Annotated in this window: 53 protein-coding genes and 4 tRNA genes (2 of these 57 cut by a window edge); 36 read left to right on the top strand and 21 right to left on the bottom strand. The window is 59.5% G+C overall.

The window, feature by feature from the left end; all coding sequences use genetic code 11:
* On the top strand, positions 1-631 hold the 3' portion of the coding sequence (locus ACM6JQ_RS11990) for an AI-2E family transporter (RefSeq protein ID WP_007917361.1). The gene continues 431 nt to the left of window position 1, outside the view; the window shows 631 of its 1062 coding nt (coding positions 432-1062); the start codon falls outside the window, past its left edge; it ends in the stop codon at positions 629-631.
* Here ACM6JQ_RS11990 and ACM6JQ_RS11985 read toward each other — a convergent pair.
* The 3 genes from ACM6JQ_RS11985 to ACM6JQ_RS11975 all read right to left on the bottom strand — a co-directional run bounded on the left by ACM6JQ_RS11985 (position 628) and on the right by ACM6JQ_RS11975 (position 1698).
* Positions 628-810 carry a hypothetical protein gene (locus ACM6JQ_RS11985; RefSeq protein WP_007917359.1) on the bottom strand — a complete coding sequence of 61 codons (183 nt, stop codon included), beginning with the start codon at positions 808-810 and terminating at the stop codon, positions 628-630. The two genes, ACM6JQ_RS11990 and ACM6JQ_RS11985, sit on opposite strands and share 4 nt — an antisense overlap.
* Before the next feature lie 102 nt (positions 811-912).
* Positions 913-1107 (bottom strand): hypothetical protein, encoded by a 195-nt coding sequence (locus tag ACM6JQ_RS11980; protein ID WP_007917358.1) that lies wholly within the window; start codon positions 1105-1107, stop codon positions 913-915.
* Between the two features lie 231 nt (positions 1108-1338).
* Positions 1339-1698, bottom strand: a complete 360-nt coding sequence (locus ACM6JQ_RS11975; protein ID WP_007917357.1) for a hypothetical protein — start codon at positions 1696-1698, stop codon at positions 1339-1341.
* Between the two features lie 256 nt (positions 1699-1954).
* On the opposite strand from ACM6JQ_RS11975, the gene ACM6JQ_RS11970 reads away from it, so the two are divergent.
* Together ACM6JQ_RS11970 and ACM6JQ_RS11965 are read left to right on the top strand one after the other, a co-directional pair.
* A complete protein-coding gene (locus ACM6JQ_RS11970) occupies positions 1955-2773 on the top strand; it encodes a shikimate 5-dehydrogenase (protein WP_095114520.1) in 819 nt (272 codons plus the stop codon).
* Between the two features lie 211 nt (positions 2774-2984).
* Complete coding sequence (locus ACM6JQ_RS11965; protein ID WP_414893861.1) at positions 2985-3503, top strand: cupin domain-containing protein; 519 nt, start codon at positions 2985-2987, stop codon at positions 3501-3503.
* A 114-nt stretch (positions 3504-3617) separates the two neighbouring features.
* Here ACM6JQ_RS11965 and ACM6JQ_RS11960 read toward each other — a convergent pair whose 3' ends face one another.
* Positions 3618-4265 (bottom strand): YceH family protein, encoded by a 648-nt coding sequence (locus tag ACM6JQ_RS11960; RefSeq protein ID WP_123376246.1) that lies wholly within the window; start codon positions 4263-4265, stop codon positions 3618-3620.
* Positions 4266-4390: 125 nt separating this feature from the next.
* Here ACM6JQ_RS11960 and ACM6JQ_RS11955 point away from each other — a divergent pair, with 125 nt between their 5' ends.
* Positions 4391-4900 (top strand): DUF1993 family protein, encoded by a 510-nt coding sequence (locus ACM6JQ_RS11955; protein WP_007917351.1) that lies wholly within the window; start codon positions 4391-4393, stop codon positions 4898-4900.
* A gap of 255 nt (positions 4901-5155) precedes the next feature.
* Here the strand turns inward: ACM6JQ_RS11955 and sstT are convergent, their stop codons facing one another.
* Positions 5156-6388 (bottom strand): serine/threonine transporter SstT, encoded by a 1233-nt coding sequence (gene sstT / locus ACM6JQ_RS11950; protein WP_007917349.1) that lies wholly within the window; start codon positions 6386-6388, stop codon positions 5156-5158.
* 336 nt (positions 6389-6724) lie between these two features.
* Here sstT and ACM6JQ_RS11945 point away from each other — a divergent pair, with 336 nt between their 5' ends.
* Positions 6725-7888, top strand: coding sequence for an MFS transporter (locus ACM6JQ_RS11945; RefSeq protein ID WP_095114519.1), 1164 nt, complete (start codon positions 6725-6727; stop codon positions 7886-7888).
* Here ACM6JQ_RS11945 and nhaR read toward each other — a convergent pair.
* Complete coding sequence (gene nhaR / locus ACM6JQ_RS11940) at positions 7883-8782, bottom strand: transcriptional activator NhaR (protein ID WP_007917345.1); 900 nt, start codon at positions 8780-8782, stop codon at positions 7883-7885. The two genes, ACM6JQ_RS11945 and nhaR, sit on opposite strands and share 6 nt — an antisense overlap.
* A 133-nt stretch (positions 8783-8915) precedes the next feature.
* Between nhaR and ACM6JQ_RS11935 the strand changes: the two genes are divergently transcribed.
* Complete coding sequence (locus ACM6JQ_RS11935; RefSeq protein ID WP_007917343.1) at positions 8916-9158, top strand: hypothetical protein; 243 nt, start codon at positions 8916-8918, stop codon at positions 9156-9158.
* Between the two features lie 29 nt (positions 9159-9187).
* Positions 9188-9937, top strand: a complete 750-nt coding sequence (locus tag ACM6JQ_RS11930; protein WP_007917342.1) for a TerC family protein — start codon at positions 9188-9190, stop codon at positions 9935-9937.
* A gap of 256 nt (positions 9938-10193) precedes the next feature.
* On the opposite strand, the gene ACM6JQ_RS11925 is transcribed toward ACM6JQ_RS11930, so the two are convergent.
* Positions 10194-10361 (bottom strand): hypothetical protein, encoded by a 168-nt coding sequence (locus tag ACM6JQ_RS11925; RefSeq protein WP_176472385.1) that lies wholly within the window; start codon positions 10359-10361, stop codon positions 10194-10196.
* A gap of 234 nt (positions 10362-10595) precedes the next feature.
* Between ACM6JQ_RS11925 and ACM6JQ_RS11920 the strand changes: the two genes are divergently transcribed.
* The 3 genes from ACM6JQ_RS11920 to ACM6JQ_RS11910 all read left to right on the top strand — a co-directional run bounded on the left by ACM6JQ_RS11920 (position 10596) and on the right by ACM6JQ_RS11910 (position 11782).
* Positions 10596-11267, top strand: a complete 672-nt coding sequence (locus ACM6JQ_RS11920) for a peptidase C39 family protein (RefSeq protein WP_414893860.1) — start codon at positions 10596-10598, stop codon at positions 11265-11267.
* A gap of 89 nt (positions 11268-11356) precedes the next feature.
* On the top strand, positions 11357-11563 hold the full coding sequence (locus ACM6JQ_RS11915; protein ID WP_007917337.1) for a DUF6021 family protein: 207 nt from the start codon (positions 11357-11359) through the stop codon (positions 11561-11563).
* A 12-nt stretch (positions 11564-11575) separates the two neighbouring features.
* On the top strand, positions 11576-11782 hold the full coding sequence (locus ACM6JQ_RS11910; RefSeq protein WP_095114516.1) for a hypothetical protein: 207 nt from the start codon (positions 11576-11578) through the stop codon (positions 11780-11782).
* Positions 11783-11836: 54 nt separating this feature from the next.
* On the opposite strand, the gene pbpG is transcribed toward ACM6JQ_RS11910, so the two are convergent.
* Both pbpG and folD read right to left on the bottom strand, forming a co-directional pair.
* A complete protein-coding gene (gene pbpG, locus ACM6JQ_RS11905) occupies positions 11837-12775 on the bottom strand; it encodes a D-alanyl-D-alanine endopeptidase (RefSeq protein WP_414893859.1) in 939 nt (312 codons plus the stop codon).
* 230 nt (positions 12776-13005) lie between these two features.
* Entirely contained in the window at positions 13006-13860 is an 855-nt protein-coding gene (folD, locus tag ACM6JQ_RS11900; protein WP_007917331.1) for a bifunctional methylenetetrahydrofolate dehydrogenase/methenyltetrahydrofolate cyclohydrolase FolD, read from the bottom strand.
* 275 nt (positions 13861-14135) lie between these two features.
* Here folD and ACM6JQ_RS11895 point away from each other — a divergent pair.
* The 10 genes from ACM6JQ_RS11895 to ACM6JQ_RS11850 all read left to right on the top strand — a co-directional run bounded on the left by ACM6JQ_RS11895 (position 14136) and on the right by ACM6JQ_RS11850 (position 23534).
* A tRNA-Arg gene (locus ACM6JQ_RS11895) sits at positions 14136-14212 on the top strand.
* Positions 14213-14244: 32 nt separating this feature from the next.
* Positions 14245-14320 (top strand) — tRNA-His (locus tag ACM6JQ_RS11890).
* A gap of 57 nt (positions 14321-14377) precedes the next feature.
* A tRNA-Leu gene (locus ACM6JQ_RS11885) sits at positions 14378-14462 on the top strand.
* A gap of 77 nt (positions 14463-14539) precedes the next feature.
* Positions 14540-14615: transfer RNA gene (locus ACM6JQ_RS11880), tRNA-His, on the top strand.
* Positions 14616-15017: 402 nt separating this feature from the next.
* Positions 15018-16328 (top strand): trigger factor, encoded by a 1311-nt coding sequence (gene tig, locus ACM6JQ_RS11875; RefSeq protein ID WP_007917329.1) that lies wholly within the window; start codon positions 15018-15020, stop codon positions 16326-16328.
* 93 nt (positions 16329-16421) lie between these two features.
* Positions 16422-17057, top strand: coding sequence for an ATP-dependent Clp endopeptidase proteolytic subunit ClpP (clpP, locus tag ACM6JQ_RS11870; RefSeq protein WP_007951559.1), 636 nt, complete (start codon positions 16422-16424; stop codon positions 17055-17057).
* A gap of 112 nt (positions 17058-17169) precedes the next feature.
* Complete coding sequence (gene clpX, locus ACM6JQ_RS11865) at positions 17170-18453, top strand: ATP-dependent Clp protease ATP-binding subunit ClpX (RefSeq protein WP_003223632.1); 1284 nt, start codon at positions 17170-17172, stop codon at positions 18451-18453.
* 163 nt (positions 18454-18616) lie between these two features.
* Positions 18617-21013 carry an endopeptidase La gene (gene lon, locus ACM6JQ_RS11860; RefSeq protein ID WP_007917325.1) on the top strand — a complete coding sequence of 799 codons (2397 nt, stop codon included), beginning with the start codon at positions 18617-18619 and terminating at the stop codon, positions 21011-21013.
* Between the two features lie 148 nt (positions 21014-21161).
* Positions 21162-21434 carry an HU family DNA-binding protein gene (locus ACM6JQ_RS11855; protein ID WP_003183171.1) on the top strand — a complete coding sequence of 91 codons (273 nt, stop codon included), beginning with the start codon at positions 21162-21164 and terminating at the stop codon, positions 21432-21434.
* 228 nt (positions 21435-21662) lie between these two features.
* Positions 21663-23534, top strand: coding sequence for a SurA N-terminal domain-containing protein (locus ACM6JQ_RS11850; protein WP_123376242.1), 1872 nt, complete (start codon positions 21663-21665; stop codon positions 23532-23534).
* A gap of 623 nt (positions 23535-24157) precedes the next feature.
* Here the strand turns inward: ACM6JQ_RS11850 and ACM6JQ_RS11845 are convergent.
* Positions 24158-25363 (bottom strand): MFS transporter, encoded by a 1206-nt coding sequence (locus tag ACM6JQ_RS11845; RefSeq protein ID WP_414893858.1) that lies wholly within the window; start codon positions 25361-25363, stop codon positions 24158-24160.
* A 118-nt stretch (positions 25364-25481) separates the two neighbouring features.
* Between ACM6JQ_RS11845 and ACM6JQ_RS11840 the strand changes: the two genes are divergently transcribed.
* Positions 25482-26381 carry a LysR family transcriptional regulator gene (locus ACM6JQ_RS11840; RefSeq protein ID WP_414893857.1) on the top strand — a complete coding sequence of 300 codons (900 nt, stop codon included), beginning with the start codon at positions 25482-25484 and terminating at the stop codon, positions 26379-26381.
* A gap of 92 nt (positions 26382-26473) precedes the next feature.
* The gene (locus ACM6JQ_RS11835; protein ID WP_414893856.1) at positions 26474-27334 is read left to right on the top strand and encodes a DUF2242 domain-containing protein; all 861 of its coding nucleotides are present in this window, start codon (positions 26474-26476) and stop codon (positions 27332-27334) included.
* Between the two features lie 419 nt (positions 27335-27753).
* On the opposite strand, the gene ACM6JQ_RS11830 is transcribed toward ACM6JQ_RS11835, so the two are convergent.
* Together ACM6JQ_RS11830 and ACM6JQ_RS11825 are read right to left on the bottom strand one after the other, a co-directional pair.
* Positions 27754-28794 (bottom strand): AraC family transcriptional regulator, encoded by a 1041-nt coding sequence (locus ACM6JQ_RS11830; RefSeq protein WP_414893855.1) that lies wholly within the window; start codon positions 28792-28794, stop codon positions 27754-27756.
* Between the two features lie 3 nt (positions 28795-28797).
* The gene (locus tag ACM6JQ_RS11825) at positions 28798-29928 is read right to left on the bottom strand and encodes a nitrilase-related carbon-nitrogen hydrolase (protein ID WP_414893854.1); all 1131 of its coding nucleotides are present in this window, start codon (positions 29926-29928) and stop codon (positions 28798-28800) included.
* A gap of 208 nt (positions 29929-30136) precedes the next feature.
* Here ACM6JQ_RS11825 and ACM6JQ_RS11820 point away from each other — a divergent pair, with 208 nt between their 5' ends.
* Both ACM6JQ_RS11820 and ACM6JQ_RS11815 read left to right on the top strand, forming a co-directional pair.
* Positions 30137-32176: an FAD-dependent oxidoreductase gene (locus tag ACM6JQ_RS11820; protein ID WP_414893853.1), complete on the top strand. Its 2040-nt coding sequence runs from the start codon at positions 30137-30139 to the stop codon at positions 32174-32176.
* Positions 32177-32401: 225 nt separating this feature from the next.
* Positions 32402-33328 carry a 1-aminocyclopropane-1-carboxylate deaminase/D-cysteine desulfhydrase gene (locus ACM6JQ_RS11815; RefSeq protein ID WP_414893852.1) on the top strand — a complete coding sequence of 309 codons (927 nt, stop codon included), beginning with the start codon at positions 32402-32404 and terminating at the stop codon, positions 33326-33328.
* Positions 33329-33331: 3 nt separating this feature from the next.
* On the opposite strand, the gene ACM6JQ_RS11810 is transcribed toward ACM6JQ_RS11815, so the two are convergent.
* The 3 genes from ACM6JQ_RS11810 to ACM6JQ_RS11800 form a co-directional block, all read right to left on the bottom strand.
* Positions 33332-33880 (bottom strand): cytochrome b, encoded by a 549-nt coding sequence (locus tag ACM6JQ_RS11810; RefSeq protein ID WP_007917296.1) that lies wholly within the window; start codon positions 33878-33880, stop codon positions 33332-33334.
* Positions 33881-34069: 189 nt separating this feature from the next.
* A complete protein-coding gene (gene phnX, locus ACM6JQ_RS11805) occupies positions 34070-34897 on the bottom strand; it encodes a phosphonoacetaldehyde hydrolase (protein ID WP_095113725.1) in 828 nt (275 codons plus the stop codon).
* Positions 34898-35042: 145 nt separating this feature from the next.
* Complete coding sequence (locus ACM6JQ_RS11800; protein ID WP_414893851.1) at positions 35043-36152, bottom strand: 2-aminoethylphosphonate--pyruvate transaminase; 1110 nt, start codon at positions 36150-36152, stop codon at positions 35043-35045.
* A gap of 112 nt (positions 36153-36264) precedes the next feature.
* On the opposite strand from ACM6JQ_RS11800, the gene ACM6JQ_RS11795 reads away from it, so the two are divergent.
* On the top strand, positions 36265-37125 hold the full coding sequence (locus ACM6JQ_RS11795) for a LysR substrate-binding domain-containing protein (protein ID WP_414893850.1): 861 nt from the start codon (positions 36265-36267) through the stop codon (positions 37123-37125).
* A 122-nt stretch (positions 37126-37247) separates the two neighbouring features.
* On the opposite strand, the gene ACM6JQ_RS11790 is transcribed toward ACM6JQ_RS11795, so the two are convergent.
* Positions 37248-38120 (bottom strand): LysR family transcriptional regulator, encoded by an 873-nt coding sequence (locus tag ACM6JQ_RS11790; RefSeq protein WP_007917288.1) that lies wholly within the window; start codon positions 38118-38120, stop codon positions 37248-37250.
* A gap of 281 nt (positions 38121-38401) precedes the next feature.
* Here ACM6JQ_RS11790 and ACM6JQ_RS11785 point away from each other — a divergent pair, with 281 nt between their 5' ends.
* On the top strand, positions 38402-39727 hold the full coding sequence (locus ACM6JQ_RS11785) for an MFS transporter (RefSeq protein ID WP_007917286.1): 1326 nt from the start codon (positions 38402-38404) through the stop codon (positions 39725-39727).
* A 74-nt stretch (positions 39728-39801) separates the two neighbouring features.
* Positions 39802-41193 (top strand): FAD-dependent oxidoreductase, encoded by a 1392-nt coding sequence (locus ACM6JQ_RS11780; RefSeq protein ID WP_095113721.1) that lies wholly within the window; start codon positions 39802-39804, stop codon positions 41191-41193.
* Between the two features lie 25 nt (positions 41194-41218).
* On the opposite strand, the gene ACM6JQ_RS11775 is transcribed toward ACM6JQ_RS11780, so the two are convergent.
* The gene (locus ACM6JQ_RS11775; protein WP_414893849.1) at positions 41219-42616 is read right to left on the bottom strand and encodes a type VI secretion system Vgr family protein; all 1398 of its coding nucleotides are present in this window, start codon (positions 42614-42616) and stop codon (positions 41219-41221) included.
* Between the two features lie 221 nt (positions 42617-42837).
* Here ACM6JQ_RS11775 and ACM6JQ_RS11770 point away from each other — a divergent pair, with 221 nt between their 5' ends.
* Entirely contained in the window at positions 42838-43542 is a 705-nt protein-coding gene (locus ACM6JQ_RS11770; RefSeq protein WP_007917279.1) for a YebC/PmpR family DNA-binding transcriptional regulator, read from the top strand.
* A gap of 126 nt (positions 43543-43668) precedes the next feature.
* Here the strand turns inward: ACM6JQ_RS11770 and ACM6JQ_RS11765 are convergent, their stop codons facing one another.
* Together ACM6JQ_RS11765 and zapE are read right to left on the bottom strand one after the other, a co-directional pair.
* Complete coding sequence (locus ACM6JQ_RS11765; protein WP_095113719.1) at positions 43669-44982, bottom strand: leucine-rich repeat-containing protein kinase family protein; 1314 nt, start codon at positions 44980-44982, stop codon at positions 43669-43671.
* Positions 44983-45198: 216 nt separating this feature from the next.
* Positions 45199-46329, bottom strand: coding sequence for a cell division protein ZapE (zapE, locus tag ACM6JQ_RS11760; RefSeq protein WP_095113718.1), 1131 nt, complete (start codon positions 46327-46329; stop codon positions 45199-45201).
* 305 nt (positions 46330-46634) lie between these two features.
* Here zapE and ACM6JQ_RS11755 point away from each other — a divergent pair, with 305 nt between their 5' ends.
* The 7 genes from ACM6JQ_RS11755 (at position 46635) to ACM6JQ_RS11725 (ending at position 53060) form a co-directional block, all read left to right on the top strand.
* Positions 46635-47138, top strand: a complete 504-nt coding sequence (locus ACM6JQ_RS11755; protein WP_095113717.1) for a spore coat U domain-containing protein — start codon at positions 46635-46637, stop codon at positions 47136-47138.
* A gap of 99 nt (positions 47139-47237) precedes the next feature.
* Positions 47238-47771 carry a spore coat U domain-containing protein gene (locus tag ACM6JQ_RS11750; RefSeq protein ID WP_007917274.1) on the top strand — a complete coding sequence of 178 codons (534 nt, stop codon included), beginning with the start codon at positions 47238-47240 and terminating at the stop codon, positions 47769-47771.
* Between the two features lie 20 nt (positions 47772-47791).
* Positions 47792-48328, top strand: a complete 537-nt coding sequence (locus ACM6JQ_RS11745) for a spore coat U domain-containing protein (protein WP_007949687.1) — start codon at positions 47792-47794, stop codon at positions 48326-48328.
* Positions 48329-48332: 4 nt separating this feature from the next.
* Complete coding sequence (locus ACM6JQ_RS11740) at positions 48333-48833, top strand: spore coat U domain-containing protein (RefSeq protein ID WP_007917272.1); 501 nt, start codon at positions 48333-48335, stop codon at positions 48831-48833.
* A 33-nt stretch (positions 48834-48866) separates the two neighbouring features.
* Entirely contained in the window at positions 48867-49655 is a 789-nt protein-coding gene (locus ACM6JQ_RS11735) for a molecular chaperone (protein WP_095113716.1), read from the top strand.
* A gap of 79 nt (positions 49656-49734) precedes the next feature.
* Positions 49735-52092, top strand: coding sequence for a fimbria/pilus outer membrane usher protein (locus ACM6JQ_RS11730; protein ID WP_414893847.1), 2358 nt, complete (start codon positions 49735-49737; stop codon positions 52090-52092).
* Positions 52089-53060 carry a spore coat protein U domain-containing protein gene (locus ACM6JQ_RS11725; RefSeq protein ID WP_007917267.1) on the top strand — a complete coding sequence of 324 codons (972 nt, stop codon included), beginning with the start codon at positions 52089-52091 and terminating at the stop codon, positions 53058-53060. Before ACM6JQ_RS11730 ends, ACM6JQ_RS11725 begins: the two co-directional genes overlap by 4 nt.
* Before the next feature lie 123 nt (positions 53061-53183).
* Here ACM6JQ_RS11725 and ACM6JQ_RS11720 read toward each other — a convergent pair whose 3' ends face one another.
* Entirely contained in the window at positions 53184-53939 is a 756-nt protein-coding gene (locus ACM6JQ_RS11720) for an anti-sigma factor family protein (RefSeq protein WP_095113715.1), read from the bottom strand.
* Entirely contained in the window at positions 53936-54442 is a 507-nt protein-coding gene (locus ACM6JQ_RS11715) for a sigma-70 family RNA polymerase sigma factor (protein ID WP_007917263.1), read from the bottom strand. Before ACM6JQ_RS11715 ends, ACM6JQ_RS11720 begins: the two co-directional genes overlap by 4 nt.
* Before the next feature lie 157 nt (positions 54443-54599).
* On the opposite strand from ACM6JQ_RS11715, the gene ACM6JQ_RS11710 reads away from it, so the two are divergent.
* Positions 54600-55325 carry the 5' portion of a catalase family peroxidase gene (locus ACM6JQ_RS11710; protein WP_007917260.1) on the top strand. The gene runs 381 nt beyond the window's last position, so 726 of the gene's 1107 nt are visible here — the first part of the coding sequence; it begins with the start codon at positions 54600-54602; its stop codon lies off the right edge, out of view.

Genomic DNA, 55325 nt, shown 5'->3' with positions numbered 1-55325 from the left:
TCAGGTGCTGGCCACTCAAGCGTTCAGTTTTGGCCAAGGTACGTTCGAGTTCGTGGTGAGTTTCTTCATCATGCTGTATCTGCTGTTTTTCTTTCTGCGTGACGGCGCCGAACTGGCGCGCAAGGTGCGCACTGCCGTGCCACTGGAGGAAGGCCACAAGCGGCGCTTGCAGTTGAAGTTCAACCGCGTGGTACGCGCGACGGTGAAGGGCAATCTCGTAGTCGCGGTGACTCAAGGCGCGCTGGGCGGAGCGATTTTCTGGTTTCTCGATATCCCCAGCGCCTTGCTGTGGGCGGTCTTGATGGGGTTTTTGTCGTTGCTGCCAGCAGTGGGCGCGGGGATTGTGTGGGCGCCGGTGGCGGTGTATTTCCTGCTCAGCGGGATGATCTGGCAGGGCGTGGTGCTGGGCTTGTTTGGGGTGTTTGTGATCGGGTTGGTGGACAACGTGATGCGACCGATTCTGGTGGGCAAGGACACCAAAATGCCCGATTACATGATTCTGATCTCGACTCTGGGTGGCCTTGCGGTATTCGGCCTGAATGGTTTTGTGATCGGCCCGCTGATCGCGGCGTTGTTCATGTCGAGCTGGGCGCTGTTCGCCGAAACCAAGCCTAAGGTGCAACTGCCTTAAGCGTGAAACGGCTCGCTGACGATCTTCTGCGACAGTGCCTGCGCAGCGGGCAGCGAAGTGAGCGGGCCGCTGATCGCTTCACCGTCGCGCATCAGATACCAGCAGGCAAGCAGGCCCGAGGCTCTGAGCGAGGCGGGAACGGCGCTGCCGATAACGGACATGATTTGAACCTGAGCCATGACGGGTATCTCCATCTATCAATGGAGCTACCTTAATGAGTCGTCGCTTCTACGGACAATCAACGCTTTCGATAGTGGTCATTGATGCCGTTGAGGGCTGGCTCAATCGACCACTTGATCGAGCATGTGCATGACTTCGCGTTCGTTGAGCAAACCTTTGTGCACGAGGTTTTCCGCCAGCAGCGAAAGGAACTTGGCGCAGCGATGGCCTTCCAGGTGCTTGAGTTCTGTCAGCGCGCCGTACACCTTGCTTGAGGTGCACAGGCCGACGATGCGGTGCGGGTTTTGTGTTGGCATACAGTCGTCCTTGTTGTTATCAACTTGTTGTTTACGGACGGATTCAGATTGCGGTTCCGTCATGACAAACGAGTGACCGTTTTGCGTAAATGTACATAACGGTCACTCAATCATGCCGACTTTAGCCGGTGAAACTGTCCTCACAGCGACCTTGGCGAGATTTTTTCAGACGCTGGCCGACCAACGGTCATAAAAAAGCCCCGCTATAAAAGCGGGGCTTTCGTGTTTCGGTTACCAGCGTGGGCCACCGTAGTAGCCATGTGGCCGGCCGTAATAACCGCGAGGCGGGCCGTAGTAGACGGGGGCCTGTTGGATGTACACCGGTTGTTGCACGTACACCGGCGCCGGCTGGTAGTAAACCGGTGGTGGCGGCTGCTGCACGTAGACCGGTTGTGGCTGAACATAAACAGGCTGTTGTTGCACGTATACCGGCCGATCCTGGTTGATCAGTGCCGAGCCGATGATGGCCGAGCCGACGATCGCGCCAAACACCGCAGGGCCTTGCCAGCCGTGGCCACCACCGGCTTCTGCCTGACCTGTGACAGCGAGTGCGCCAATCAGCAAGGCCAGAATGGGGAGTTTACGAATCATGATAAGTCCTCGGTTCTTCGACCCGGCGGCAGGGCCTGCACCAGGCCCACAGTTGTCGCGGGGATACTTCTAAGACAGCGAAATTCTGAAAATCAGCACAGCCGCTGGGTAAATTTTGTGTAAGGTCTGTACCGGCTTCTTTACCGGGCCGTGCGAGGGGCAAAGAACCCGTTTAAAACAGGCCTCAATGATCGTTCAGAAGCCGATGGGCTGGCTAATCCCGTTTATCCGAAAGTGCGTTTGAAGGAGAAGTTTCATGCAGATGAACCCGAACAAAGACACCCAGCTGTGCATGTCCCTGTCCGGACGCCCAGGCAATTTCGGTCTGCGTTTTCATAACCATTTGTATGAGCAGTTGGGCCTGAATTTCTATTACAAGGCGTTCAGCAGCCAGGATTTGACGGGTGCCGTGGGCGGCATTCGCGCTTTGGGCATTCGCGGTTGCGGCGTGTCGATGCCGTTCAAGGAAGCGTGCATTGCGCTGGTCGATGAGTTGGATGCGTCGGCGGCAGCGATCCAGTCGATCAACACCATCGTCAATACCGACGGCCATCTGAAGGCTTACAACACCGATTACATTGCTGTCGCGCAGTTGCTGGAAACCCACGCGGTACCCAAGGATTCGACCTTCGCCCTGCGAGGCAGCGGCGGCATGGCCAAAGCGGTGGCCAGCGCCTTGCGTGATGGCGGTTATAAAAACGGTTTGATCGTCGCCCGCAATGAGCGTGCCGGGCGTGCCTTGGCGGATTCGCTGGGTTATCGCTGGCAGGCGGAACTGGGCGAGGAGCGTCCGCAGATGCTGATCAATGTGACGCCGGTGGGTATGGACGGCGGGCCGGAGGCGGGGCAACTGGCGTTTGAGCCTGAGGCGATCAAGGCTGCGGATACGGTGTTTGATGTGGTGGCGATCCCGTCGGAGACACCGTTGATCGTGCGCGCTCGATCCGATGGCAAAAAGGTAATTACCGGGCTTGAGGTGATTGCGATTCAGGCGCTGGAGCAGTTTGTGCTGTACACCGGCGTGCGCCCGACTGAAGAGCAATTTGCGGCGGCGGTGGCGTTTGCCCGGAGCTGATTCTCATAATTATGCAGTGAGTTAACTGGCCTCATCGCTGGCAAGCCAGCTCCCACAAGGTATGGGAGCTGCTCACAGATTTGTGTTCCAACCCGAAACCTGTGGGAGCTGGCTTGCCAGCGATGAATTCACCTCGGTTTATCCTGCTGCCTATACTGCCTCCCCAGCAAGCCCAGACTTGCCCACCACAAAAACCGTGACCGAGGCTCCCATGCATCCGCCCATCCTCAACCTGCATCAGGTCGAACTCGAACCCCTGCCCGAAGCCCTGGCCCCGGAAGGCGAAACCGCCGGGCGCTATCAGCAGCGCATGGCGCGGATTGGCCAGCAACTGGGTTCGCAGAAACTCGGTTATCGCCTGTACGCCTTGCCTCCGGGCATGCGCGGCAGTCCGTTTCACAGTCATCGGGTCAACGAAGAGATGTTCTACGTGGTGGCCGGGGAGGGCGAGGTGCGTCTTGGTACGGAGCGTTTTCCGATCCGCGAAGGCGATGTGATCGCTTGCCCGCCGGGCGGCCCGGAGAAGGCGCATCAGATCATCAATACCAGTCAGGCCGAACTGCGTTATCTGGCGGTGAGTACCCAGCAACAGCCGGAAATCTGCGAGTACCCGGATTCGAACAAGTATGCGGTGATGGATAACTTCAACATCGATGCCGAGGGCAATGCCTCAGGTTTTGTGGCTGTGGCACGGCAGGCGGAGGGTGTGGATTACTGGGATGGCGAGTAATGCGCAGATCCCTGTAGGAGTGAGCCTGCTCGCGATAGCGGTGTGTCATTAACGGTAATTTGACTGACACACCGCTATCGCGGGCAGGCTCACTCCTACATTGATTTTGTGTGGCTATTCGAGGCGGGCCAGACGCTCTTCCAGCGCGGCAATCCGCGCTTCCAGCTCTTCAATACGCTCAACCGAAACGCCACTGCTGGTACTGCGATCCGACGGGTTCTGCCGTGCCGCCATGATCGCCTCGCTATCCGCCGGATCACCCAGAGCATGGGTGTAGCGATCTTCGCGCTGCCCGGCCTGACGTGGAATCAGTACCGCCAGCCCCCGCGCAATCAAACGCTCAAGTTGATGCACCACCTGCTCGGTGTCTTCAAATTCATGCATGCGCCCACTGCGGGTCAGCAGTTCATTGACGGTTTGCGGGCCGCGCAGAAACATCAAACCGCTCAGAATCACTTGCGCCGGCACCAGCTCCAGCGCCTTGTCGACCTTGTGCTCCCAGCGGTCGGCACGACTGCCCATTACCAGTTTGGCGAAACCACGACCTTCCAGTGCGCGCAGGCTCTGGCCGACCTGGCCCGGAGTCAGGTTCATCACCGGTTCGCGGCTGGTTTTCTGATTACACGCCGTGACCAGTGCATTCAGGGTCAGCGGATAGGTTTCCGGACTGGTGGCTTGTTTCTCGATCAACGAGCCGAGGATGCGAATCTCCGTGGCATTGAGCCGTGGCTCGTCGAAGGTGGATTCTGGTTCTGTGGTCATCGCGCGTTCCCTCTGCAGTCGAAGGCGCCTAGCCTAATCCTTGCCAAACAAAAGGCAAGCCGTGTGGTCATCAAGCATGGCTATAATCGCCTCCTTGTTCCACCCAGCCACCACACGAGACTGCCATGACCATTTCCCTGTACGCCGCATCTGTCCCGGTTTTTCAACAAATGCTCAACGCTTTGAGCGATGTGCTGAAAAAGGCTGAAGCCCACGCCACCGAGAAAAACATCGACCCGAACGCGTTCCTGCAGGCCCGTCTGTTCCCGGACATGTTCCCGTTGACCCGCCAGGTACAGATCGCCGTGGACTTCGCCAAAGGCGTTTCCTCGCGTCTGGCTGAAGTTGAAGTGCCGAAGTACGACGATACCGAAACCACCTTCGCCGAGCTGCAAGCTCTGATTGCCAAGGTGCTGGCCTACATCGGCGAGATCAAGCCAGAGCAGATTGATGGCAAGGAAGGCATTGAAATCGTCACTCGTCCGGGCACGCCGAAAGAAAAGCGCTTCAGCGGTCAGGCTTATTTGCTGACTTACGGTCTGCCGCAATTCTTCTTCCACGTCACCACCACTTATGCGCTGCTGCGTCATAACGGCGTTGAAGTGGGCAAGCGTGATTACATGGGCGCGTTCTAAAAAGTCAAAAGCCCCTCATCGGAACGCCGCCCGCCTAGCCCTCTCCCAGAGGGAGAGGGGACTGACGGTGTTGTTTGTTCGAGTTACACCGACCTGAACTATCAAGTCGAACTCAGATCTTGAACAACAATCGGTCTGCCCCCTTTCCCCCTCGCCCCCTTGGGGGGAGAGGGTTGGGGTGAGGGGGAAAAGATCTCAGCCACAAAAAAGCCCGCCAAGGTTCACACCATGGCGGGCTTTTCATTACAGCGAATATCAAGCCGTACGCTGGGCCTTTTCTTCTTCACCCAGGCACGCCGCTGCGGTAAACAGCACGTCAGTCGACGAGTTCAGCGCCGTCTCCGCCGAGTCCTGCAACACGCCAATAATGAAACCGACCGCCACCACCTGCATGGCAATCTCACTCGGAATGCCAAACAGGCTGCACGCCAACGGAATCAACAGCAACGAACCACCCGCCACACCCGACGCGCCACACGCGCAAATCGCGGCGACAACGCTGAGCAGAATCGCCGTCGGAATGTCCACGGCAATACCCAATGTGTGCACGGCCGCCAGCGTCAACACGGTAATGGTAATCGCCGCACCGGCCATATTGATGGTCGCGCCCAGCGGGATCGACACCGAATAGGTGTCTTCATGCAGGCCCAGACGCTTGCTCAATTCCAGATTGACCGGAATATTCGCCGCCGAGCTGCGGGTGAAAAATGCAGTGATACCGCTTTCACGCAGGCACTTGAGGGTCAGCGGATACGGGTTGCGACGTAGTTTCCAGAACACGATCAGCGGGTTCATCACCAGCGCCACGAACAGCATGCAGCCGAGCAGCACGGCCAGCAGGTGCGCGTAACCGATCAGCGCGCCGAAGCCGGACGTAGCCAGCGTCGAAGCCACCAGACCGAAAATGCCCAGCGGCGCGAAGCGAATCACCACTCGCACGATCAAGGTCACGCCGTTGGACAGATCACCCAGCACTTCGCGGGTGGTGTCGCCGGCATGGCGGATCGCGATGCCCATGCCGATCGCCCAGGCCAGAATGCCGATGAAGTTGGCGTTCATCAGCGCGCTGACCGGGTTGTCGACCACGCTCAACAGCAGGCTCTGCAGCACTTCGCCGATACCGCCCGGCGCCGTCACCGAAACGTTGTCGGTCGACAACACCAGGTGCGACGGGAACGCCATGCTCGCGACCACTGCCACAACTGCTGCCGCGAAGGTGCCCAGCAAATAGAGGAACAGGATCGGGCGGATATGGGTTTCCTGGCCGTGCTTGTGGTTGGCAATCGAGGCCATTACCAGCACGAACACCAGAATCGGTGCGACGGCTTTCAACGCCGATACGAATACTTTACCTATGAACGCCGTGCCTTTCGCCGCTTCCGGGGCGAACAGCGCCAGGGCGATACCGGCGATCAGGCCAATGAGGATCTGCGTGACCAAGCTGAGGTTCTTGAGGCGTTGCAATAGAGAAGGGGATGAAGCGGTCATAGCGGCATCTCTGATTTTTTATAGGGTGCAAGGTTGCGTAAAGCGATGGCAAAACAGGGGCAGACCACCGCCACGAACCGAAAGTGTTGACGCGACATCAACGCCAATAAGCCGGTCGTTGAACAGGCCGTACATTTTTCAGGGCGCGGACTTTATCACAGCGTAGGCCTTATCCTTCAGGCATGTGACGATCTGCCACCGGATCAGGCAACAAAGTCGGCAGGTTTGTGCAAGTCAGCCCGGACACACTCTGTTAGGATTGCGCATCCTTATTTTCAAACTCTGCCAGCGGGCCTCCGGGTCAACGCTGGTGTCGTCGTTTTGCTGGAGTTGCGCATGCTGTTGCCCATTCTTCTGTTGTCCGCCGCCGGCTTCACGGTGCTGACCACGGAATTCGTCATCGTCGGCCTGTTGCCGGCGATTGCCCGAGACCTCGAAGTCACCATCCCGCAGGCCGGGTTGCTGGTGACTTTGTTCGCCTTCACGGTGGCGATGTTCGGGCCTTTCCTGACCGCGTATTTCGCCCGCTTCGAGCGGCGCAAGCTGTTTATCAGCATCCTGATCATGTTTGGTCTGGCCAATACCGTGGCGGCGCTGGCGCCGAATATCTGGGTGATGGCGATTGCCCGGTTGATCCCGGCGCTCGGTCTGCCGGTGTTCTGGGCCTTGGCCAGTGAGACTGCCGTGGACATCGTCGGTCCGGATTTCGCCGGTCGCGCGATTGCCAAGATCGGTTTTGGCATTGTCTGCGCCACGGTGTTCGGCATTCCAGTCGGCACGCTGATTTCCGATGCGTTCGGCTGGCGCAGTGCCTTTGGGATTTTGGCGGTGATAGCTTTTGCCAAAGCCTTGTTGCTGTTTGTTTATCTGCCGAAAACCAGTCTGCACCAGCACCAGGTCAGCTTCCGCTCGCAATTCAAAATCCTGCGCAGTCCGCTGATGATCGGCCATATCCTGCTGTCGATTCTGGTGTTCAGCGGCATGTTTACCGCTTACACGTATCTGGCCGACATTCTTGAGCGCCTCGCCGGGTTCAACGGCACTGTGGTCGGTTGGTGCCTGATGGCCTTCGGTGCAGTCGGGTTGATTGGTAACTCGCTGGGCGGTCGTGCGGTGGATAAGCATCCGCTGGGGGCGTCGGTGTTGTTCTGTGCGTTCATGATTGCCGGCATGGTCTCGCTCGTGCCGAACATTCATTCGCCGCTGGGCTTGGCGGTGGCGATGGGGATCTGGGGCGTAACCCAGGCTGCGTTGTTCCTGGTCAGCCACGTGCGCCTGATGAAAGCGGCGCCAGAAGCGCCGGCCTTTGCCGCCTCGTTGAACATCGCCGGGGCCAATCTGGGGATCGGCCTGGGCGCCATCGTCGGTGGTCGGGTCATCGACAGCGCGGGTCTGGGCTTCCTTGGCTTTGCCGCCGCCGGGTTCATTTTGCTGTCGGTGTTCCTCGCCATGGTGCTGATGACGCTCAAGCCGCGCGAAATGTGCGCCGAGGCCTCATAACGCGGTAAACAGCTCGCGTCGGGCACCTTCGGTAATCGCAACGATGCCGGGGTGCTTGACCTTGCGTTCCACCGAAATGGCGTAGAACGACTCGGTCACCGCGTCGGTCTGGCCAATCAGCTCGACGCCATACTGGCGCTTCACCTCATCGGCAATCACGCTTGGGCCGATAAAAATCCCGCTGCCGGATTGGCCGAAGGCCTGCATCAAGGCACTGTCATCGAATTCGCCGACAATTTGCGGCTGGATCTGCTGCTCGGCAAACCAGCGCTGCAAGCGGCTGCGCACCACGGTTTCCGGCCCGGGAATCAACAGTGGTGCACCGTGCAGACTGCGTGGGAAATCCTGGCCGTATTTGGCTGCCAGTTCCGGGGTGGCGAAAAAACTGATCCCGCACTCACCGAGCTTTTGGCTATAGCCCTTGATGTCGAGGTGCGAGGGCATCGGGCTGTCGGAAATCACCAGGTCCAGACGCTGGATGGCCAGATCGGCGAGCAAACGTTCGAGCTTGTCTTCGCGGCAGGTGATGCGCAGTGGTTCGTTCAGCTCCATGGTCGGTGCGATCAGGCGATAGACGATGGATTTCGGCACCACGTCAGCCACGCCGACGCGGAACAGGATCTGCTGTTCGTTGGGTTGTGCGCGCAGCATCAGTTCCAGCTCGCCACCCAGCTGAAACATTTGCTCGGCGTAGGGCAGGGCTTGGCGTCCGGCTTCGGTCAATTCGAGTTGCCGGCCGACCCGTCTGAATAACTCGATGCCATACGTCTGTTCGAGCAGTGAAATTTGCCCGCTGATGGTTTGTGGGGTCAGGTTCAGTTGCTCGCAGGCGCGCACGATGCTGCCGGTCTTGGCTACGACCCAGAAGTAATGCAGTTGTCGATAATTGAGCATGGCGTTCTACAGTTCGTGAAAACCGAAGTATAGCCGCTAAAAATACGAATTTTCCTGAAGTGTTCATCTCCCTAGAATGCCCAGCCATCGACGGCTGGTCTGTGACCCTGTCTGTTCATTCGAAGGAAGCCTCATGAAATACACCATCCCAGCATTGATGTTTACGTCTTTACTGCTTCTGGCCGGTTGCGATCAGGCCGAGAAAAGCGCTCAGCAACTGATGGGCAAGGCTGCCGAAAGCGCCAAGCAAGCGATCGACGACACCCACAAAGCCGCCGAGCAAGCACTCAGCGATGCCACCGGCGGGCTGATCGAGAAGAAAGAAACACCGGAAAAAGATGCGGAAAAATCCGAATCTTCCTCCAAGACCATCTAATTCGTCTTACACAGAGTCAGGACTGACCCATGGAATATCTGTTACAGCTCGCCGCCAGCCCCACCGCCTGGGTTGCTTTGGCCACCTTGGTGGTGATGGAAATCGTGCTCGGCATCGATAACCTGATCTTTATCTCGATCCTGACCAACAAGCTGCCCAAGCAGTATCAGCAGAAAGCGCGCCGCATCGGTATCGGTATGGCGTTGATTCTGCGTCTGGCACTGTTGAGCACCATCGCCTTCATCGTGCAGCTGACTGCGCCGGTGATCGAGATTCTGGGCCAGGCGTTCTCCTGGAAGGACATGATCCTGATTGCCGGTGGTCTGTTCCTGGTCTGGAAGGCCACGACTGAAATCCATCACAGCATGGACCCGGCGCCGGAAGATCCGAAGTCGGCGACCTCGACGGTTACCCTAGGTTTTGCCGCCGCTATCGGTCAGATCCTGATGCTCGACATGGTGTTCTCGATCGACAGCATCATTACTGCGGTCGGCATGACCGAACACTTGCCGATCATGATCATCGCTGTAGTGGTGTCGGTACTGGTGATGCTGTTTGCTGCTGAGCCGCTGGCCAAGTTCATCAACGACAACCCGACGGTGGTGATGCTGGCTCTGGGCTTCCTGATCATGATCGGTATGACCTTGATCGCTGAAGGCTTCGGTGCCCACGTACCGAAAGGTTATGTGTATGCGGCGATGGCGTTCTCGGCAGCGATTGAAGTGCTGAACATGATGTCGCGTCGGGCGAGGCAGAAGAAACTGGCTGAGCAGGCGTAACTGCTGAAAGTACAAAAAACCGCCTGAACTCTTAGAGAACAGGCGGTTTTTTTTGAATCAAGATTTGCAGTGCGGGATAGAGCCAGCCCCTCACCCCAGCCCTCTCCCAAGGGAGAGGGAGCCGATCTGCGTGGTTTTTAAACCTGAGTTCGGCTCGATATTTCACGTCGATGTATTTCTCAATAGCGACTCGATCAGTCCCCTCTCCCTCCGGGAGAGGGCTAGGGTGAGGGGCTTTTGCTTTTAAAGTTTGGCCTCAGTGCGCAGTTGCGTGACGCGGGCTGTGCTTCTCGGTTTTCTCAACCGCAGCAGGCTGAACCGGATGATGGTGGCGCCGCGAAATCCGCAGCACCCCCCACAACATGGCAGCCGCCACGGCCAGCCAGCCGGCAATCAACATCACAATGGTCATGGTCAGGCTCATCAGTGCCTCCTCTTCGCCCTGCATCGGGCGCACGCTTTTTCAATTCGCTCTGTTTCAGTGACAGTCTAGACAATGGGGTGTTTCAGACTATTGACCAAAGGTCGATTGCGACCAATCAGTTTGCTCTATGCAATCGATGGGTCTGCCGCTTAAGGCTATACCGCAGCCTGGAGCGGCCCTATGATCGCAGGCGTTGCCGGAACACGATGACCGGCGTCTGAACAGAGAGTGATGATGGTGCAGGTATTTTCTCGAATTCGTGCGGCGCTGCTGGTGGCGGGTTGCGCGGCCGTGTTGGCCGGATGTGCAGGCAATGTCGCGCCCGAGGTCAAGCGTCTGCCGGAGCGGGTCGAACTCAGCGGCACGTTCTATCGCGGTGAAGCCAATCAAAGCGGGCCGCAAGTGCTGGCTAGCCTGTTGTCGCAGCAGGGCATCGTGATTACCCCGGGGCTGCTCGAGAAACCATTGCACCTGCCGGGTGCCGAAGACCAATTGCAGCAGAATCTACAAAACCTTGCCCGTGAGTACGGCATGGTGGTGTACCCGCTGGACAGCAAGCTGCCAGCGCTGTTGAAGCAAGTGGCAGCGGGTTATCCGGTGATGGTGCGTTTCAGCGAGGGTTCGGCATTCTGGGCCGAACCGCGTTACGCGATCCTGTCCGGCTACGACCGCAATAAGCAGAAAGTGTTGCTGCGCGCCGGCATGAACCGTCGCGAGCTGATGAGTTTCAGTTCCTTTGAGTCGGCACTGGAAAAGTCCGGTGGCTGGGCCGTGCTGATTCAGAAACCGTCGCAGATCCCCGCAGCCGTCGACCGACAGCGCTGGCTCAAAGCGGCGGATGATCTGGCTCAGGCCGGTCAGGAAAACGAAGCGGCGCAGGCGCGCAAGGCGCTGGCAGCCCACTGAGTCTCCGTTCGTCATTTGCCGGGCACGACTGCGCCCGGCAAGCCTCCTACGAATAGAACCCGCTTTCCGCGGGTGAATCAGGAGGCGATATGACAGATTCCCAAGCACCGAAAGGCCCGCATTCGTCCGAGCATTCTTCGGGAGATGATCTGGGGTTTGATCCGGACTCGCCCGACCTCGATGATCCGCAAGTCGATCCTGTCGGCCCCGCCAAGGCGCCTCTCGACGTTGAGCCAGGCGAAGACCCCAGGAAACCAGCCAAACCCTACGATCCCCTGGCTGATCTGAAACCTTGATGCGAGGTGCGTATGAGTACTGATTCAAGCTTCGACGACCATAAACCCGACAGTGTGCCCACCACGCCAGAGCCGGAGATTGATCCGGTGCTGGACCCGGACAGCCCGCTGCGCGACCCGATGGCCCGGCCTAATGTGCTGACACCCGAGCCTGCACGGGATCCGAGTGCAGGCGATGGCATCCCTGATGACGACCAGATGCCGTTGCCCAATGACTGATTCAACGGATAAAAAAAAGCCCCGAAGATTCGGGGCTTTTTCTTGCGTGGAGGATTACTTGGAGGCTTCAACCACGCCGCTCTGGCGCGACTTGAGGTTTTTCTCGGCCTTGTATTGCTGGGCCACGGCTGGGACGTTGGCGCTCCTGCCGGTTTCCACCCAGCTGCGGATGCGGCTGGCATCGGCAAAGTGGGTGTACTTGCCGAACGCGTCGAGAATCACCAAAGCGACCGGGCGATTGCCCATTTTCGTCACCAGCACCAGGCAATGCCCGGCGGGGTTGGTGAAGCCGGTTTTAGTGATCTTGATGTCCCAGTCGGCTTTATTGACCAAGTGATCGGTATTACGGAAACCCAGGGTGTAATTGGGTTTACGGAACGACACGGTTTTTTCCTTGGTGGTGGTCAGTTCGCTGAGGAGCGGATACTTATGCGCGGCCACCAGCAACTTACTCAGGTCGCGGGCGGTGGAAACGTTACGCTCCGACAGGCCTGTCGGTTCGACGAAATGCGTGCTGGTCATGCCCAGTGCCTTGGCTTTGGCGTTCATCGCCGCGATAAAGGCGGCGTAGCCTCCCGGGTAGTGGTGCGCGAGGCTGGCGGCCGCGCGGTTCTCCGAAGACATCAAGGCGATCAGCAGCATCTCGCGGCGCGGCAGTTCACTCTTGAGTTTGACTCGGGAAAACACACCGCGCATTTCCGGTGTGTTGCTGATATCGACATTGATCCATTCGTCCATGTTCTGCCGGGCTTCAACCACTACCAAACCGGTCATCAACTTACTGACGGAGGCAATCGGTACGATCACGTCAGGGTTGCTGGAGTAGATGACTTTGTTGGTCTGCATATCCATGAGCAGGGCGCTGCCGGAGGCGATCTTCAGGGTCGAAGCGTCACGGGGGGCAGCGGTGGTTTCCGCAGCGTTGATCGTTGGCGTGATGAATGTGCCTGTAAAAACAAAAAACAGGCTCAGAATCGAAAGACGAATTTTCACGCGGGCGAACTCATAAAGGTTGGATATTCCGTTAGTTTGTAACGGGTTATTTCTTCAAAGCGTCGCATTCTAGGAGTATGGCTGAAGATCTGTCGATGGTTGTTTGAACGACCTGAAAAACTCGTGAAAAGGCCTGTAAAAAGAGGGGTTTCCGGCGAACGGTTACAGTTTTTTCTCAGGCATGAAAAAACCCGCACAAGGCGGGTTTTTCTTATTGCTGAAAGTACCACTCAGGCGTGCAGGGTTTCTGCCGCATAAAGGGTGTTTTCCAGCAGGCAGGCGCGGGTCATCGGACCGACGCCACCCGGCACCGGAGTGATCCAGCCAGCGCGGGGCAGGGCGGTTTCGTAGACTACGTCGCCGACCAGTTTGCCGTCGTCCTGACGGTTGATGCCGACGTCGATCACGATCGCGCCTTCCTTGATCCACTCGCCTTTGACCAGGCCCGGCTTGCCGGCGGCCACCACCACCAGATCAGCACGGCCAACGTGGCCGGCCAGATCCTTGGTGAAGCGGTGAGTCACGGTCACGGTGCAACCGGCCAGCAACAGTTCCATCGCCATCGGGCGCCCGACGATGTTGGAGGCGCCGACGACCACTGCGTCCATGCCATAAAGGTCAGCGCCAGTGCTTTCCAGCAGCGTCATGATGCCTTTAGGCGTGCATGGACGCAGCAGCGGAATGCGCTGGGCCAGACGACCGACGTTATAAGGATGGAAACCGTCGACGTCTTTGTCCGGGCGGATACGCTCCAGAAGTCTGGAGGCATCCAGGTGCTCGGGCAGCGGCAACTGAAGCAGGATGCCGTCGATTGCAGGGTCGTCGTTGAGGCGATCGATCAGATCGGTCAACGCGTCTTGCGTGGTGTCAGAGGGCAGGTCGTAGGCTTGAGAGAGGAAGCCAACCTCTTCACAGTCTTTACGCTTGTGCGAGACATAAACCTGAGAGGCAGGATCGCTGCCGACCAGGATCACCGCGAGGCCGGGAGTGCGCAGGCCTTGCTGGCGACGCTCGGCAACTCGTTGGGCGATCTGCTGGCGCAGGCTGGCGGCGATCGATTTGCCGTCGATTAGTTGTGCAGTCATTGCGCGTGATTAACCATCGAGAGGGGAAAAAATGAGAACGCATTCTCGCATGTCGAGCGGTGAGGGCAAAGGCGCTTGGTCAGCAAATTCCTCTAACTCCTTTAATTAAATGAATTTTTTTCAAAAAGGATTTGACGACCTTCGGAGCGCTCTATACTATTCGTCGCACTTGTCGGGCACAGCCTAGCACTGGTTAAGAAGGTGAAGCGGAATCAAGGTTCTGCGACACTGGAAAGCACTTAGTTTGTAGTCCTTTAAGAGTACAGATTAATAAGGCGCCCGTAGCTCAGCTGGATAGAGCATCCGCCTTCTAAGCGGATGGTCGCAGGTTCGAGTCCTGCCGGGTGCGCCATTAGGCAGCTTTGGCACAAGTAACGCGATATGGTGGGCGTAGCTCAGTTGGTAGAGCACGGGATTGTGACTCCCGTTGTCGTGGGTTCGATCCCCATCGTCCACCCCATATTTCGAAAGGCGCCAGATGTAACAGTCTGGCGCCTTTGCTTTAAAAGCTTCATCCGCGGATGTGGTGGAATTGGTAGACACACTGGATTTAGGTTCCAGCGCCGCGAGGCGTAAGAGTTCGAGTCTCTTCATCCGCACCAATTAAAGCTTCATTCATGTCTTCGGGCTGGTGAGGTTTCAACAAAGAAGTTGTTTGGCTTTTTTGTTACGCAATATGGTGGGCGTAGCTCAGTTGGTAGAGCACGGGATTGTGACTCCCGTTGTCGTGGGTTCGATCCCCATCGTCCACCCCATATTTCGAAAGGCGCCAGATTTAACAGTCTGGCGCCTTTTTTGTTTTAGCGCTTCTGAAAACCGGTGATTGCCGGTTTCGGGGTGCAGGGGCAGGGCGCTTCGTCGTATTTATGTTGCTCGATGATGCTGCGCTGTTCGCCGGGCTTGCTTGCAAGAGCGGCCGTCAGGGAGTGATTGGCAGTCTCTTCTATATATAGAAGCGGTTGGCGCAGAGCCCTGGCGTGATTGGTTGTATTCGCCTGTGGGACGCGCTGCATTGGTGTGGCGGTCCCGATAATATGCCTGCTGTTTTTTTACCCGTTTTCAGTAGGGTGACTTCTTGAGTTTGACCCACTAGAATGCATGCCCTTGATTCTGGGGTCGGAAACGGCCGGCTAACGTCTGTGCAACGAGGAATATCCATGCAAGTTTCTGTTGAAAATACTACTGCTCTCGAGCGCCGCATGAGCGTCACCGTGCCGGCAGAGCGCATCGAGACTCAGGTCAACAAGCGTCTGCAGCAGACTGCCCAAAAGGCCAAGATTGCTGGCTTCCGTCCAGGCAAAGTGCCAATGAGCGAAATCAAGCGCCGTTTCGGTGCTGATGCTCGTCAGGAAGCGGTAGGCGACGTGATCCAGTCCTCCTTCTACGAAGCTGTGGTCGAGCAGAAGCTGAACCCGGCAGGTTCGCCATCGATCGAGCCTAAGTCGCTCGAAGCTGGCAAAGACCTGGAATACGTTGCTGTATTCGAAGTGTTCCCTGAGTTCACCGTTGCCGGTTTCGACGGCATCACCGTTGAGCGCCTGAGCGCTGACGTGGCTGACGCTGACCTGGACAAAATGCTCGACATCCTGCGCAAGCAGAACACTCGTTTTGAAGTGGCCGATCGCGCTGCCCAGAACGAAGACCAACTGAACATCGATTTCGTTGGCAAGGTTGACGGCGAAGTATTCGCTGGCGGCTCCGCCAAGGGCACTCAGCTGGTGCTGGGTTCCGGTCGCATGATCCCGGGCTTCGAAGAAGGCCTGGTTGGTGCTAAAGCCGGCGAAGAACGCGTTCTGAACCTGACCTTCCCTGAGGACTATCAGAACCTGGACCTGGCCGGCAAAACCGCCGAGTTCACCGTGACCGTCAACACTGTGTCCGAGCCTAAGCTGCCAGAGCTGAACGAAGAGTTCTTCGCTCAATTCGGCATCAAGGAAAGCGGCATCGATGGTTTCCGCACCGAAGTTCGCAAGAACATGGAGCGCGAACTGCGTCAGGCGATCAAATCCAAGGTCAAGAATCAGGTAATGGACGGTCTGCTGGCCACCAACCCGATCGAAGTGCCTAAGGCGCTGCTGTCCAACGAAGTTGACCGTCTGCGCGTGCAGGCTGTTCAGCAGTTCGGTGGCAACATCAAGCCTGATCAACTGCCGGCCGAGCTGTTCGAAGAGCAAGCCAAGCGCCGCGTCGTGCTGGGCCTGATCGTTGCTGAAGTGGTCAAGCAGTTCGACCTGAAGCCTGACGAAGCTCGCGTTCGCGAAATGATTCAGGAAATGGCTTCGGCTTACCAAGAGCCTGAGCAGGTTGTGTCGTGGTACTACAAAAACGAGCAGCAGCTGAACGAAGTGCGTTCGGTTGTGCTGGAAGAACAAGTTGTGGATACTGTTCTGCAGAAAGCTAGTGTGACCGACAAAGCGGTCTCTTACGAAGAAGCAGTCAAGCCGGTAGAAGCTCCAACAGCCGACTGATTGAATTTGCGTTAAGAAGTACACACCATAAGCCAGCTCTCGAGCTGGCTTATGCGTATTCAAGACATAACTATTTGGGAGCGACTGCAGAGCATGTTCCGTAATTCTTATATTCAGCAGAACTCTGATATCCAGGCCGCCGGCGGCCTGGTCCCGATGGTTGTCGAGCAATCTGCTCGTGGCGAACGCGCCTATGACATCTATTCGCGCCTGCTCAAGGAGCGAGTGATCTTTCTGGTTGGTCCGGTAGAGGACTACATGGCCAACCTGATCTGCGCGCAACTGCTGTTCCTTGAAGCGGAAAACCCGGACAAGGACATCCATCTTTACATCAACTCCCCGGGCGGTTCGGTGACTGCAGGCATGTCGATCTACGACACCATGCAGTTCATCAAACCGAACGTGTCGACCACCTGCATCGGCCAGGCCTGCAGCATGGGTGCATTCCTGCTGACCGCAGGTGCCCCGGGCAAGCGTTTCTGCCTGCCGAACTCGCGCGTGATGATTCACCAGCCACTGGGCGGTTTCCAGGGCCAGGCGTCGGACATCGAAATCCATGCCAAGGAAATCCTCTTCATTCGCGAGCGTCTGAACACGCTGATGGCCAAGCACAGCGGGCGTACTCTGGAAGAAATCGAGCGCGATACCAATCGCGACAACTTCATGAGTGCAGAAGCTGCGAAGGAATATGGCCTGATCGACGAAGTGATCAACCAGCGCCCAGCTTAAAATAAGCAGCTCAAAATAGGCTTGGTCGGCTTGTCTGATCAGCGGCGGGCTTGAAAAAGCCCGCAATAGCCTTCATCTTGTGTTGCAAGCCTATCGGATTTGGATCGAACGAATGACTGACACCCGCAACGGCGAGGACAACGGCAAGCTGCTCTATTGCTCCTTCTGTGGCAAAAGCCAGCATGAAGTGCGCAAATTGATTGCCGGCCCCTCGGTCTTTATCTGCGACGAGTGCGTCGACCTGTGCAATGACATCATCCGTGAGGAGGTGCAGGAAGCCCAGGCCGAAAGCAGCGCGCATAAATTGCCTTCGCCTAAAGAAATCAGCGGCATCCTTGACCAGTACGTCATTGGTCAGGAGCGTGCCAAAAAGGTTTTGGCCGTAGCGGTGTACAACCACTACAAGCGCCTGAACCAGCGTGACAAAAAGGCTGACGACGTCGAACTCGGCAAGAGCAACATCCTGCTGATCGGCCCGACAGGCTCCGGTAAAACCCTGCTGGCCGAAACACTGGCCCGCTTGCTGAACGTTCCGTTCACCATTGCCGACGCAACCACCCTCACCGAGGCGGGTTACGTGGGTGAAGATGTCGAGAACATCATTCAGAAGCTGCTGCAGAAGTGCGATTACGACGTAGAGAAAGCCCAGATGGGTATTGTCTACATCGACGAAATCGACAAGATTTCCCGCAAGTCCGACAACCCGTCGATCACCCGGGACGTTTCCGGTGAAGGCGTGCAACAGGCCTTGCTGAAGTTGATCGAAGGCACGGTCGCATCCGTACCGCCGCAAGGTGGTCGCAAGCACCCGCAGCAGGAATTCCTGCAGGTCGACACCCGTAACATCCTGTTCATCTGCGGTGGTGCGTTCTCTGGTCTGGAAAAGGTTATTCAAAACCGTTCCACCAAGGGCGGCATCGGCTTCAATGCGGAAGTGCGCAGCAAGGAAGAAGGCAAGAAAGTCGGTGAATCCCTGCGTGAAGTCGAGCCTGACGATCTGGTCAAGTTCGGTCTGATCCCGGAGTTCGTCGGTCGTCTGCCGGTCCTCGCGACGCTGGACGAGCTGGATGAGGCTGCGCTGATGCAGATCCTCACCGAGCCGAAAAATGCTCTGACCAAACAGTATGCCAAGCTGTTCGAGATGGAAGGCGTGGATCTGGAATTCCGGACCGACGCGCTGAAATCGGTCGCCAAGCGTGCCCTGGAACGTAAAACCGGTGCCCGTGGTCTGCGTTCGATTCTCGAAGGTGTACTGCTCGACACGATGTATGAAATCCCCTCGCAGTCCGAGGTGAGCAAAGTCGTGATCGATGAAAGCGTGATCGAAGGCAAGTCCAAGCCACTGTATATCTACGAGAACAGTGAGCCGACAGCCAAGGCGGCGCCGGACGCGTAAGCGTCCAGTCTGCTGGAATAAAGAAGGGGCCTTCGGGCCTCTTTTTTTTTATGTCATTTTTTACATCCGCTTAGCGCTTGTTTTTTTTCAAGGCAGCCCCCATCTTGGTTTCAAGCTCAATTCCATCTGATTACGGCCATATGGCCGCCGTAGAGGCGAAATCATGAAGACAACCATCGAATTGCCTCTCCTGCCATTGCGTGATGTCGTGGTTTATCCGCACATGGTTATCCCGCTGTTCGTGGGGCGCGAGAAATCCATCGAAGCCCTCGAGGCCGCGATGACGGGCGACAAGCAGATCCTCCTGCTGGCCCAGAGAAACCCGGCTGACGACGATCCCGGTGAAGACGCTCTCTATCGCGTAGGTACCATCGCCACTGTTCTACAGCTTCTGAAGCTGCCTGACGGCACCGTAAAGGTTCTGGTCGAGGGTGAGCAGCGTGGCACCGTCGAACGCTTCAGCGAAGTCGACGGCCACTGCCGTGCTGAAGTTTCGCTGATTGAAGAAGTCGACGCTGCCGAGCGCGAATCCGAAGTGTTCGTGCGCACGCTGCTGTCGCAGTTCGAACAATATGTGCAGTTGGGCAAGAAAGTCCCGGCTGAAGTCCTGTCGTCGCTCAACAGCATCGATGAGCCGGGTCGCCTGGTCGACACCATGGCGGCGCACATGGCGCTGAAAATCGAGCAGAAGCAGGAAATTCTCGAAATCATCGATTTGTCGGCCCGGGTCGAGCACGTTCTGGCGTTGCTGGATGCCGAGATCGATCTGCTGCAAGTCGAAAAACGCATTCGTGGCCGCGTCAAAAAGCAAATGGAGCGCAGTCAGCGCGAGTACTACTTGAATGAGCAGATGAAGGCCATTCAGAAAGAACTCGGCGACAGCGACGAAGGCCACAACGAAATCGAAGACCTGAAAAAGCGTATCGACGCTGCCGGTCTGCCGAAAGACGCGTTGGCCAAGGCCACGGCCGAGCTGAACAAGCTCAAGCAGATGTCGCCGATGTCCGCTGAGGCCACGGTGGTGCGCTCGTACATCGACTGGCTGGTGCAAGTGCCGTGGAAGGCGCAGAGCAAGGTTCGCCTGGACCTGGCGCGTGCAGAAGACATTCTCGATGCCGATCACTACGGCCTCGAAGAGGTCAAGGAACGTATCCTTGAATACCTCGCCGTGCAAAAACGCGTGAAGAAAATCCGTGGCCCGGTGTTGTGCCTGGTCGGTCCTCCGGGCGTGGGTAAAACCTCGCTGGCAGAGTCGATCGCTCACGCCACCAACCGCAAATTCGTGCGCATGGCCCTCGGTGGCGTGCGTGATGAAGCGGAAATTCGCGGTCACCGTCGGACTTACATCGGTTCGATGCCGGGAAGATTGATTCAAAAGATGACAAAAGTGGGTGTGCGCAACCCGCTGTTCCTGCTCGATGAAATCGACAAAATGGGCAGTGACATGCGTGGCGACCCGGCATCGGCATTGCTGGAAGTGCTCGATCCAGAGCAGAACCACAACTTCAACGACCACTATCTGGAAGTCGATTACGACCTTTCCGATGTGATGTTCCTGTGCACCTCGAACTCGATGAACATCCCGCCGGCGCTGCTCGACCGGATGGAAGTGATCCGTCTGCCGGGCTACACCGAAGACGAGAAGATCAACATCGCGGTCAAATACCTCTCGCCTAAACAGATCGCCGCTAACGGTCTGAAGAAGGGCGAGCTGGAATTCGACGCAGAAGCGATTCGCGACATCATCCGTTACTACACCCGTGAAGCCGGTGTGCGTGGCCTCGAACGTCAGATCGCCAAGGTCTGCCGCAAGGCTGTTAAAGAGCACGCACTGGAAAAACGCTTCTCGGTGAAAGTGACAGCTGACTTGCTGGAACACTTCCTCGGTGTGCGCAAATTCCGCTACGGTCTGGCCGAACAGCAGGATCAGATCGGTCAGGTGACCGGCCTTGCCTGGACACAGGTGGGCGGCGAATTGCTGACCATCGAAGCCGCGGTTGTGCCGGGTAAAGGTCAGTTGATCAAGACCGGTTCGCTGGGCGATGTAATGGTCGAATCGATCACTGCTGCGCTCACTGTAGTGCGCAGCCGCGCCAAGAGCCTGGGCATTCCTCTGGACTTCCACGAGAAGCGCGACACGCACATCCATATGCCCGAAGGGGCAACCCCGAAGGACGGCCCTAGCGCTGGTGTAGGCATGTGCACGGCGCTGGTGTCGGCATTGACCGGCATTCCGGTGCGCGCCGATGTCGCCATGACCGGTGAAATTACCCTGCGTGGTCAGGTGCTGGCGATTGGTGGTCTGAAGGAAAAATTGCTGGCGGCTCACCGCGGCGGAATCAAGATTGTGATTATTCCGGAAGAGAACGTGCGTGATCTGAAGGAGATTCCTGACAATATCAAGCAGGATCTGCAGATTAAACCGGTTAAATGGATTGACGAGGTCCTGCAAATTGCGCTGCAATACGCGCCGGAGCCCTTGCCGGATGTGGCTCCGGAGATAGTTGCCAAGGACGAAAAACGTGAGTCTGACTCTAAGGAAAGAATTAGCACGCATTAATACGCTTTTGACTGGGGGGCTTCCTTGACAGTTTTTTAGAGCCCTTGTTATAAAGCGGCTCTTAAGTGTCTGTAGGCCATTCAGCACTCGTTTTTGCTTTCACCAAAAAACTTAGAATCATCTCAAAATAGATATAAGGGGACTTAGAGTGAACAAGTCGGAACTGATTGATGCTATCGCTGCATCCGCTGATATCCCGAAAGCTGCTGCTGGCCGTGCGCTGGACGCTGTAATCGAATCCGTCACTGGCGCTCTGAAGGCTGGCGACTCCGTTGTTCTGGTTGGTTTCGGTACTTTCTCCGTGACGGACCGTCCGGCTCGTACCGGTCGTAACCCTCAGACCGGCAAGACTCTGGAAATCCCGGCTGCCAAGAAGCCAGGTTTCAAAGCCGGTAAAGCACTGAAAGAAGCTGTTAACTAAGTTTTCAGGTTTTTACCCATCCGGGTCGGGGTCATGCCTGACTTGGCAGCGGAGCGGTAGAGCAGGTCGCTGAAACAGTGGCCTGTAACGCCGGGATCGAGGGTTCGAGCCCTGTCCGCTCCGCCAGTTACGAGAAGGCGCATCCTCGGATGCGCCTTTCTTCTATCCGGATTCTACCCACGCTCCACGGTTGCCTAATTTTGAAGTTCAACCGTTTCTGGGGGACGCATGCTGCAGAATATCAGGGACAATTCACAAGGCTGGATTGCCAAGACCATTATCGGGGTCATCGTTGCACTGATGGCTCTGACCGGTTTCGACGCCATTTTCCAGGCCACGACTCACAAGAATGAGGCGGCCAAGGTCAACGGTGAAGAAATCAGCCAGAACGAACTGAGTCAGGCCGTTGATATGCAACGCCGTCAGTTGATGCAACAGTTGGGCAAAGACTTCGATGCTTCCTTGCTTGATGAGAAAATGCTGCGCGAATCGGCCCTCAAGGGTCTGATCGATCGCAAGCTGCTGCTGCAAGGCGCCGAACAAGCGAAATTCGCTTTCTCCGAAGGCGCACTGGACCAAGTGATCCTGCAAACACCTGAATTTCAGGTGGACGGCAAGTTCAGCTCCGAGCGCTTTGACCAGGTGATCCGTCAACTGGGTTACAGCCGTATGCAATTCCGCCAGATGCTGGCTCAGGAAATGCTGATCGGCCAACTGCGTGCCGGTGTGGCTGGCAGCGGTTTCGTCACCGACGCTGAAGTGTTGGCATTTGCCCGTCTGGAAAAACAGACCCGCGATTTCGCCACCCTGAACGTCAAGGCTGACCCGGCAGCGGTCAAACTGACCGACGACGAAGTCAAGGCGTACTACGACGAGCACGCCAAGGAGTTCATGACTCCGGATCAAGTGATCATCGATTACGTAGAACTGAAGAAGTCTTCGTTCTTCGATCAGGTTGCGGTCAAGGACGAAGACCTGCAGGCGGCGTATCAGAAAGAGATCGCCAACCTGTCGGAACAGCGTCGTGCCGCGCACATTCTGATCGAAGTGAACGACAAGACCACCGAAGCTCAGGCCAAGGCGAAGATCGACGAAGTCCAGGCGCGTCTGGCCAAGGGCGAGAAGTTCGAAACGCTGGCCAAGGAGTTCTCGCAGGACCCGGGTTCGGCCAACAACGGTGGTGACCTCGGTTATGCAGGTCCGGGTGTTTACGACCCGGCGTTCGAAAAAGCCTTGTACTCCTTGTCGAAAGACCAGGTGTCCGAGCCGATTCGTACTGACTTCGGTTACCACTTGATCAAGCTGCTGGGTGTGGAAGCGCCTGAAGTGCCGACTCTGGCCAGCCTGAAAGACAAGCTGACCCGCGAGCTGAAAGCCGCACAGGTCGAGCAGCGTTTTGTCGAGGCGACCAAGCAACTGGAAGACTCGGCGTTCGAAGCGTCTGACCTGGCTCAGCCAGCGGCGGATCTGAAACTGACCGTGCACACCTCCAAGCCGTTCGGCCGTGAGGGTGGCGAAGGTGTTGCGGCCAACCGTGCCGTGGTCACCGCAGCGTTCAGCACTGAAGTGATCGACGAAGGTGCCAACAGCACCGCCATTGAGCTGGATCCGGAAACCGTGATCGTGCTGCGTTCCAAGGAGCACCTGAAGCCTGCGCAACTGCCGCTGGAAAGCGTGAATGTGGCTATCCGCACTCAGTTGACCAAAGAGCACGCCAGTGCGGCTGCCAAGACCAAGGCCGAGAAGCTGATTGCTGATCTGCGTGATGGCAAGGCGCCGTTGGACAAGGCAGTTGAGGGTCAGAACTGGAAAGCCACCGAAGCGGCCACTCGTGGTCAGGAAGGTGTTGATCCGGCGGTGCTGCAGGCGTTGTTCCGTATGCCGAAGCCGGCTGCCAAGGACAAGCCGACGTTCACCAGCGTGACGTTGCCCGATGGCAGTCTGATGATCGTGCGTCTGAATGGAGTTAACGAAGCGGCTGCGCCGACGGATGAAGAGAAGGTTCAGTACCGTCGTTTCCTTGCTTCGCGTGAGGGGCAGCAGGACTTTGCGGCGTATCGCAAGCAGTTGGAAGCTCAGGCTGAGATCAAGCGGTTTTGATGTCTGATTGAGCTGTGATGTGATGTGAAAGCCCCGGCCTTATGGTCGGGGCTTTTTTTTGGGCGTTGGGTGGTGGCGGCCTTTGGGCCGACCATGTTCTTGGGGTTTTTGGGGTATATCCGTTGCTGCGGGTGTTGCCGCTGGCGGTTCCGCCCTTACGGCGGGTCACTTTGGCAAACGCCCCAAAGTAACCAAAGGTCTGTGCCCTGACGTTCGGCCCGCTCGCTGGGGCTCGGGGTTCCTTCGCTCCGGGATTCATCCGGGGGCATCGCCTACGGTTTGCTTCGCTGCACCTCCTCTCGATGTGTTCGACTTCGTCGAACGGTCGCTGCGCTCCCACCCCCGGATAAATCCCTCCACTCAGCCTGCCGACGGGCCTTCAGATCAAGATCAAAAGCTGCAGCCGAGCTAACGCTCATCCTGTTGAGTGGGGCGGCTTTGCCGCGTGGGCGGTATACAAATTAACTGTGGGAGCGAGCTTGCTCGCGAAGGCGGCCTGAGAGCCGACCCATCTTCTGTCTGATGTACTCAGTTCCATTGTAGGAGTGAGCCTGCTCGCGATGGCGGCCTGTCAATCGGCCGATTTCCAGCGGTCAGGTCTCAATCCAACAGCTCATTCGGTCTCATTCGGCTCTTGGAAAACCATGTTTCCGAGCTTTGATAGTTACTGACAGGGTCAACACCAACAACCCTGCAACGATCCACGGAAACGCCCCCACACCGAGGTTGCCCAGCAACACACCACCCATCAAACCACCGCCAGCAATCCCGACATTCCACAACGTCACCAGCATCGATTGCGCTGTGTCAGCAGCTTCTTTCGCGGTTTTCGCTGAGGCGGTCTGCAGCAGCGATGGCATTGCGCCAAACGCCAGTCCCCACACAGCGGTGGCGATGTACACCACATTCGGCGAGTCGCGCCACAGACCCAGTGCTATCGCCGAGAGCATGAACAATCCGGCGCTGATCAATACCAGTTCGCGTAGCCAACGGTCGATCAGGCTGCCGACGATCCACAGGCTCAGCACCGAGGCGAGGCCGAATACCAGCAACACGCGGTCGACATTGGTATCCAGCCCGGAAAGCTGCAGAAAGGGCGCGATGTAGGTGTAGAGCAAATTGTGCGCGATTACGTAGGTGAGGGTGACAAACAAGACGGCTCGCACGCCCGGCAAGTTAAACACCTGACGCAGCGGCAGGCGGTTTTCCGCGCGTTCGCCGGCGAAGTCCGGTACTTGCCAGCGTACCCAGACCACCAACACTACGGTCAGCGCGGTCATGATCGCGAAGCTCAGACGCCAACCGATCAGGCTGCCGAGCAGGGTGCCGACGGGTATTCCCAGCGATAGCGCGAGCGGCGCGCCGAGCATGGCCACGGTGATGGCGCGGCCTTGCAGGTGCGGGGCGACCATACGGCTCGCATATCCGGCCAGCAGTGCCCAAAGTAATCCGGCAAATACGCCGGCAATGAAACGTGCAATCAACGTTAGCCAGTACAGCTCCGACAGCGCGGTGATGCTGTTGGCGATGGCAAAGCCGCCGATGGCGGACAGCAGCAGCGGTCTGCGCCGCCAGCCGCGGGTGGCGATCGTCAGTGGAATCGCTGCCAGAATCGAGCCGATTGCGTACAGCGTGACCAATTGCCCGATCAGCGCCTGGGAGACATTCAGGCCGCTGCTCATCTGCGGCAACAGGCCGGCGGGCATGGCTTCGGTCATGACCGTAATGAATCCGGCGGTAGCCAGTGCCAGCAGCGCAGCAAGGGGTAATCGCTCGCGGCGTTCGGCAGGTTGTTCAAGTGCGGGGCATTCGAGTTGTGCGTCGTTCATGAGCCGGCATCCGTGTGCAGAGTTGACGAGGAGCACAGGGTAGAGCGCTGCACATCGGTGAAAAACGGGTTAAGGTTCCGAACATATCGGACACGGATGTCAGCAATGGGAGAGTGGTATGGATAGCCTGGGCAGTATTTCGGTGTTTGTTCAGGTCGCCGAAACGCGCAGTTTCACTGAGGCTGGCCGCTTGCAAGGGGTGTCATCGTCGGCGGTGGGCAAAAGTATCGCGCGGCTGGAGGCGCGACTCGGCGTGCGCCTGTTCCAACGCACCACGCGCAGCGTCACGCTGACCAGTGAGGGCGCGCTGTTTCTGGAGCGCTGTCGCAAGATCCTCGCTGAAGTCGAGGCGGCGGAATTCGAGTTGTGTGATGCCGCCGCCAAACCCCATGGCAAGTTACGCATCAGCCTGCCGCAGGTGCATGGCCTGGTGATGCCGGTCATGACCGAGTTCATGGGGTTGTACCCGCAGATTGAACTGGATCTGGATTTGACCGATCGCATGGTCGATGTGGTTGAGGAAGGTTTCGACGCGGTGATCCGTACCGGCAAACCGCGAGATTCGCGACTGATGGCGCGACCGTTGGGCGATTTTCACATGGTGCTGGTGGCCAGCCCGGCTTATCTGGCGCAACGCGGTGTGCCACAAACGCCGGGCGATCTGGCAGCGCACGCGTGCCTGCGGCATACGTTTCATGCTACCGGCAAACTGGAAACATGGCCGCTGATCCGCGCGCAAGGTGCCGCCGAGCCGACGTTGCCGACGCGGCTGATCAGTACGTCCATCGAGGCCGTGAGCCACGCGGTGCTGGCCGGTATGGGCATTGCCTGTCTGCCTGATTTCATGACCCGTGAGGCCGAAGCCCAAGGGCGCTTGCAGCGGGTGCTGGATGCGCATCTGGAACACACCGGGCAGTTCTGGGTCCTATGGCCATCGAGTCGCCACGCCACGGCGAAACTGCGCGTGTTCATCGATCATCTGGCGTTGCGACTTTTTCCCGCAACGCGCGGTCGATAGAGTTGTAACTGCTTTAAGACACTAATCCATGCGCCGCAGGGTCGTGATCTGTTGCACAATACGCCCCGGACTGTTTTCTCTCAGGATGTTCAATGTTGATTTCCACTCCCATGCGTGTTGTCGGGTTGGCGCTGTTGTTGACCGCTGTTGCCGGCTGTTCGAAAGACAAGCCGATGTATGAGCATGAGAACTTCGATGACTCTGGTACGTTTTCGCGCAATTACCCGGTGACCGATTCGGTCAGTTGCGAAGCGGCCCGTCGTGCGTTGCTCAGCCAGGGCTACATCATCACCAGCAGTGACCCGAAACTGGTCAGTGGCCACAAGAGTTTCCAGCAAACCGGCGACACCCACATGGAGATCAGCTTCAACGTGGTCTGCGCCGATGACGGCAGTGTCGGGCACCATGCGACGATGTTTGCCAACGCCTTGCAGGATCGTTATGCGCTGAAGAAGACCAACAACTCCGCCAGCCTCGGCGTGGGTGTGTTGGGTTCGGTGTCGATGCCGATCGGCTCGTCCGACGATTCGATGGTCAAGGTTGCCAGCGAGACGGTGACGTCGCAGAAGTTCTATGAGCGCTTCTTCACGCTAGTGGAGTTGTTCCTGCCGGCGGAAGCAAAGAAAGCTGCGCACATTGAAGAGAAGCCGAAGGCTGACCTCGGCGTGCCTGAGGCGAAGGCGGCTCCGGCAGCGCTGGCGCCAACGCCGACTCCAACGCCTGCGCCCGCCGCAACCCCTGCGCCTGCAGCGGAGCCCGCTCCCGCACCCGCCGAGGCCGCGCCAGTGACGTCTGAACCGGTTGCGCCACCGGCAGAGGCCGCGCCGATCACTCCGGCGCCGAGCGCAGAACCTGCACCGGCGCCGACGACCGAAACCATCACGCCACCGGCCAACCCGGACATCCCGCCGCCATCCGAGCCGATTCCGGCGATGCCAGCGTCCGGCCAATAAACCAGCCTCACCGCAAATTCCTGTGGGAGCGAGCCTGCTCGCGAAAGCGTCGGAACATTCAGCACGCATGTGACTGACTGGCCGCCTTCGCGAGCAGGCTCGCTCCCACAGTGGTTTTTGCGGTGGCTTAAAATCTCGTTACATTCCCCTGACAAAATTCCCGCGATAAATTCCTGACCACCTGCTACGTTTTAATCATGAAGGCCGGGTTTCACTTTTCCTTCACACGAGCACGTTAAGCTCGAGGTACTGGGCATTTGCTCAGGCCCATTCAAGAGAGCAGCAGGGGGATTACACGATGGATGAATATCAAGAAGAGCTGCTCGAGTATCAGGCCTTTGAACTGGATCAACCCGAGCCCGCCGAAGACGCCACCGAGCTTTGACTTGCAGCTTGAAGCTGGTAACGCGCAGCCGCTTTTATGCCGTTTTGCGGTGACTGCGGCGGAATTCGCCGGGCGTCTGACCGCTCCAGCGTTTAAAGGCTCGCTGGAACGCTTCGGCTGAAGCGAAACCCAGCAGGTAGGCGATTTCGCCAAAAGCCAGTTCGGTGTCGCGGATGTAGGTCATCGCCAGATCCCGACGCGTGTCGTTGAGGATCGCGCGAAACTGCGTGCCTTCCTCGGCCAGTTTGCGCCGTAACGTCCAGGTCGGCAGCTTCAGGCGTGCCGCCACTTCTTCCAGGTCGGGTTCCCGGCCGCCATTGAGCAACGGCCCCAATAGCTGAGTGATGCGTTCGCGCAGGCTGCGGGTTCGGGTCAATTGCTCAAGTTCCCGCTCACACAACTGCAGCAGATGCCGCCAAGTACTCGGGCAATGCTCGGGATTGCGCTTTGCGAGGCTGTTGAGGTTCAGGCGCAGTTGATTACGCTCGGCACCGAACTGGATCTGGCAATCCCCCAGCACGCTGTAAGCCTCGCGGTAATCGGGCTCATCGAATTCGATTTCAATGCGTTCGGCGCGCAGCGGTTCACCGCTGACACTGGAGAGCTGATGCAACCACCCGGCGATGATTGAGTCCACGACAAAACGGTTATAGGCGTTGTACGGGCTGATCGAATAGAAACGCAGCCACGCGCCATGGGCGTCTTCGTGGAAACTCGACTGGCCGCGATAATTGGAGCCGTACAACGCTTCGAAACGGATCAGGCAGCGCGCGGCCTCACGCACGGTGGGCGCTTGTGCGGCGGTGACACCGGCCAGCCCGGCCTGGCTCAGGCGACTGAGCTGACCCATGCGCAATCCCAACGCCGAATTGCCGGTCAGTTGAATCGCTGCGTGGCCCAGGCGCATATAGCGCGGAATCGACAAACGCGCCCCGGCCTCGGCCAGCCGTGCGGCGTCGAGGCCATATTGCTCGAGGAGCGGCTGCGGATCGAGCGCATGACTGCGCACGGCATCGGCGAGGCTGTGCACGAAGCCCACCGACAGATCCCCCAAACGCATCGGCAGCGGTTTCATGGCTTACAACCAGATGTTCAACAAACGCGCGCCACGGGCCTCGCCATCGGCGAACTGCTGACCGTTGCTGCTGAGGAAACTCTGACCGGCACTGGCCTTGTCCCAGAACTGCCCGCGCAGGAACACACTGATGCCGGCGATCGCTCGGCTGCTCGGTGGCTGCGCGGTCAGCGTCAACCGATGCCAAGCCTGTCCTTCTGTAAGCTCACCGGGTTTGAGACTGACCGAGCCCGGGGTACTTGAACCTTTGTAACCGCGCCATGGCTGATTCCACGCGCCTTGGCCGAACACCTGCGCCGGCACCGCAACCAATTGTGCGTTTTGCTCATCGAGTTTGCGGTAATTGTCCGGATACCAACTGTCGCTGCCAATCAGCACACCGAGGCGTCCGGCCGGGGTGTCGACCACGTTGAGCGCATGTTTGTCTGCACCTTCGATCACTTCACGTTGATCGAACACCGGGTGCATCTGCCGTTGCGGCTGACCCAGCGGCACGCCGTCACGGCCGAACACCACGCTGCTGTTGAACAGCGCACCGCTGCCGGGTTTGAGCTGGCCATCACGGATGCTCGGTTCCGGCAGCACGATCGAACCCGCCACCAGCGTCACATGAAACTCTTTGGCCAGACCACCGAACAGTGCCTGGTAATCCTTGGCCATCGCCTTGGATTTCATGCGCAGGTACGCGTCATTGAGGCGGTCACTGCCGTTGGCACTGAACCAGGCGCGGGCGAACAACAACGGATTGCTCGCCGCCAGCCAGTTCATCGCCTCGGCGAGGGTCGGAGCCTGATACAGCTCGTCTTTTTCACCGCTGAGCAGCAACCAGGTGCCGACGTTTTCCGGCAATACCACGACGGTTTTGTCATTCAGCAGGCCTTGATCCTGGGCTTGCTGCAGATAAGCCGCGAGTTTGCGGTGCAAGCGTTCGGCGCTTTGATAATCGGTGGGAAACAGTTCGGGCTGGATGCCCAGCAGATTGCCGCGATCGGCGGGGGTGCCCTGATCGACCGCGACTTTAATGCGTAAGTCCGACAGGTAATGCCCCGCCGGCCGGTCCGCCGCCCACATGGCGTAGGTGGTCAGGGCGGCAACGAGGGCCATGGAAAAAAACAGGTACAAAAGTTTGCGCATGAAAACCAACAACTACCGGGTGCAGGGTATGGCGACTAGGGTAGGGCCCATGGCTCCGGTTGCCAAGGGGCGCTGCGCATTTGGATCAATAAGTTGTCAGTTACGGTCATTGAGTGACAGCGATGCGACTCTTAGTCTGTCGAACATGACTGACGGGGGCCGCAGAGCTCCCGCAACTTTTACGTGATTGCTCGTTGTGGAGTTACCGATGACCGCCGCTCATTACCCGCACCTGTTGGCCCCGCTGGACCTGGGATTCACCACGCTGCGCAACCGCACCCTGATGGGCTCGATGCACACGGGCCTTGAAGAAAAACCGGGTGGTTTCGAGCGCATGGCGGCGTACTTCGCTGAGCGTGCCCGAGGCGGCGTTGGCCTGATGGTCACTGGCGGTATCGGTCCGAACGACGAGGGCGGCGTCTATTCTGGTGCGGCCAAGCTGACCACCGAGGAAGAAGCGCTCAAGCACCGCATCGTCACCCGCGCGGTGCACGACGCGGGCGGGAAGATCTGCATGCAGATCCTTCACGCTGGGCGTTATGCCTACAGCCCGAAGCAGGTCGCGCCGAGTGCGATCCAGGCCCCGATCAACCCGTTCAAGCCCAAAGAGCTGGACGAAGAAGGCATCGAGAAACAGATCAGCGATTTCGTCACCTGCTCGGTACTGGCGCAGACCGCCGAGTATGACGGCGTCGAGATCATGGGCTCGGAAGGGTATTTCATTAACCAGTTCCTCGCCGCGCACACCAATCACCGCACCGACCGTTGGGGTGGCAGCTACGAAAACCGTATGCGCCTGCCGGTGGAAATCGTTCGCCGTGTCCGCGAAGCGGTAGGCCCGAACTTCATCATCATTTTCCGCTTGTCGATGCTCGATCTGGTCGAAGGCGGCAGCACCTGGGACGAGATCGTCACCCTGGCCAAAGCCATCGAGCAAGCCGGCGCGACCATCATCAACACCGGCATCGGCTGGCACGAAGCGCGGATTCCGACCATCGCCACCAAAGTGCCGCGTGCGGCGTTCAGCAAGGTCACGGCCAAACTGCGCGGCTCGGTGAAGATCCCGCTGATCACCACCAACCGCATCAACACCCCGGAAATCGCCGAGCAGATTCTCGCTGAAGGCGATGCCGACATGGTCTCGATGGCGCGGCCGTTCCTCGCCGACCCGGACTTCGTCAACAAGGCCGCTGAAGGTCGTGCGGATGAAATCAACACCTGCATCGGTTGCAACCAGGCGTGCCTCGACCACACCTTCGGCGGCAAGCTGACCAGCTGTCTGGTCAACCCGCGTGCGTGCCACGAAACCGAACTCAACTACCTGCCGGTGCAGCAGAGCAAGAAAATCGCCGTGGTCGGCGCCGGCCCTGCCGGTTTGTCTGCCGCGACCGTGGCCGCCGAGCGTGGCCATCAGGTGACGTTGTTCGATTCGGCCAGCGAAATCGGCGGCCAGTTCAACATCGCCAAGCGCGTGCCGGGCAAGGAAGAGTTTTTCGAAACCCTGCGTTACTTCAAGCGCAAGCTGCAGACCACGAACGTTGAGGTGTGCCTGAACACCCGCGTCGACGTGGCGAAACTGGTTGAAAGCGGGTACGACGAAATCATCCTCGCCACCGGCATTGCGCCGCGTGTGCCGGCGATTCCGGGCGTCGACAACGCCAAGGTGCTGAGCTACCTGGATGTGATCCTTGAGCGTAAACCGGTCGGCAAGCGTGTCGCTGTGATCGGCGCCGGCGGTATCGGTTTTGACGTGTCGGAATTCCTTGTGCACGAAGGCGTGGCCACCAGTCAGGATCGCGCCGCGTTCTGGAAAGAGTGGGGCATCGATACCAAACTGGAGGCTCGCGGTGGCGTCGCCGGGATCAAAGCCGCACCGCATGCCCCGGCCCGTGAAGTGTTTCTGTTGCAGCGCAAGAAAACCAAGGTCGGTGATGGTCTGGGTAAAACCACCGGCTGGATTCACCGTACCGGTTTGAAGAACAAACAGGTGCAGATGCTCAACAGCGTTGAATACCTGAGCATCGATGACCAAGGCCTGCACATTCGAATCGGTGAAACTGGCGAGCCACAACTGCTGGCGGTGGACAACATTGTGATTTGCGCGGGGCAGGATCCGCTGCGTGAACTGCACGACGGTCTGGTTGAGGCGGGGCAGAACGTGCACCTGATCGGCGGCGCCGATGTCGCGGCGGAGTTGGATGCCAAGCGTGCGATCAACCAGGGTTCGCGCCTCGCCGCTGAACTTTAAGCCCTGCGCTGAACCTGTGGGAGCGAGCCTGCTCGCGAAGGCGTGGTGTCAGTCGACATATGTATTGGCTGACACTCCGCTTTCGCGAGCAGGCTCGCTCCCACAGGGTTTGTGTTGTTCACAGATGCAGTGAGCACCACCAAACCAATGTAGGAGTGAGCCTGCTCGCGATGGCTGCTTCTGAGCGACTAGAATGCCGGCTCTGTCCAGATCGAATCGCCGCCCATGCTTTTGCCTCCCTCCGATTGGCTCCCCCAAGCCCCGCTACAACCGCTTCAACTCGACTGGCTCGCAACCGCCGGCATTGAAGTCGCCATCCTGCGCCTCGACCAGATCGACCCGCTGATCAGCGGCAACAAATGGTTCAAACTCGTCGAACACCTCAAGGCCGCTGATCGCGTGGGTGCCGAAGGCATCATCAGTCTCGGTGGGGCTCACTCCAATCATCTGCATGCGTTGGCGGCGGCGGGAAAACGGCTGGGGTTCAAAACCGTGGGGCTGCTGCGTGGACATGCGCAGGAAACACCGACGGTGCTGGATCTGCAGGCATTCGACATGCAGTTGCATTGGTTGGGTTATGGCGGCTATCGCGCACGCAATGAACCGGGATTCTGGGCGCCTTGGCGCGCGCAGTATCCGCAGTTGTATGCGGTGCCCGAGGGCGGTGGCAGCTTAACGGGGGCGCTCGGTTGTGCGGCCATCAAACAGCAGGTGCAAGCGCAATTGCACACGCTGGGCTGGAGTGATTATCACGCTTGGTGGCTGGCCTGCGGCACCGGCACGACATTGGCGGGATTGCTGCTGGCCGAAGCAGGGGCCCACCCGGTCTATGGCGCGCTGGCTGTGCCAGATGATCACGGCGTGGCGCCGCAAGTCGAGTCGATCCTGCAAGCCGCAGGGCAGGGCAACGGGCGCTATGAACTGATCGACGCCAGCCGCGGCGGTTTCGCCAAGGTTGATCCGGCGTTGCTTGAGTTCATCGAACAAACCGAACAGGCCAGCGGCGTTCCTCTGGAGCCGCTGTACACCGGCAAGGCGTTGCTGGCGCTCAAACTGCAAGTCGAGGCGGGCAGGTTCGCAGCCGGCACACGGCTGATCTTCATTCATACCGGAGGTTTGCAGGGGCGGCGCGGGTTTATCGCCAGCCCCTGACGCTCAACCGCGCTTGGGCATCATCCGCAGCAGGGTGTTATCGCGCACCACATAATGGTGATAGATCCCCGCCAGCGCGTGCAGGCCGATCAGCCAGTAGCCGATCGTGGCAATGAGCACATGCCAGTACTCGACCTGTTTGGCGAAATCCTTGTTCTCCGCGACCAGCAGCGGCAGATCAAAACCATAGAACATCACCTGATGCCCTTCGGCGCTGGTGATCAGCCAGCCGAGAATCGGCATGCTGATCATGAACAGGTACAACGCCCAGTGCATCAGCCGCGCCAGCACGGTTTGCCATTGCGGCGAGGCGGGGAAGATTTTCGGCGCCGGGCCAATGCTGCGCGCGAGCAGGCGAAACCACACCAGCACAAACACGGTCAGGCCGAGCATGTAGTGCACTTCGCGGATCAGCGTGCGCCCGCCACTGCCTTTGGGAAACAGGCCGCGCAACTCCATGCTGGCGTACACCAGCACCAACAGGACCAGCATCAGCCAGTGCAACAGGACCGAGACGGTGCTGTAGCGCGATTCGGAACTTGTCCACGGCATACGGTGTTTCCTCACAGATCAGGGTCAAAACGGCCGTTCTTGGGCGACGGCATGCTTTAACTGTAATCCGCTTTGGCGGATTTGCCTGAGGCTGATCGGACTTTCAATGCTCTGAATGGGGGCTTTGCCAATAAAAAACGCCAGCGTCGTGCAGACGCTGGCGTTTTTGTTTGTAGCCAGCGCCAGGAATCAGCTCGATTGCGGCATCTCGCCGTTGGCCAGGCGCTTGTTGATGTCAGCAATCACTTCCGGCAAATCGGTGATGGTGTCGATCATGTAATGCGGGCGCGAGCCTTCGAACAGCGCGTGAATGCGCTTGCGTTCGCTGGCCAGTTCATCGCTGCCCAAGGCGCGGAAACCGGCGTAATCCAGACCCAGCGCGTTGCCCGAGCAGATCAGTGCCACGGTCCACATCCCGGCGCGGCGGCCTTCGAGAATGCCCGGCACGGTGTCATCGATCTTCACGCACGCCGCGACATCGTCGATGCCCAGCGCGATCACGTTGGCCAGGGCCTGTGCCGGCCATGGGCGACCATTCGGCACTTCGTCGGTGGCAACCACGTGGTCGGCGACGTAGCCGTTGGTGGCAGCCAGTTCGACGACCTTGTCCATCACTTGCTTCGGGTAGCCGGAGCAGGAACCGATCTTGATCCCTTGCTGACGCAGATTGGCGATGGTTTCCAGTGCGCCGGGAATCAGCGCCGAGTGCTCGGCGATCTTCTCGATCTGCAGCGGCATGAAGCGCTTGTAGATCGCGGTGACGTCGTCATCGGTCGGCGTGCGGCCGAATGCCTTGCGATAACGCTCGGCCACTTGTGGCTGATCGCAGAGGGTGCGGATGTGGTCCCACTTGCCCATGCCCATCGGGCCGCGGGCTTCTTCGATGGAGACCTGCACGTCGAACTCGGCGAAGGCTTCGACGAAGATCTGCGTGGGTGCGAACGAGCCGAAATCGACCACGGTGCCGGCCCAGTCGAGGATCGCGGCTTGCAGCTTGTTTGGATTGATGTAGTTCATGTTGATCAAATTCCTGAGTTGGCAATGCAATTCAAACTGTAGGAATGAGCCTGCTCGCGATAGCGGTTGATTATTCAACATCTTCGTCGACTGACACGGCCTCATCGCGAGCAGGCTCACTCCTACAAGGGATTGGTGGTGTGGCTCAGATTTCGAGGACTTCCATCTCACGCAACACTTCACCGACCGCCGCCACGGCCTGGCGCATTTCGTCCGGGCTGACATGGCCGATGCAACCGACGCGGAAGGTCTCGACCTGGGTCAATTTGCCCGGATAGAGGATGTAACCCTTGGCCTTGACCCGCTCGTAGAAATCCTTGAACTGATAACGCGGATCTTGCGGCGCATGGAACGTGGCAATGATCGGCGCCTGAATCGCCGCCGGCAGGAAGCTGCGCAAACCGAGTTTGCTCATCTCATCCATCAATGCCTGACAGTTGGCGGCATAGCGCGCATGCCGCGCCGGCAGGCCACCTTCTTCGTTGTATTGCAGCAGCGCTTCGTGCAGCGCCGCGACCACGTGGGTCGGCGGGGTGAAGCGCCATTGCCCGGTTTTCATCATGTAAGCGTGCTGGTCGTACAGGTCCATTGCCAGCGAATGCGAGTTACCGGCGGCAGCGGCCAGTGACTCTTTGCGAGCAAACACGAAGCCCATTCCCGGCACGCCTTCCAGGCATTTGCCGGACGCGGCGATCAGTGCGTCGAACGGCACTTGTTGCGCGTCCACCGGCAATGCGCCGAAGGAACTCATGGCATCGATAATCAGGCGTTTGCCGTGTTGCTCGACGACCTGAGCGATCTCCGCCAGCGGGTTGAGAATCCCGGTGCTGGTTTCGCAATGGATCAGCGCAACGTGGGTAATGTTGCTATCGGCGCGCAACAGGCGATCGACGTCAGCGGCGGTGGTCGGCTCATCTTCAGCGGTTTCAAAGGTGCTGAACGAGCGGCCGAGCACTTCGCAAATCTTCGCCAGGCGCTTGCCGTAGGCACCGTTGATCAGCACCAGCACTTTGCCGTCACGCGGCACCAGGGTGCCGATGGCCGCTTCAACAGCGAAGGTGCCGCTGCCCTGCAATGGCACGCAGTGGTGAGTGGCGGCGCCGTTGAGGATCGCCAGCAGTTGTTCGCACAGGCTGGCGGTCAGTTGATTGAAGCGGTCATCCCATGACCCCCAGTCGACCATCATCGCCTGGCGGGTGCGGGCCGAAGTGGTCAACGGGCCGGGAGTGAGCAGGATGGGTTCGGCGATACTCATTCGTATGTCCTCGGATTGCGCTGTGGGATGAAGCTACGGGGCATACGTTGCAATTCGCCGTTGCATCAATCAAATTGTTTGTTGTTATGCCAGCCATCAGCGAGAGTTATTCATGAACCTGTTCCAGCTCCGCGCGTTCGACGCCGTGGCCCGTGAAGGCAGCTTCACCCGCGCCGCCGCGCGCTTGTTCATCAGTCAGCCGGCGGTTACCGGGCACATCAAGTCGTTGGAGGAGCACTACCAGATCACTCTGTTGCGGCGCACCGCGCGTCGGGTGGAACTGACCGAGGAGGGCACCAAACTCGCGGCGATTACCCGCGCAATGTTTGGCCTCGCGGAAGAGGCGCAGACGATGCTCGAGGCCAACCGGCAATTACTCACCGGACGGCTGGAAGTGGCGGCGGACGGGCCGCACATGGTCATGCCGATGCTCGCCAGCCTGCGTGCGCGGTATCCGGGGATCACCGTGAATCTGCGTTTGGGCAATGCTCAGGAAACCCTCGCGGCGTTGTTGTCGGAACACGCCGATGTGGCGGTGTTGACCGAAGTGGAGCCGCGCAAAGGCTTGCATCTGCAAGCGTTGAGCGAATCACGGATCTGCGCCTTGGTACCGGCAGGGCATGCGTGGGCGATGCGCACCGGGGAAGTGAAGCTCAAGGAGCTGGATCAAGTGATCATGGTGTTGCGCGAGCCGAGTTCGATCACCCGGCGCACGTTTGATGAGGCCTGTGCGCAGGCGTCGATCCATCCGCGCGTGTTGCTGGAGCTCGATAGCCGTGAGGCGGTGACCGAAGCCGTTGCCGCTGAGTTGGGCGTTGGCGTGGTGTCCTCGGTGGAGGTCAGTCATGACCCGAGGGTGGTGGCGATTCCGATTGTCGGCGAAGGGCTGGTTAATCGGCACATGATTGGTTGCATGGAGCGGCGCCGGGATTTGCGCTTGATTCAGGCGTTCTTTGGCTTGGCGCCGGCCTGATACACCGAGTCGCCCCAATCGCTGGCAAGCCAGCTCCCACAGTGATCTCGGTCGTTCAAAGGTGCTGGGTACAGCCAAGAAACCTGTGGGAGCTGGCTTGCCAGCGATGGGGCCGGTATTCCTTACACAAGACTGTCGCGAACCATATCGAGGAAGGTCGCCACCACCCGTCGATTGCTTTGCTCGCGCAAACACACCAGCGTCTCCGTCAGTCGTCGTGTGCAATCTATTATCGGCAACGCACACACCCGCGAATCCGCACCAAACTCCGCCGCCGAAACAACGCCGACACCAATCCCGACCACCACCGCCTCGCGCGCCGCTTCCCGCCCCTCAACCTGAATCGCCGGACGAATACGAAACCCCGCCCGCGCCATTTCCTCTTCCAGCGTTTGCCGCGTCACCGAACCGTGTTCACGCAACACTAGCGGCGTGTCATCCAGGTCTGCCAGGCAAATCGATTCACGTTCGGCCCACGGATGATTGCGTGATACGAACGCCACCATCGGATCATTGCGCAGCGGCACACACAGCAAGCGTTCATCACTGACATCACGCCCAAGCAACGCCAGATCGGCCTGATAGTTGAACAGGCGAAACAGCGATTCATCGGTATTGCCGGTCTCGATCTTCACGCTGATGCCCGGATAGCGCTCACAGAACCGCGCGATCTGCGGCAACACGTGCACCGGCGCATCCACCGCCAGAATCAGGCTGCCGGTCTGCAGGGCCTGGGATTCCTGCAGCAGTTCCTGCGCTTCGGCTTCAATTACAAACAGGCGCTGGGTGATCGCCAGTAAGCGCTCGCCCAGGTCGGTCAGGCGCACGGAACGTTTATTGCGGTGGAATAGCAAAACGCCGAAACGCTCTTCGAGTTTGCGCACTTGGTCGGATATCGCCGGTTGCGTGAGAAAAAGGCGCTCGGCGGCTTTGGTGAAGCTTCCATGCACGGCCACGGCGTGGAAGGCTTTGAGTTGGGCGTGGGACACCGACATGCAGTCACCTGATCGATAAGTCAGTAACAAGCTGAGCTTATGTGTGAAATACGATAAATCGATTTTATTTATTAAACAGTAATTGCTTTGATCGGTTCACGCCATCGCTGACTGCCCGCTCGGGCAGCACGGTGGCCATGAGCCTGTGCGTGCAACAGCAGGACTCATCTGACCGATATTGCCGTAGGGACGGGGTGATATCGCAGTGCTCAACAATAAAAACACAGGCGTTTTGCTTAACGATTCTGCCGGCACACTCACACCCTGAGGTCAGAACCACCATGAACAAGCACATCGGCACCATTGCGCGTTGGCGCGTGCAGATTTTCGCGATTACCTGGCTGGCGTACGCCGCTTTCTACTTCACCCGCAAAGCGTTTTCGGTGGCCAAACTGGGCATCGCCGAAGACCCCACCTTCATGCTCGACAAAATGGCCATGGCCAACCTCGATGCGATTTATCTGGCGGCTTATGCCCTCGGCCAGTTCACCTGGGGCATGCTCGCTGACCGCTTTGGCCCACGGGTCGTGGTGCTCGGCGGTTTGCTGATTTCCGCAGCGGCGGCGTTGGTGATGGGCAGTTTCGCCACGTTGCCGATCTTCGCTACCTGCATGCTGATTCAGGGCCTGGCGCAATCCACCGGATGGTCGGGATTGTGCAAAAACCTCGGCAGTTTTTTCCCTTCCCAACAACGCGGGCGAGTGCTCGGGTTATGGAGTTCCTGCTACGCCTTTGGTGGTCTGGTAGCGTCGCCGTTCGCCGGTTGGTGGGCGTATACCTTGATGGGCACCTGGCACGCGGCATTCATTTCCAGTGCGGTGGTGGTTGCCGTGGTGGCGGTGTTGTTCTTTATCTTCCAGCGCAATAAACCCGAAGACGTCGGCTTGCCGGCGGTCGAGCCGGAGCCTGAACTGACGGCGGAAGAAACCGAAGCCAACAGCAAACTCAGCGTCTGGGAGCCGTTGAAGGAAATCCTGCGTAACCGCACGGTGCTGGTACTGGGTCTGGCGTATTTCATGTTGAAACCGGCACGATACGCGATTCTGTTGTGGGGGCCGGTGATTGTCTTTGAACAGATGCCGAGTGTCGGCAAGGTCGGCGCGGCGATCATTCCCACCTCGTTCGAACTGGCCGGGTTGCTCGGGCCGATCCTGATCGGGCTGGCCTCGGACAAACTCTTTGGTGCCCGGCGCATGCCGGCCTGCGTATTGAGCTTGTTGGCGCTGACTGTGACGCTGGCGCTGTTCATGGCTGCGTTGCAGAGCGGCAGTGTGTTGCTGGTGGTCGCATTGTTGTTTGTCATGGGCCTGACCCTCTACGGCCCGGATTCAATGATCAGCGGTGCCGCCGCGATCGACTTCGGCAAAGCCAAGGCCGGCGCCACGGCGGCCGGTTTCGTCAACGGCTGCGGCTCGGTCGGCGCGGTACTCGGCGGTTTGCTGCCAGGCTACTTCGACTCGGTGACGGTGTTCATCGTCTTCGCCGGTTGTGCGCTGTTCTCGGCGCTGGTGCTGATTCCGCACTGGAACAGCCGTCCGGTCGGCGTGATGGAGCCGCGTGCCTCAATCCCCAATTGCCCGCTGACGATCAAACCCCTGCGTTCCTGAAACCCTTTGCCTCGCGGCCTGCTGCGGCGCTCGCGGCAGGCTGGGTCGTGGCCATCTGACTTGGAGTACCCCACATGAGACCGTTTTGGCTGGAGCAGGCCTTGCAGGCCGACAGCTCTGAAACCTGCCCGCCGTTGCACGGCGAAGTCCGCGCCGATGTGTGCATCGTCGGCGGTGGCTACACCGGGTTGTGGACGGCGATCATGCTCAAGCAACAGAACCCCGAACTCGATGTGTTGCTGATCGAAGCGGACATCTGCGGCGCTGGCGCCAGTGGGCGTAATGGCGGGTGTGCGCTGTCGTGGTCGGCGAAGTATTTCACCCTTGAGCGCCTGTTTGGCGTCGAGGAGGCGGTACGTCTGGTCAAGGAATCGGAACGCAGTATCCACGCGATCGGCGAGTTCTGTGAGCAGTACGGTGTCGACGCCGATTACCGTCTGGACGGCACGCTGTACACCGCGACCAACCGCGCGCAAGTCGGTTCGACCGACGCGGTGATTGCCGCACTGGAGCGCAATGGCATCAACTCGTTCACCCAGCGTCCGCTGGCCGATGTGCAGCGCATGGCCGGTTCGAGCAAACATCTGGAGGGCTGGTTCTCGCCGGCAGCGGCCAGTGTGCAGCCGGGCAAACTGGTGCGTGGCTTGCGTCGGGTGGCATTGCAGTTGGGTGTGAAGATTCACGAAAACACGGCAATGACCGGTCTGGAGGAGGGACGCCCGGCGCGCTTGCAGACGCCGAATGGCACGGTGATCGCTGATCGCGTGGTGCTGGCGATGAACGCGTGGATGGCCCGTGCCTTCCCGCAGTTCGAACGTAGCGTGGCGATTGTTTCCAGCGACATGCTGATCACCGAACCGCGCCCGGATCTGTTACAGGAGATCGGTTTGACCAGTGGCGTCACCGTGCTTGATTCGCGGATTTTCGTGCACTACTACCACAACACCCCGGACGGCCGGATCATGCTCGGCAAGGGCGGCAATACCTTCGCGTTTGGCGGGCGCATGCTGCCAGTATTCGATCAGCCATCGCCCTATGCCGGCCTGCTGAAAAACAGCCTCGCCGACTTCTTCCCGGCATTTGCCGATGTCAAAGTCGAGGCCACCTGGAACGGCCCGTCGGATCGCTCGGTCACCGGTTTGCCGTTCTTCGGCCAGATGAGCAGCGCCGGCAATGTGTTTTACGGTTTCGGCTATTCGGGCAGCGGTGTCGGCCCATGTCACATGGGCGGGCAGATTCTCGCTTCGCTGGTGCAAGGCCTGGACAATCCATGGACGCGTTCGCCGCTGGTCAACGGGCCGCTGGGCTACTTCCCGCCGGAGCCGATCCGTTACCTCGGCTCGCTGATGGTGCGCAACGCCATCCGCCGCAAGGAGCGCGCCGAGGATCACGGCCGGCGGCCTCGGCATCTGGATGTGCGTCTGGCCAAATTTGCCGCAGCGGCGGGCAAGGCCGACAAAGGTTGAAGCACGGCGTGTTGATGTAGCGGGATCAGCGGGCGTCGCTGTTGAGCAGCCAGTCGAGCAACAAGTCGTCGTCGCGTGCGGGCGGTGGTTCGCGAGGCGTCGGGTTGGGTGCGTTGCCCAGACAGAGAATTGGCCGGTCCGGGTCGCTGTCGAGGAAACTCACCCACACTTCACTGCCGGCGCAGGGCAGTTCGTCCCGTGCGAATCGACCATTGGCTCGCGTCATGGCGATGGGCAGCCAGACCGCGTCGCTATCAAGTGTTTGCGATTGTTCCGAGGGCCACAGCCTGACGGCGACTCGACCTTGCTCATCGAGCTGCGCCGGTTGCCCGATGGGTCCGACCACCTGTGCCAGGTGATACCCAGCGATGGCCGGGCGGGTTTGTTTGAGCGCTGGACGGTAGTCGGTCGACCAGGGCTGGGCGGTGAAATCGTTGTGGTAGCGGTGCCGCGGCGGTGTCGGATCCAGAATCGACGGATGTTGCCCATGATGGCGTATTGAAGTGAGTCGCCATTGTTCGTTGAAGTGGCTGATCGGATGCGCCGACACTTGCAGCAGATGCCCACTGAGCAAGCCCACCCGGTCAGAGCGGCCGTTGATCGTGCGATGCTGGCAGCGTTGCCGTTCCAGATGTCGACGGCTGCGTTGTTCGTGGTGACGTTGTTCGAGAGAGGGTATCGGCGGCAGGGGATTGGCTGTGATGTGGTTGGCGGCATCGTCGCTGAGCGCTTGCTGCCCTCGATTACGCACCGCATGCAGTGTGGCGATGGGGGCAGCGTGATGATGCTGGTACAGCGCACTGACGCAGGGGGAGGGCGTTTGCTCGCAAGCCTTGAATGCAACCAGAACCGGCATTTGCGGCAAGCTCAGGCTGTCATCGGCAAACACGACAATGTGCCCGTCCACCCGGTGTTCGAAGTGATAGTGAATGCCTTCCTCTTCGCAAAGCCTGTCCAGCAGCGCCAGATCGCTTTCTTCGTACTGGATGCAAAACGGCCGGATCGGGTATTGCCCGACGCTCATTTCAATCCGGTAGCCGTCAGCGGGCAAGGCATTTTCCGTGAGCAATTGCTCAAGGATCTGCGGCACGCTCAGTTGCACGAACACGCGCCGTTTGCTCGGCTGGGCCAGCCTCTGCAGGCGCGGCACAACCGTCAGTCGATAGCCGATCCGGTGTGTGCCTCGATGTTCGCAACTGGCACTGTCGATCACGCCGTGAATCCCATGATGGTCGTCCAGGCGCAGAAATGCCGGTTGATGCAGAAATGTACCCGGCGCCATGGCGGGGGCCAGGCCGATCAGTTCGATGTCGAAACGGTAGGGCTGGTTGAGCGCTTCCTCGCCGTGAAAGCGCACCACTGGCAGGCACAGACCGCTGTCGGTCAGGGTCAGGGTAAAAGGACTTTCCTTGTCATTGAGCATTCGAACGGGCTCTGTCAGGCAATACGGGCCTGAGAGGGTACGAAACCGCAGCGTTGAATGGTCATGTCAAATCCGTTTTTCAGAATCGCCCTACACGCTTTGGTGAAGATGTCGATTCCACATTGCGTTTTTTTGGTCGATTGCCGACTTTAGGCCGTATAAACTTGGCGCCACGCGTCGGCCAATAGATGTCTCGGCGCCACAGATCAAGAGAGTGAGTAATGGGCGCACAGTGGAAGGTTAAACACAAAGAAGCGGCAGCCAACGCCAAAGGCAAGATCTTCGGCAAATTGGTGAAGGAAATCACCATCGCTGCCCGCAACGGTGCCGATACCACCACCAACGCACACCTGCGTCTGGTGGTCGAACAGGCCAAGAAAGCCTCGATGCCAAAAGAAACCCTGGACCGCGCGATCAAGAAAGGCGCCGGTCTGCTGGGTGAAACCGTGCAGTACCATCGCGTGACCTACGAAGGGTTCGCCCCGCACCAGGTGCCGCTGATCGTCGAGTGCGTGACCGACAACATCAACCGTACCGTCGCGGAAATCCGCGTGGCGTTCCGCAAGGGCCAACTGGGGGCTTCCGGCTCTGTGGCCTGGGACTTCAACCACGTCGGCATGATCGAAGCCTCGCCGGACACCCCGGACGCCGATCCGGAAATGGCCGCCATCGAAGCCGGCGCGCAGGATTTCGAGCCAGGCGAAGAGGGCGCGACGCTGTTCCTGACCGACCCTACCGATCTGGATGCGGTGCAGAAAGCACTGCCAGAGCAAGGTTTCACCGTGTTGTCGGCCAAACTCGGTTACCAGCCGAAGAACCCGGTGAGCGGTTTGAGCGACGAGCAGATGGCTGAGGTTGAAGCGTTCCTCGAAGGCCTCGACAACCATGATGACGTGCAGGACATGTTTGTTGGCCTGGCGGGCTGATCTGTTTCTCCGGTGATGGCCTCATCGCGGGCAAGCCCGCTCCCACAGGTTCAGAGGTGTCCACACATTTTGTGAGCGACTCGGACACTGTGGGAGCGGGCTTGCCCGCGATTGACTGCGCAGCAGTCAGCTTTGCCGCAGAACCGCATTAACTTCAGCAAACCCCGGCCGCGCCAGCACCTCCGCCTGACAGCAACGCCGCTCCAGCTCTTCGAGCACCGCACGCAATTCATCACTCAACCCCGAGTCGATGCGTGCCAGCAATTCCCCCAGCAAAATCCCGAACGCGCGCACTTCAATACGTTGTAACGCCCGTGTTTCTGCTGTGTCGGCAACCGCGTGAAACGACGCCCCACCAAAATCCCCGAGCAGGCAATCGCCGCGTTCATTCAACAGAATGTTGTGCGCGTAGAGATCGCCGTGGGTAATGCCTTGCCGATGCAAGTGTTCTGCCGCCGAGGCAATGCCTTTGGCAACGTTCAGCGCAACCTCGGCGCTGAACCGGCAATCATCGGCGTAAACATCTCGCGAGCAGGATGCCAGGCTTGGCAGGTCGGCGAGGTTGCGGAAAGACGGATCGATCAACTGCATCACCAAGCCTTGCTGGCCGTCGGGATGGCCATTGATGCGCCCCTCGATGCGGATCAGATTGGGATGCAGACCGGCGGTGATACAGGCATTCATTTCGTGCAGCGGTGAACCGTCGCTGGTCATTTCACCTTTGTACAGTTTCACCGCGACCGGCGTCACTGAGCCATCGTCGCGTTGCCAGCTCGCCCGGGAAATCACCCCCGAAGCGCCTTCACCCAGCCGTTGCTCCAGGCGCAGCGCTGACCAAGGGATGTGCGGCGTCGCTTCCAGCGCGGCGGCGTTTGCCTCGGTTTCCAGCGGATTACCGGCGTAGGCCAGCCACGTCAGGCTCGGCAGCGCGAGCAGCCACTGCGGCAGTTCGGTCAGGCGGTTGGCGGCAATGCGCAGCAGCTCCAGTCGATGGCAGTTGCTCAGCGAGAACGGCAGCGCTTGCAGGCGATTGCCGGACAGCATGAGTTTTTGCAGGGCCGGGCGCTCACCGAGTTCGCTTGGCAGGCTTTCGATGCAGTTGTCGGTCAGGATCAGCCAGCGCAACTGAGGCGGCAGCGCTTGAGCGGGGACGTTGACGATGCGATTGGCCCTGAAACCGATCATCGTCAGCGCCGCGCACTGGCCGAGACAGGCTGGCAGTTCGGTGAACGGGTTATCGGAGCAGAACAGCACGCGCAGGCGCGTCAGACGATGCAAGTCATCCGGCAGGCTGCTCAATTGGTTGCCGCTGAGGTTGAGGATTTCCAGGGTGTCGGCCAGGTCGAAAATCTCGCGCGGGAACTCGGTCAGTCCACAAGACAGATCCAGACGCGTAATGCCCGACAACTCGCCGGCGCGCAATTGAGCAAGGGTGTGCATGTTGGTGTTCGCTATTGTTCAGTGGAGCGACGCTGGGGCGCTGGGAATGGGCAGCATGATAACGGCAAAGCCCGGGTTTGAATTGGACAGATGGCGAAACTTCAGTAGCCCTTGGTGGGAGCGCGCCTGCTCGCGAAGGCGGAGTGTCAGAAGCTGATGTTTTGACTGATAGGGCGCTTTCGCGAGCAGGCTCGCTCCCACAGGGGAATAGCGTGCTCAGATCGTCCCGTGCACTTCTTGCAACTGCCCCAAGCGGCTGCGCGTGCGCGCCAGGTCGATGACATGGCCGTCCATGCTTTCGCGCAAGGGCAGTCGACCGAGCAGCGTCAGGTGCTTATCCTGGTCGTACAGCACGTCGATCAGGTTGATGAAACGCTGTTGCGCGGCGATCGAGCATTGCGCCAGTTCTGGCAGATCATCAATGATCCAGCGGTCGAAACGTCGACACAGTTCCAGGTAATCCATGACCGCCGTTGGCTGTTCACACAGGTCGTTGAAGGTGAAACCGACCCGCCGCTCCTGACAAAACCGCGCCTGAAACTGCCGGGTGCCGACTGTTAGCGTGACGGTTGGTGCGTCGGCAGGTGGCAAATCGAGGGCGGCGCGCTGTGCTGGCGTCGCCGGCCACACGTAATGCCCTTGGGTGAAGATCTGATGTGCAGAATGGCGCGTCTGGCTGCGGTAATCGTGCGGGCCGCCGACCTCCATCACCTGCATGCGCGTATTGATCAGTTCGATCACCGGTTTGAAGCGGGCGTGATAGAGCGGATTGGGCAGCAGGCCTTCAGGCGCGTAGTTGGAGGTGACCAGCAGCAGGATCCGCCGCTTGAACAGTGCCTTGAACAGCCGGGTGATGAGCATGGCATCGCCGATGTCATGCACATGAAACTCGTCGAAACACAGCACCCGGCAATCTTGCAGCAATTCGTCGAGGCAGACTTCGAGAGCATCGTCGTGCTCGCGATGACTGAACATGGCCTGATGCAATTGCGCGAAGAACTGATGGAAATGCAGACGCCGTTTCTGGGTGATCGGCAAGGCTTGAAAGAAACCGTCGAGCAGCCAGCTCTTGCCTCGCCCGACAGCGCCGAACAAATAGAGGCTCTGGGGTGTGCGAGCGCTTGCGCCGAGCAAAAGACTCGCCTGCTGCGCCATGCAATCGATGACGCACTGCTGGCTGTGGCTGAGGGTGTAGCCCTGACCACTGGCCTTTTGCCGAAAGTAATCGCGGATCGACTGGGCACTGGCATCATGGCCGGCACTGGCCGGAAAACCTTTGCCGAACCAGCGGCGCAACGCCGGCCAGCGCTGGATCAGTCGTGATCGTTTCGGCGGTTGGGCAGGCACTGTGGGCGTCTCCGTGTTCGTCAAGACCGGCTCCCGGGAGCGCGGCAACGTAGTGTAACCAGACGCCGACTTGGCCAGCCACCGCGACGATCCGAGAGTGGGCGGTTATTGGACAAATTCGTGCGGCATGTACAGCTATTTTTAGCGACATGGCTCGAGGTGTTGCCAACCTTTCGAAACATATCTCGGGCGATCCCTGGATCCAATCGACTGGCGGAATCGTCGACCATTGCTAACCTCAATCACAGAAACGACGTCGCAAGCGATCGCTGACAAGGAACGGCGCAGTGAATGTACAGGTAGTCATGGGCTTGCTGGTTGTACTCGTTGCGCCTGTTCATGCGGCGGATCTTCAAGTCGAAGTGCGCGTTGACGTGCAGCGCGGCTGCCAGTTGATCGGCCAGCAGCGTGGCGCCGGCATTGAGCAACTGGGTGTGCTCGACTTCGGCAGCACCGCACGCCTCGATGACCCCGCCGGGCCATTGGCTGCCGCATTGACCAATCAGCGCCTGCCACGGCTGGAGTGCAACCCGGACACGCCGTACCAGATGCGCGTCGATGGCGGCTTGCATGGCGGTGTCGGTGAAGTCCGCTACATGGCCGGTTCGTTCGGCAGCAAACCGATTCCGTATCGTTTGTATCAGGACGCGGCGCGCCGGGTACCGCTGGTGGTGGATGTGCCAGTCAGCGGGCGGGTGCCGGACAGTGGCACGGTAGAACTGCCGCTGTATGCGCGGATCGAACGCCTGGCTGGGGTGCCGCAGGTCAGTCGTTATTCGGATCTGGTCAAGGTGACGGTTACCTGGTGATCGCGGTATCAAGGCAACCGCTGGACGCGGGTGCACAAGGAAGGCGTTCAATCATGAGCGCGGTGATCGATTCAGCGTGAAGGAGCAGGGACGGGCGCAATGACAGGCAAACACTGGATGGTGGTGGCGGCAGGTACGCTGGCATTGCTCGCAGATGACGCGCAAGCGGCGATGAGCGGGCAGATCAATGCGCGGCTGATCCTGATTGCCGGCTGCGAAGTCACCAATACCAGCACGCCCGAGAGCCCGGTCAGTGCCCTCGGCACCCTCGATTTCGGCCTTCAGGGGCCCACCTGGAACGCACCGATCAAGGCCAGTCTCGACGGTGACAGCAGCGGTACACTCAACGTTGCCTGCAATCCTTCGGTCACCGGCTTCACCGTCACTATCGATGGCGGTACCCACGGTGACGGCAACACCCGGCGCCTGAGCAACGGCCGCCAGACCCTTCCCTATCAGCTGTTTGTCGATCCCTCCGGCGCCCGGAGCTACAGCATCGGCCAGCAACACAATTTCGCTGTCACCAGCGGTGCGCAGATACCCATTCCGGTATTTGGCTCGGTGGTGGCGAATACCCGCGCGGTGCCGGCAGGGGTCTATACCGACACCCTGACGGTGACGCTCGACTGGTAAACCCGTAGAGGACGGACACCATGCGTACGTTTGCATCAAGGATAGGTTTGTCGTTACTCGGCCTGGCGCTGGTTTCCAGTGCCAACGCCGCCACCACGGTCACCGGCCAGATCACCTCCAGCCTGATCCTGATCAGCAGTTGTCAGGTCAACGGCGCCGGCGGTTCCACCGGGCTGAACTTCGGTGCGTTGAATTTCGGCACCGCCAACAGCCTGTTCACCACCGCCACCGGGCAGGTGTTGGGCGGTGGTGGCGGGGCGCTGTCGATTCTCTGCTCCAGTGGCACCACGCCGACGGTCAAGGTGCGCGCGGGTTCCCATGACGGCATGTCGCCGGGCGGCACGCGAGCGTTGTATGACGGGGTGGCCAATTACGTGCCGTACGACTTGTACACCGATGCCGGGCACTCGCAACTGCTGGCGATCGACGGGACCATCAACCTTGCGGCCAGCACCGGTGTCGCGCAGACGGTGAACCTCTACGGTCAGGCGGTGGGCAAGGCCGGTTTGCCGGCGGGGACTTACACCGACACCGTCGCTGTTGAACTGACGTTCTGATGCCATGCGCTGCCATGGCTGCGCCGCGTTGCTCCTGCTTTGTGCGGGCAGTGCACCGCTGCCGCTGACCGCCGCGACCAGCCAGAGCTTTCAGGTCAGCGCCACGGTCACTGCCGGGTGTCTGGTGGTGGGCGGGGTATCGAATTATGGCGGGCTGAATTTCGGTTCACGTTCGGCACTGGCCACCGGCACCGTACAGGTCGCGCTGACCGGCGGGGTGCAGTTGCAATGCACGCCGGGCGTAACGCTGAACATGAGCGTCGATGGCGGCCAGTACAACAGCAGCGGCCGGCATATGCAGGTCAACAGCGGCAGCGCGCGGGTGGCGTATGCACTGTTTCGTGATGCGGCTTACAGCCAGAGCCTGGGTATTGGCCAGAGTGTGGCGGTGGCTTACAGCGATGCGAACAACATCAGCCTGCCGATTTACGGTCAGGTGCAATTGCCGGGCAATCAGCCTGGGGGGACGTACAGCGACGTGTTGCAGGTGCAACTGTCGTGGTAAGGCGAAGTTGAATGGCCGACAAGGAGCAGGTTTATGGGGGCAGTTACGTCACGGCATTCGCTCGTGTGTTGCGCGATGTGCGCGGTGGTCATGTTCGGGGCAAGCAACGCACACGCTGCCAGTTCGGTGCTGATCTGGCCGATCGATCCGGTGCTGGAGGCTGATCAGCAGGCCAGTGCGCTGTGGCTGGAGAACCGCGGCAGCGAAACCGCCAATCTGCAGATCCGCGTGTTCGGCTGGAGCCAGAGTGGGTTCGCCGAGCAATACCAGAACCAGCGTGACGTGATCGGCAGCCCACCGGTGGCGAAAATCGAACCAGGGCAGAAACAATTGGTGCGTCTGACCCGGACCAAGGAAGTGCCGCCGGGGCAGGAACTGGCCTATCGAATCATCATCGACGAAATTCCCACTGCGCAACCAGCGACTACCGACGGCGGCAAAACCGCCGCCGCGATCCGCTTCCAGATGCGTTATTCGGTACCGCTGTTTGCCTATGGCGCCGGGCTATGGAGCAAGGAAGACAGCAGCCGCGCGCGGGATCCCAAAGGTGTCGGCCTGCCGCAGTTGAGCTGGCGCACGGTGGCGGTGGACGGCAAGCCCTATGTCGAAGTGCGCAATCAGGGCGCGGTGCATGCCCGGCTGACCGACGTGGCCATCAAACAGGCCGGGCAGAGCAAGCCATTGGCCGAAGGGTTGTTGGGTTATGTGCTGCCCGGTGCGGTGATGCGCTGGCCGGCACCGACGCCGCTGACCAGTGATTCAGCGTTGCAGGTACGAGTAAATGGCGCGGCACAGGTGCAGAGCATCACGCCAGCCAAGTGAGTGAGTCGTAGCGCAGGCATCTGGCGTCGACGCAAGCGGTATCAGGAGGATTGAGTCCATTGACGGACGTAAAGCGCGTATGAGCCCAGGACGGGTTCGCCGTATTCAGCGTCCGTTGTGGCTCATCACCGGCGCGTGTTGCCTGATGTTCATTCAACCATCCGGGGCCGGCGATCTGCCGCCGCCACCCAGCGGCATGGAGGCCGTGAGTGATGCACAGTTGTTTCTGGAACTGGTGGTCAACCAGATGAATACCGGGCGCGTAGTGGCGGTGCAGCAGCGCGACGGGCGCTTGTTTGTCCCGGCGACGGCGTTGCGTGAAACCGGCATGAAACTGCCCGACAGTCTCGGCGCCGAGGTCGATCTCGACAGTCTGGCGGGGCTGCACTCTGACTACGACAGTGTTGGTCAACGCCTGCTGCTGGACGTGCCGCCGGACTGGCTGCCGGAACAGTTCATCGGTAATCGACAAGCCTATCCGCGCACCCCGGCGCTGAGCAGTTTCGGCGCGCTGTTCAACTATGACCTGTACCTCAACGACACTGACGATGCCGGTACTTACCTGGCGGCGTGGAACGAAGTGCGGCTGTTCGACAGCTGGGGCACGCTGTCCAACACCGGTCAGTATCGGCAAACCTTATCCGGTGATTCGCTCAACACGCTGGACAACGGCTACTTGCGATACGACACCACCTGGCGTTACTCCGACGACGAGCGAATGCTTACCTATGAGGCCGGCGACGTGATCAGCGGCGCTTTGCCGTGGAGCAGTTCGGTGCGTCTGGGCGGCGTGCAGTTCTCGCGGGATTTCGCGGTGCGCCCGGATCTGGTGACCTATCCGTTGCCGCAATTTGCCGGTGAAGCAGCGGTGCCGTCCTCGGTGGATCTGTTCATCAATGGCTACAAGTCCAGCAGTGCAGACTTGCAGCCCGGGCCGTACACACTGACCAATATTCCGTTCATCAACGGCGCTGGCGAAGCTGTCGTTGTGACCACTGATGCGCTCGGTCGGCAGGTCTCGACCACGGTGCCGTTCTATGTCACCAGCACCTTGCTGCAAAAAGGCTTGAGCGACTTTTCCGTGGCCGCCGGTACGTTGCGTCGCGACTACGGCTTGAAGGATTTCAGTTACGGGCCGGGTGTCACCTCAGGCAGCCTGCGTTACGGCATCAGCGACAGTTTCACTCTGGAAAGCCATGCCGAAGCGGCCGATTCGCTGACACTGGGCGGCCTCGGCGGCAACCTGCGTCTGGGCAATTTCGGCGTACTCAACAGCGCGATGAGTCAAAGCCGCTTCGACGGCGAGGGCGGGCAGCAATTAAGCCTGGGCTATCAGTACAGCAACCAGCGTTTCAGCTTTTCTTATCAGCGGCTGCAACGTCACGCTCAATACGCCGATCTGACCGTGGTCGACAGCCCGTACATCAGTCTTAGCCGGCGTAGCGAGCAAGCGACCCTGAGCCTCAACCTAGACCGCTGGGGCAGTCTCGGCGCCGGTTATTTCGATGTGCGCGCGGCGGACGATTCGCGCACGCGGCTGCTCAACCTCAGCTGGAGCAAGCCGCTGTGGCGCAACAGCAGTTTCTACCTCTCGGCCAACCGTGAGATCGGCGACAGCAACTGGGCGGTGCAGGCGCAACTGGTGATTCCATTCGATCTGCGCGGCAGCCTGGCGATCAGCAGCGATCGCAGTAAAACCGGGCAGAGCCAGCAGCGGGTCAACTATAGCCGCGCGGTGCCGACTGAGGGCGGCGTGGGTTTCAATCTGGGCTACGCCAAGGGTGATGGTGCTGATTATCGTCAGGCCGACGTCACCTGGCGTCTGCAATCGGTGCAGTTGCAGGCCGGCGTCTACGGTACTTCCGACGCCGAAACCCGTTGGGCCGATGCCAGTGGTTCGCTGGTGTGGATGGACCGTCAGGTGTTCGCCGCCAACCGCATCGACGATGCATTTGTGGTGGTCAGTACTGAGGGTTTTGCCGACATTCCGGTGCGCTACGAAAATCAGCAGGTCGGCCAGACTGACAAGAATGGGCATCTGCTGGTGCCGTGGAGCAGTGCCTATTACCGCGGCAAGTATGAAATCGATCCACTGAATCTGCCGGCCAACGTGCGCAGCCCCAACGTCGAACAGCGCATCGCTGTGCGGCGTGGCAGCGGTTATCTGCTGGAATTTCCGCTGACCCGAGTGATTGCCGCGAGCATCGTGCTGGTCGACGCGCAGCAGCGCGAGTTGCCGCTGGGCGCGGGTGTGCTGCATGAGCAGAGCGGGACGCGGACGGTGGTCGGTTGGGATGGGCTGGTGTATCTGGAAAACCTGCAGGCGCAGAACTCGTTGCAAGTGACGCTGGCCGACGACAAGACCTGTCAGGCGCAGTTCAGTGTCGATCTGAATCAGGATCAGGTGCCGTTGATTGGCCCGTTGGTGTGCCAATGATGTTCCGGCGATGGCTGTTATGTCTGGCACTGCTTATACCCGGGGCGGTGCAGGCCGCGTGCTCGGTGGTCAGCACCACGCCAGCGGCGTTTGGCACGCTCAGTTCGATTGCCGTGCGCACAACTTCGCAACCCAGTTCCACGTTGAATGCGGGTTTGAGTTGCACCGGTTCGCTGCTGTCCCTGCTGACCAGCAACGACCACTTCTGGGGCACCGTTTCATCGACTCAAAGTGGTCTGGTCGGGCCGACCGGCGATGTCATCAATTACACGATCTACGCCAACAACAGCACCAGCTATCCGCTGACTCGCGGCACTGCCTATGACTTTGCGCGCAACGGCATCATCGATGCTCTGGGCCTGCTCAACGGTACGACGCCGAAAACGGTGCCGCTGTATCTCGGTACCACCATTGGCAGCAACGTCGCCGCCGGGGTGTATACCGAAACCCTGAGTATTTTCTGGAACTGGAATTACTGTTCGGGCATCGGCATCGGTGCTATTTGCCTCGGGCGTGATATCGCCAACGGCACGACGTCGTTGACGGTGAACTTGACGGTGTCCAACGACTGTACGATTACCGCACCGAACATTGCCTTCGGCAGCGCGCCGGTGGTCAGCGCGTTCACCCCGGTGACCGGACAGACGATCAATCTGGCCTGCACCAAGGGCAGTGCCTACACCGTGGGGCTGAGCGACGGGCAGAACGCGGTGAGTGTCGGTGGCCGGCGCCGGATGATTTCCGGAAGCAATTATCTGGCCTACGACATTTTCAAAAGTGCCGGCACCACGCGTTGGGGCAGTGTCGGCGCGGCACGGCGGGCGAGTACCGACGCCGAGGTCAATCCGGGTAACGGCTTGGGCACGGGCAGTCAGATCTTCAACTACAACGCGAAGATCTACACCGACCAGACCACGCCGCCGGCGGGCACGTATCTGGACAATGTGGTTTTGGACGTGGGTTTCTGAGCTGACACGATCCTTTGTAGGAGCTGTCGAGTGAAACGAGGCTGCGATCTGTTGATCTTGCCCTTAAGAACAAGATCAAAAGATCGCAGCGTGCCGCAGCTCCTACGTAGAACAGCGGTGTTTTCAGAATTGCAGTGATTGCTTGAGCTGTTGCGCCGCTGGCGTATCGACCGGGCTGACCATGGCGTAGTTGTACCCGCCACCCGACCAGTATTCGGCCTGCAAGTCGCCATCACTGCGGCTTCCACGCGGCAAAAAAGTGTTCTTCGGCCCCGGCGGGCGCACGTAGAAACTCACCTTGTGGCCACTGCCATCCTCATACATCACCATCGCTGCCGGGCCTTCGTCGGTGCTGAGCAGGCGTCCGCTGACCGGTTCAAACCCGGCCGCCTTCAGATCCGGTAAACGACTGGCCCGGTTGAAATAACGGTCGAGCCAGCGCTGCATGTCGCCATCACTGTCGACCTTGTAATCAGCCGGCAGCATGCCTTGCTGGGCAATCAGGCGATAGGCTTGCAAGGCGTCGGTCATCGGCAACATGGACGGGCGCACCAGGGTCATTTCCCGAGCCTGCCAACCACTGAATCCGCCGACGCTGACCGCGATCAGCAACACCGCCGCGCTGGCGAGATGGCGACGCGATTGACGCTGGCGGCGCTGGCGAATCATCGCCGGATCAAGCGCCGGGTTGGCCGGTTGCTGCAATGCGCCGCTGAGTGCCGCGCGCAATTGCTGGGCATCCTGTTGCCAGGCGCGAACCTGCGCCGCTTCATCCGGGTGACTGGCCAGCCAGGTCTCCAGCACACGCCGGTCGGCGTCGCTGAGCTGGTGGTCGACATAGGCGTGCAGGTCACGCTCGTTGGGAGGCAGGCTGATCATTTGAGTATCCGCAAAGAAGGGCTGCTGATTTCGCCGTCGCTGAGTTGGCGCAAGGCCTGGCGGGCGCGGGACAGGCGCGACATCACGGTGCCGATCGGGGCGCCGAGAATCTCGGCGACCTCTTTATAGGAAAGACCTTCCACCGAGACCATCAGCAGCAGGGCGCGCTGTTCGCTGGGCAGGCGATCGAAGGCTTGCAGGGTCGACTGGGCGATGACGGTGCGCTCGACCGAGGGCTCGGCGTCGTCGCGACCGGTGAAGAATTCGAGCATGCGCGCATAGCGTCGGGAGCGCCGATGGGCGTCGAGAAACTGCCGATAGAGAATCGCAAACAGCCAGGCGCGCAAGTCGCCGTCGGCGCGTTTATCGCCCCAACTCGACAGTGCCCGCTCGAGGCAAGCCTGTACCAGATCGTCGGCGCTGCTGCTGTTGCGTGTCAGTGACACGGCAAAGCGGCGCAATCTGGGAATGATTTCTCTCAACTGTTCGTCGAATTCGCTCATGAAATTCTGCTAGTCACTACGCTGTGGACTAGGGAGACGCCCGTCGTTGGAGGTTATTCCACGTTCGGAAAAATAAATACCGTCGCGTGGAATAAACCCGGACGAGGCGCGTCTTGCTGATTCTTCCTACTTGTGGCCGATGGCCCTGGAGTTTTTCATGGTTGATCGTTCATCACCCGATGCTGCACCGCCCGGCGGGCCGCAGCGCCCGCCACTGAGTGCGGCGAGCCTGGTTCTGCGTCTGGGCGGCATTGCCGTGGTAGTCGCCGCAGTGGCCGGAGCATTCGCCTACGTTCACGGCAACTTTGACCCACAACGCCTGACGCCAAAAGCGTTGGTCGATGTGCTGGAGAAGAACAACGGCGTGCACCCCGGGTTTCGCCGTAACCACGCCAAAGGCGTGTGCGTGATCGGGCATTTCGAGAGCAGTGGTGAGGCACGGGCGTTTTCTACCGCGCAGGTGTTCAACGAGCCGCAGACCCCGGTAGTCGGGCGATTCGCCTTGCCAGCCGGCAATCCGTATGCACCGGACAGCAGCGTGCCGATTCGCAGTCTGGCGTTGCGATTCACCCAGGCCAACGGGCAGCAGTGGCGCACCGGGATGAACAGCATGCCGGTGTTCCCGGTCGGTACGCCTGAAGCGTTTTATCAATTGCAGCAGGCGCAGTCGCCAGATCCGGCCACCGGTAAACCGGATCCGAGCAAGGTGCCAGCGTTCTTCGCATCGCATCCGGAAGCCGTGCCGTTTCTGACGTGGGTGAAGACCGCCAAACCCTCGGCCAGTTACGCCACCGAAACCTACAACAGCGTCAACGCGTTTTATCTGGTCGACGCCAGCGGTAAAAAACAGGCCGTACGCTGGAGCATGACGCCGTTGGCGCGA

Origin of the sequence: Pseudomonas sp. IT-232MI5 (genome assembly GCF_949767845.1) — a bacterium.
Taxonomy (GTDB): domain Bacteria; phylum Pseudomonadota; class Gammaproteobacteria; order Pseudomonadales; family Pseudomonadaceae; genus Aquipseudomonas.
Note: the sequence above shows the minus strand (reverse complement) of the source record. Positions and strands in the feature narration are given on the sequence as shown.

Excerpts from the sequence above, each read along its gene's own strand:
- ACM6JQ_RS11810 (WP_007917296.1), bottom strand. The coding sequence starts at position 33,880 with ATGCCGTGGACAAGTTCCGAATCGCGCTACAGCACCGTCTCGGTCCTG.
- nhaR (WP_007917345.1), bottom strand. The coding sequence starts at position 8,782 with ATGCTCAATTATCGACAACTGCATTACTTCTGGGTCGTAGCCAAGACC.
- ACM6JQ_RS11750 (WP_007917274.1), top strand. The coding sequence starts at position 47,238 with ATGACAGGCAAACACTGGATGGTGGTGGCGGCAGGTACGCTGGCATTG.
- ACM6JQ_RS11935 (WP_007917343.1), top strand. The coding sequence starts at position 8,916 with ATGAAATACACCATCCCAGCATTGATGTTTACGTCTTTACTGCTTCTG.
- ACM6JQ_RS11985 (WP_007917359.1), bottom strand. The coding sequence starts at position 810 with ATGGCTCAGGTTCAAATCATGTCCGTTATCGGCAGCGCCGTTCCCGCC.
- ACM6JQ_RS11975 (WP_007917357.1), bottom strand. The coding sequence starts at position 1,698 with ATGATTCGTAAACTCCCCATTCTGGCCTTGCTGATTGGCGCACTCGCT.
- ACM6JQ_RS11915 (WP_007917337.1), top strand. The coding sequence starts at position 11,357 with ATGACAGATTCCCAAGCACCGAAAGGCCCGCATTCGTCCGAGCATTCT.
- ACM6JQ_RS11960 (WP_123376246.1), bottom strand. The coding sequence starts at position 4,265 with ATGACCACAGAACCAGAATCCACCTTCGACGAGCCACGGCTCAATGCC.
- clpP (WP_007951559.1), top strand. The coding sequence starts at position 16,422 with ATGTTCCGTAATTCTTATATTCAGCAGAACTCTGATATCCAGGCCGCC.
- ACM6JQ_RS11795 (WP_414893850.1), top strand. The coding sequence starts at position 36,265 with ATGAACCTGTTCCAGCTCCGCGCGTTCGACGCCGTGGCCCGTGAAGGC.
- folD (WP_007917331.1), bottom strand. The coding sequence starts at position 13,860 with ATGACTGCACAACTAATCGACGGCAAATCGATCGCCGCCAGCCTGCGC.
- ACM6JQ_RS11825 (WP_414893854.1), bottom strand. The coding sequence starts at position 29,928 with ATGCGCAAACTTTTGTACCTGTTTTTTTCCATGGCCCTCGTTGCCGCC.
- phnX (WP_095113725.1), bottom strand. The coding sequence starts at position 34,897 with ATGAACTACATCAATCCAAACAAGCTGCAAGCCGCGATCCTCGACTGG.
- ACM6JQ_RS11980 (WP_007917358.1), bottom strand. The coding sequence starts at position 1,107 with ATGCCAACACAAAACCCGCACCGCATCGTCGGCCTGTGCACCTCAAGC.
- ACM6JQ_RS11830 (WP_414893855.1), bottom strand. The coding sequence starts at position 28,794 with ATGAAACCGCTGCCGATGCGTTTGGGGGATCTGTCGGTGGGCTTCGTG.
- ACM6JQ_RS11730 (WP_414893847.1), top strand. The coding sequence starts at position 49,735 with ATGAGCCCAGGACGGGTTCGCCGTATTCAGCGTCCGTTGTGGCTCATC.
- ACM6JQ_RS11835 (WP_414893856.1), top strand. The coding sequence starts at position 26,474 with ATGTTGATTTCCACTCCCATGCGTGTTGTCGGGTTGGCGCTGTTGTTG.
- ACM6JQ_RS11785 (WP_007917286.1), top strand. The coding sequence starts at position 38,402 with ATGAACAAGCACATCGGCACCATTGCGCGTTGGCGCGTGCAGATTTTC.
- ACM6JQ_RS11955 (WP_007917351.1), top strand. The coding sequence starts at position 4,391 with ATGACCATTTCCCTGTACGCCGCATCTGTCCCGGTTTTTCAACAAATG.
- ACM6JQ_RS11840 (WP_414893857.1), top strand. The coding sequence starts at position 25,482 with ATGGATAGCCTGGGCAGTATTTCGGTGTTTGTTCAGGTCGCCGAAACG.
- ACM6JQ_RS11925 (WP_176472385.1), bottom strand. The coding sequence starts at position 10,361 with ATGAGCCTGACCATGACCATTGTGATGTTGATTGCCGGCTGGCTGGCC.
- ACM6JQ_RS11800 (WP_414893851.1), bottom strand. The coding sequence starts at position 36,152 with ATGAGTATCGCCGAACCCATCCTGCTCACTCCCGGCCCGTTGACCACT.
- ACM6JQ_RS11755 (WP_095113717.1), top strand. The coding sequence starts at position 46,635 with ATGGGCTTGCTGGTTGTACTCGTTGCGCCTGTTCATGCGGCGGATCTT.
- ACM6JQ_RS11920 (WP_414893860.1), top strand. The coding sequence starts at position 10,596 with ATGGTGCAGGTATTTTCTCGAATTCGTGCGGCGCTGCTGGTGGCGGGT.
- ACM6JQ_RS11770 (WP_007917279.1), top strand. The coding sequence starts at position 42,838 with ATGGGCGCACAGTGGAAGGTTAAACACAAAGAAGCGGCAGCCAACGCC.
- ACM6JQ_RS11765 (WP_095113719.1), bottom strand. The coding sequence starts at position 44,982 with ATGCACACCCTTGCTCAATTGCGCGCCGGCGAGTTGTCGGGCATTACG.
- sstT (WP_007917349.1), bottom strand. The coding sequence starts at position 6,388 with ATGACCGCTTCATCCCCTTCTCTATTGCAACGCCTCAAGAACCTCAGC.
- ACM6JQ_RS11965 (WP_414893861.1), top strand. The coding sequence starts at position 2,985 with ATGCATCCGCCCATCCTCAACCTGCATCAGGTCGAACTCGAACCCCTG.
- lon (WP_007917325.1), top strand. The coding sequence starts at position 18,617 with ATGAAGACAACCATCGAATTGCCTCTCCTGCCATTGCGTGATGTCGTG.
- tig (WP_007917329.1), top strand. The coding sequence starts at position 15,018 with ATGCAAGTTTCTGTTGAAAATACTACTGCTCTCGAGCGCCGCATGAGC.
- ACM6JQ_RS11910 (WP_095114516.1), top strand. The coding sequence starts at position 11,576 with ATGAGTACTGATTCAAGCTTCGACGACCATAAACCCGACAGTGTGCCC.
- ACM6JQ_RS11815 (WP_414893852.1), top strand. The coding sequence starts at position 32,402 with ATGCTTTTGCCTCCCTCCGATTGGCTCCCCCAAGCCCCGCTACAACCG.
- ACM6JQ_RS11820 (WP_414893853.1), top strand. The coding sequence starts at position 30,137 with ATGACCGCCGCTCATTACCCGCACCTGTTGGCCCCGCTGGACCTGGGA.
- ACM6JQ_RS11720 (WP_095113715.1), bottom strand. The coding sequence starts at position 53,939 with ATGATCAGCCTGCCTCCCAACGAGCGTGACCTGCACGCCTATGTCGAC.
- ACM6JQ_RS11775 (WP_414893849.1), bottom strand. The coding sequence starts at position 42,616 with ATGCTCAATGACAAGGAAAGTCCTTTTACCCTGACCCTGACCGACAGC.
- ACM6JQ_RS11945 (WP_095114519.1), top strand. The coding sequence starts at position 6,725 with ATGCTGTTGCCCATTCTTCTGTTGTCCGCCGCCGGCTTCACGGTGCTG.
- ACM6JQ_RS11930 (WP_007917342.1), top strand. The coding sequence starts at position 9,188 with ATGGAATATCTGTTACAGCTCGCCGCCAGCCCCACCGCCTGGGTTGCT.
- ACM6JQ_RS11745 (WP_007949687.1), top strand. The coding sequence starts at position 47,792 with ATGCGTACGTTTGCATCAAGGATAGGTTTGTCGTTACTCGGCCTGGCG.
- ACM6JQ_RS11970 (WP_095114520.1), top strand. The coding sequence starts at position 1,955 with ATGCAGATGAACCCGAACAAAGACACCCAGCTGTGCATGTCCCTGTCC.
- ACM6JQ_RS11740 (WP_007917272.1), top strand. The coding sequence starts at position 48,333 with ATGCGCTGCCATGGCTGCGCCGCGTTGCTCCTGCTTTGTGCGGGCAGT.
- ACM6JQ_RS11790 (WP_007917288.1), bottom strand. The coding sequence starts at position 38,120 with ATGTCGGTGTCCCACGCCCAACTCAAAGCCTTCCACGCCGTGGCCGTG.
- ACM6JQ_RS11850 (WP_123376242.1), top strand. The coding sequence starts at position 21,663 with ATGCTGCAGAATATCAGGGACAATTCACAAGGCTGGATTGCCAAGACC.
- ACM6JQ_RS11845 (WP_414893858.1), bottom strand. The coding sequence starts at position 25,363 with ATGAACGACGCACAACTCGAATGCCCCGCACTTGAACAACCTGCCGAA.
- ACM6JQ_RS11780 (WP_095113721.1), top strand. The coding sequence starts at position 39,802 with ATGAGACCGTTTTGGCTGGAGCAGGCCTTGCAGGCCGACAGCTCTGAA.
- ACM6JQ_RS11715 (WP_007917263.1), bottom strand. The coding sequence starts at position 54,442 with ATGAGCGAATTCGACGAACAGTTGAGAGAAATCATTCCCAGATTGCGC.
- clpX (WP_003223632.1), top strand. The coding sequence starts at position 17,170 with ATGACTGACACCCGCAACGGCGAGGACAACGGCAAGCTGCTCTATTGC.
- ACM6JQ_RS11725 (WP_007917267.1), top strand. The coding sequence starts at position 52,089 with ATGATGTTCCGGCGATGGCTGTTATGTCTGGCACTGCTTATACCCGGG.
- ACM6JQ_RS11735 (WP_095113716.1), top strand. The coding sequence starts at position 48,867 with ATGGGGGCAGTTACGTCACGGCATTCGCTCGTGTGTTGCGCGATGTGC.